Origin of the sequence: Bradyrhizobium sp. i1.15.2, from assembly GCF_040548425.1 — a bacterium.
GTDB classification, from domain to species: domain Bacteria; phylum Pseudomonadota; class Alphaproteobacteria; order Rhizobiales; family Xanthobacteraceae; genus Bradyrhizobium; species Bradyrhizobium canariense.
Genome location: NZ_JBEPRQ010000009.1, coordinates 1 through 56,192 on the forward strand (window position 1 = coordinate 1; position 56,192 = coordinate 56,192).

General features: G+C 64.8%; 52 protein-coding genes (1 of these 52 running past the window's edge). 24 read left to right on the plus strand and 28 right to left on the minus strand.

What is annotated here, in order from left to right; genetic code table 11:
• Positions 1–168: 168 nt before the first annotated feature.
• Together ABIB80_RS18155 and ABIB80_RS18160 are read right to left on the minus strand one after the other, a co-directional pair.
• Entirely contained in the window at positions 169–1,446 is a 1,278-nt protein-coding gene (locus ABIB80_RS18155; RefSeq protein ID WP_007600873.1) for a multidrug effflux MFS transporter, read from the minus strand.
• 323 nt (positions 1,447–1,769) lie between these two features.
• Positions 1,770–3,599: an aminopeptidase P family protein gene (locus ABIB80_RS18160; protein ID WP_007600874.1), complete on the minus strand. Its 1,830-nt coding sequence runs from the start codon at positions 3,597–3,599 to the stop codon at positions 1,770–1,772.
• 187 nt (positions 3,600–3,786) lie between these two features.
• Between ABIB80_RS18160 and ABIB80_RS18165 the strand changes: the two genes are divergently transcribed.
• On the plus strand, positions 3,787–3,966 hold the full coding sequence (locus tag ABIB80_RS18165; protein WP_007600875.1) for a hypothetical protein: 180 nt from the start codon (positions 3,787–3,789) through the stop codon (positions 3,964–3,966).
• 24 nt (positions 3,967–3,990) lie between these two features.
• On the opposite strand, the gene ABIB80_RS18170 is transcribed toward ABIB80_RS18165, so the two are convergent.
• Positions 3,991–4,878, minus strand: coding sequence for a 50S ribosomal protein L11 methyltransferase (locus ABIB80_RS18170; RefSeq protein WP_007600876.1), 888 nt, complete (start codon positions 4,876–4,878; stop codon positions 3,991–3,993).
• 163 nt (positions 4,879–5,041) lie between these two features.
• Between ABIB80_RS18170 and ABIB80_RS18175 the strand changes: the two genes are divergently transcribed.
• On the plus strand, positions 5,042–5,197 hold the full coding sequence (locus ABIB80_RS18175) for a Flp family type IVb pilin (protein WP_007600877.1): 156 nt from the start codon (positions 5,042–5,044) through the stop codon (positions 5,195–5,197).
• A gap of 277 nt (positions 5,198–5,474) precedes the next feature.
• On the opposite strand, the gene ABIB80_RS18180 is transcribed toward ABIB80_RS18175, so the two are convergent.
• A complete protein-coding gene (locus tag ABIB80_RS18180; RefSeq protein ID WP_007600878.1) occupies positions 5,475–7,085 on the minus strand; it encodes a phytoene desaturase family protein in 1,611 nt (536 codons plus the stop codon).
• 248 nt (positions 7,086–7,333) lie between these two features.
• On the opposite strand from ABIB80_RS18180, the gene ABIB80_RS18185 reads away from it, so the two are divergent.
• Complete coding sequence (locus tag ABIB80_RS18185) at positions 7,334–9,613, plus strand: spermidine synthase (protein WP_007600879.1); 2,280 nt, start codon at positions 7,334–7,336, stop codon at positions 9,611–9,613.
• Between the two features lie 121 nt (positions 9,614–9,734).
• On the opposite strand, the gene ABIB80_RS18190 is transcribed toward ABIB80_RS18185, so the two are convergent.
• Entirely contained in the window at positions 9,735–10,670 is a 936-nt protein-coding gene (locus tag ABIB80_RS18190; RefSeq protein WP_245285997.1) for a glycerophosphodiester phosphodiesterase, read from the minus strand.
• Between the two features lie 218 nt (positions 10,671–10,888).
• Between ABIB80_RS18190 and ABIB80_RS18195 the strand changes: the two genes are divergently transcribed.
• From ABIB80_RS18195 to ABIB80_RS18205, 3 genes are read left to right on the plus strand one after another with little or no spacing between them, the layout of a single operon-like run.
• A complete protein-coding gene (locus ABIB80_RS18195) occupies positions 10,889–11,848 on the plus strand; it encodes an acyl-CoA desaturase (protein ID WP_311985886.1) in 960 nt (319 codons plus the stop codon).
• Positions 11,790–13,274, plus strand: coding sequence for an MBOAT family O-acyltransferase (locus ABIB80_RS18200; RefSeq protein ID WP_354128118.1), 1,485 nt, complete (start codon positions 11,790–11,792; stop codon positions 13,272–13,274). The genes ABIB80_RS18195 and ABIB80_RS18200 overlap by 59 nt, the downstream gene beginning before the upstream one ends.
• A gap of 25 nt (positions 13,275–13,299) precedes the next feature.
• Positions 13,300–14,262 (plus strand): hypothetical protein, encoded by a 963-nt coding sequence (locus tag ABIB80_RS18205; RefSeq protein WP_354128119.1) that lies wholly within the window; start codon positions 13,300–13,302, stop codon positions 14,260–14,262.
• Between the two features lie 6 nt (positions 14,263–14,268).
• Here the strand turns inward: ABIB80_RS18205 and ABIB80_RS18210 are convergent, their stop codons facing one another.
• The 3 genes from ABIB80_RS18210 to ABIB80_RS18220 form a co-directional block, all read right to left on the minus strand.
• A complete protein-coding gene (locus ABIB80_RS18210) occupies positions 14,269–15,969 on the minus strand; it encodes a fatty acyl-AMP ligase (protein ID WP_007600884.1) in 1,701 nt (566 codons plus the stop codon).
• Positions 15,970–15,993: 24 nt separating this feature from the next.
• Positions 15,994–16,248 carry an acyl carrier protein gene (locus tag ABIB80_RS18215; RefSeq protein WP_018454262.1) on the minus strand — a complete coding sequence of 85 codons (255 nt, stop codon included), beginning with the start codon at positions 16,246–16,248 and terminating at the stop codon, positions 15,994–15,996.
• Positions 16,249–16,473: 225 nt separating this feature from the next.
• The gene (locus ABIB80_RS18220) at positions 16,474–17,244 is read right to left on the minus strand and encodes a L,D-transpeptidase (protein WP_007600886.1); all 771 of its coding nucleotides are present in this window, start codon (positions 17,242–17,244) and stop codon (positions 16,474–16,476) included.
• Positions 17,245–17,559: 315 nt separating this feature from the next.
• Between ABIB80_RS18220 and ABIB80_RS18225 the strand changes: the two genes are divergently transcribed.
• Positions 17,560–17,883, plus strand: coding sequence for a hypothetical protein (locus tag ABIB80_RS18225; protein ID WP_007600887.1), 324 nt, complete (start codon positions 17,560–17,562; stop codon positions 17,881–17,883).
• Between the two features lie 49 nt (positions 17,884–17,932).
• Here the strand turns inward: ABIB80_RS18225 and ABIB80_RS18230 are convergent, their stop codons facing one another.
• Together ABIB80_RS18230 and ABIB80_RS18235 are read right to left on the minus strand one after the other, a co-directional pair.
• A complete protein-coding gene (locus ABIB80_RS18230; RefSeq protein ID WP_007600888.1) occupies positions 17,933–18,694 on the minus strand; it encodes an ABC transporter permease in 762 nt (253 codons plus the stop codon).
• Positions 18,691–19,614 (minus strand): ABC transporter ATP-binding protein, encoded by a 924-nt coding sequence (locus ABIB80_RS18235; protein WP_007600889.1) that lies wholly within the window; start codon positions 19,612–19,614, stop codon positions 18,691–18,693. The genes ABIB80_RS18230 and ABIB80_RS18235 overlap by 4 nt, the downstream gene beginning before the upstream one ends.
• Positions 19,615–19,895: 281 nt before the next feature.
• Here ABIB80_RS18235 and ABIB80_RS18240 point away from each other — a divergent pair, with 281 nt between their 5' ends.
• The gene (locus tag ABIB80_RS18240) at positions 19,896–20,609 is read left to right on the plus strand and encodes a hypothetical protein (RefSeq protein WP_007600890.1); all 714 of its coding nucleotides are present in this window, start codon (positions 19,896–19,898) and stop codon (positions 20,607–20,609) included.
• A 401-nt stretch (positions 20,610–21,010) separates the two neighbouring features.
• On the plus strand, positions 21,011–22,000 hold the full coding sequence (locus tag ABIB80_RS18245) for a zinc-binding metallopeptidase family protein (RefSeq protein WP_007600891.1): 990 nt from the start codon (positions 21,011–21,013) through the stop codon (positions 21,998–22,000).
• A gap of 22 nt (positions 22,001–22,022) precedes the next feature.
• On the opposite strand, the gene ABIB80_RS18250 is transcribed toward ABIB80_RS18245, so the two are convergent.
• Positions 22,023–22,871, minus strand: coding sequence for an alpha/beta fold hydrolase (locus tag ABIB80_RS18250; RefSeq protein WP_007600892.1), 849 nt, complete (start codon positions 22,869–22,871; stop codon positions 22,023–22,025).
• A gap of 126 nt (positions 22,872–22,997) precedes the next feature.
• Here ABIB80_RS18250 and ABIB80_RS18255 point away from each other — a divergent pair, with 126 nt between their 5' ends.
• Positions 22,998–23,615, plus strand: a complete 618-nt coding sequence (locus ABIB80_RS18255; RefSeq protein WP_007600893.1) for a CGNR zinc finger domain-containing protein — start codon at positions 22,998–23,000, stop codon at positions 23,613–23,615.
• A gap of 128 nt (positions 23,616–23,743) precedes the next feature.
• Positions 23,744–24,676 (plus strand): LysM peptidoglycan-binding domain-containing protein, encoded by a 933-nt coding sequence (locus tag ABIB80_RS18260; RefSeq protein WP_007600895.1) that lies wholly within the window; start codon positions 23,744–23,746, stop codon positions 24,674–24,676.
• Positions 24,677–25,019: 343 nt separating this feature from the next.
• Here the strand turns inward: ABIB80_RS18260 and ABIB80_RS18265 are convergent, their stop codons facing one another.
• From ABIB80_RS18265 to ABIB80_RS18280, 4 genes are all read right to left on the minus strand, one after another.
• The gene (locus ABIB80_RS18265) at positions 25,020–25,259 is read right to left on the minus strand and encodes a hypothetical protein (protein WP_007600897.1); all 240 of its coding nucleotides are present in this window, start codon (positions 25,257–25,259) and stop codon (positions 25,020–25,022) included.
• 26 nt (positions 25,260–25,285) lie between these two features.
• Positions 25,286–25,603 carry a hypothetical protein gene (locus ABIB80_RS18270; protein WP_007600899.1) on the minus strand — a complete coding sequence of 106 codons (318 nt, stop codon included), beginning with the start codon at positions 25,601–25,603 and terminating at the stop codon, positions 25,286–25,288.
• Positions 25,604–25,719: 116 nt separating this feature from the next.
• Positions 25,720–26,175: a small heat shock protein HspD gene (hspD, locus tag ABIB80_RS18275; RefSeq protein WP_035994254.1), complete on the minus strand. Its 456-nt coding sequence runs from the start codon at positions 26,173–26,175 to the stop codon at positions 25,720–25,722.
• 229 nt (positions 26,176–26,404) lie between these two features.
• Positions 26,405–27,478, minus strand: coding sequence for a tartrate dehydrogenase (locus ABIB80_RS18280; protein ID WP_007600901.1), 1,074 nt, complete (start codon positions 27,476–27,478; stop codon positions 26,405–26,407).
• Between the two features lie 133 nt (positions 27,479–27,611).
• On the opposite strand from ABIB80_RS18280, the gene ABIB80_RS18285 reads away from it, so the two are divergent.
• Together ABIB80_RS18285 and ABIB80_RS18290 are read left to right on the plus strand one after the other, a co-directional pair.
• Positions 27,612–28,529 (plus strand): LysR substrate-binding domain-containing protein, encoded by a 918-nt coding sequence (locus tag ABIB80_RS18285; RefSeq protein ID WP_007600903.1) that lies wholly within the window; start codon positions 27,612–27,614, stop codon positions 28,527–28,529.
• A gap of 37 nt (positions 28,530–28,566) precedes the next feature.
• A complete protein-coding gene (locus ABIB80_RS18290) occupies positions 28,567–29,391 on the plus strand; it encodes an aspartate dehydrogenase (RefSeq protein ID WP_007600904.1) in 825 nt (274 codons plus the stop codon).
• A gap of 195 nt (positions 29,392–29,586) precedes the next feature.
• Here ABIB80_RS18290 and ABIB80_RS18295 read toward each other — a convergent pair whose 3' ends face one another.
• From ABIB80_RS18295 to ABIB80_RS18335, 9 genes are all read right to left on the minus strand, one after another.
• A complete protein-coding gene (locus tag ABIB80_RS18295; RefSeq protein WP_007600905.1) occupies positions 29,587–30,891 on the minus strand; it encodes a PQQ-dependent sugar dehydrogenase in 1,305 nt (434 codons plus the stop codon).
• Positions 30,892–31,031: 140 nt separating this feature from the next.
• Complete coding sequence (locus ABIB80_RS18300) at positions 31,032–31,241, minus strand: hypothetical protein (protein ID WP_007600906.1); 210 nt, start codon at positions 31,239–31,241, stop codon at positions 31,032–31,034.
• A 287-nt stretch (positions 31,242–31,528) separates the two neighbouring features.
• Positions 31,529–32,155, minus strand: coding sequence for a methyltransferase family protein (locus ABIB80_RS18305; RefSeq protein ID WP_007600907.1), 627 nt, complete (start codon positions 32,153–32,155; stop codon positions 31,529–31,531).
• A gap of 30 nt (positions 32,156–32,185) precedes the next feature.
• On the minus strand, positions 32,186–33,217 hold the full coding sequence (locus ABIB80_RS18310; protein ID WP_007600908.1) for an NAD-dependent epimerase/dehydratase family protein: 1,032 nt from the start codon (positions 33,215–33,217) through the stop codon (positions 32,186–32,188).
• A gap of 29 nt (positions 33,218–33,246) precedes the next feature.
• Positions 33,247–33,783 carry an Mpo1 family 2-hydroxy fatty acid dioxygenase gene (locus tag ABIB80_RS18315; RefSeq protein ID WP_007600909.1) on the minus strand — a complete coding sequence of 179 codons (537 nt, stop codon included), beginning with the start codon at positions 33,781–33,783 and terminating at the stop codon, positions 33,247–33,249.
• A 154-nt stretch (positions 33,784–33,937) separates the two neighbouring features.
• Positions 33,938–34,609: an OmpA family protein gene (locus tag ABIB80_RS18320; protein WP_007600910.1), complete on the minus strand. Its 672-nt coding sequence runs from the start codon at positions 34,607–34,609 to the stop codon at positions 33,938–33,940.
• Positions 34,609–35,025, minus strand: a complete 417-nt coding sequence (locus ABIB80_RS18325; protein ID WP_007600911.1) for a hypothetical protein — start codon at positions 35,023–35,025, stop codon at positions 34,609–34,611. Before ABIB80_RS18325 ends, ABIB80_RS18320 begins: the two co-directional genes overlap by 1 nt.
• 88 nt (positions 35,026–35,113) lie before the next feature.
• The gene (locus ABIB80_RS18330) at positions 35,114–35,404 is read right to left on the minus strand and encodes a type II toxin-antitoxin system HicB family antitoxin (protein WP_007600912.1); all 291 of its coding nucleotides are present in this window, start codon (positions 35,402–35,404) and stop codon (positions 35,114–35,116) included.
• A 7-nt stretch (positions 35,405–35,411) separates the two neighbouring features.
• Positions 35,412–38,018 (minus strand): ATP-dependent helicase, encoded by a 2,607-nt coding sequence (locus ABIB80_RS18335; protein WP_007600913.1) that lies wholly within the window; start codon positions 38,016–38,018, stop codon positions 35,412–35,414.
• Positions 38,019–38,259: 241 nt separating this feature from the next.
• Here ABIB80_RS18335 and ABIB80_RS18340 point away from each other — a divergent pair, with 241 nt between their 5' ends.
• Positions 38,260–38,433, plus strand: a complete 174-nt coding sequence (locus ABIB80_RS18340) for a DUF1328 domain-containing protein (protein WP_007600914.1) — start codon at positions 38,260–38,262, stop codon at positions 38,431–38,433.
• A 5-nt stretch (positions 38,434–38,438) separates the two neighbouring features.
• Here ABIB80_RS18340 and ABIB80_RS18345 read toward each other — a convergent pair whose 3' ends face one another.
• On the minus strand, positions 38,439–38,945 hold the full coding sequence (locus ABIB80_RS18345; RefSeq protein ID WP_007600915.1) for a thioesterase family protein: 507 nt from the start codon (positions 38,943–38,945) through the stop codon (positions 38,439–38,441).
• Between the two features lie 88 nt (positions 38,946–39,033).
• On the opposite strand from ABIB80_RS18345, the gene ABIB80_RS18350 reads away from it, so the two are divergent.
• The 3 genes from ABIB80_RS18350 (at position 39,034) to ABIB80_RS18360 (ending at position 42,360) form a co-directional block, all read left to right on the plus strand.
• A complete protein-coding gene (locus ABIB80_RS18350; protein ID WP_007600916.1) occupies positions 39,034–40,473 on the plus strand; it encodes an FAD-binding oxidoreductase in 1,440 nt (479 codons plus the stop codon).
• A gap of 86 nt (positions 40,474–40,559) precedes the next feature.
• Positions 40,560–41,879 (plus strand): Spy/CpxP family protein refolding chaperone, encoded by a 1,320-nt coding sequence (locus ABIB80_RS18355; protein WP_007600917.1) that lies wholly within the window; start codon positions 40,560–40,562, stop codon positions 41,877–41,879.
• A gap of 118 nt (positions 41,880–41,997) precedes the next feature.
• Positions 41,998–42,360: a hypothetical protein gene (locus tag ABIB80_RS18360; protein ID WP_007600918.1), complete on the plus strand. Its 363-nt coding sequence runs from the start codon at positions 41,998–42,000 to the stop codon at positions 42,358–42,360.
• Positions 42,361–42,521: 161 nt separating this feature from the next.
• Here the strand turns inward: ABIB80_RS18360 and ABIB80_RS18365 are convergent, their stop codons facing one another.
• Together ABIB80_RS18365 and ABIB80_RS18370 are read right to left on the minus strand one after the other, a co-directional pair.
• Positions 42,522–44,189 carry a SulP family inorganic anion transporter gene (locus ABIB80_RS18365; RefSeq protein WP_007600919.1) on the minus strand — a complete coding sequence of 556 codons (1,668 nt, stop codon included), beginning with the start codon at positions 44,187–44,189 and terminating at the stop codon, positions 42,522–42,524.
• Between the two features lie 186 nt (positions 44,190–44,375).
• The gene (locus ABIB80_RS18370; RefSeq protein WP_007600921.1) at positions 44,376–45,863 is read right to left on the minus strand and encodes a caspase family protein; all 1,488 of its coding nucleotides are present in this window, start codon (positions 45,861–45,863) and stop codon (positions 44,376–44,378) included.
• Between ABIB80_RS18370 and ABIB80_RS18375 the strand changes: the two genes are divergently transcribed.
• From ABIB80_RS18375 to ABIB80_RS18390, 4 genes are all read left to right on the plus strand, one after another.
• Entirely contained in the window at positions 45,862–46,146 is a 285-nt protein-coding gene (locus ABIB80_RS18375; RefSeq protein WP_157158653.1) for a hypothetical protein, read from the plus strand. The genes ABIB80_RS18370 and ABIB80_RS18375 overlap by 2 nt on opposite strands.
• A 142-nt stretch (positions 46,147–46,288) precedes the next feature.
• Positions 46,289–47,320 carry a TRAP transporter substrate-binding protein gene (locus tag ABIB80_RS18380; RefSeq protein WP_007600923.1) on the plus strand — a complete coding sequence of 344 codons (1,032 nt, stop codon included), beginning with the start codon at positions 46,289–46,291 and terminating at the stop codon, positions 47,318–47,320.
• Positions 47,321–47,327: 7 nt separating this feature from the next.
• Complete coding sequence (locus ABIB80_RS18385) at positions 47,328–49,205, plus strand: TRAP transporter large permease (RefSeq protein ID WP_007600924.1); 1,878 nt, start codon at positions 47,328–47,330, stop codon at positions 49,203–49,205.
• A 12-nt stretch (positions 49,206–49,217) separates the two neighbouring features.
• Positions 49,218–50,195, plus strand: coding sequence for a hydroxyacid dehydrogenase (locus ABIB80_RS18390; RefSeq protein ID WP_007600926.1), 978 nt, complete (start codon positions 49,218–49,220; stop codon positions 50,193–50,195).
• Between the two features lie 6 nt (positions 50,196–50,201).
• Here ABIB80_RS18390 and ABIB80_RS18395 read toward each other — a convergent pair whose 3' ends face one another.
• Positions 50,202–51,368: an ABC transporter substrate-binding protein gene (locus ABIB80_RS18395; protein ID WP_035994256.1), complete on the minus strand. Its 1,167-nt coding sequence runs from the start codon at positions 51,366–51,368 to the stop codon at positions 50,202–50,204.
• Positions 51,369–51,683: 315 nt separating this feature from the next.
• Here ABIB80_RS18395 and ABIB80_RS18400 point away from each other — a divergent pair, with 315 nt between their 5' ends.
• The 3 genes from ABIB80_RS18400 to ABIB80_RS18410 all read left to right on the plus strand — a co-directional run.
• On the plus strand, positions 51,684–54,074 hold the full coding sequence (locus ABIB80_RS18400) for a bifunctional diguanylate cyclase/phosphodiesterase (RefSeq protein ID WP_007600929.1): 2,391 nt from the start codon (positions 51,684–51,686) through the stop codon (positions 54,072–54,074).
• A gap of 265 nt (positions 54,075–54,339) precedes the next feature.
• Complete coding sequence (locus ABIB80_RS18405) at positions 54,340–55,632, plus strand: MFS transporter (protein ID WP_088941181.1); 1,293 nt, start codon at positions 54,340–54,342, stop codon at positions 55,630–55,632.
• 142 nt (positions 55,633–55,774) lie between these two features.
• Positions 55,775–56,192: the 5' end (the start) of an EAL domain-containing protein gene (locus tag ABIB80_RS18410; protein WP_007600932.1), read on the plus strand. The gene runs 2,168 nt beyond the window's last position; the window shows 418 of its 2,586 coding nt (coding positions 1–418); its start codon is at positions 55,775–55,777; its stop codon lies off the right edge, out of view.

Here is a 56,192-nt window from a genome sequence, read left to right on the forward strand (position 1 = left end):
CAGACCCGAAGACACTCGGCCATCGGCTATATCAGCCCGGTCGAGATGGAGCTAAAATCGGCTTGATCCATGTCCACTTTTTTGGGGGAAGATCAGTATCTTTCCGCGGGTCGCAGTCTGGATTGCTTCGCTTCGCTCGCAATGACGGAGGACGCGGCGTGCCATCCCTCACATCATCCCGCTCTCTTCCTCTTCCGCCTGCTCGATCAGCGTCTCGCTCACCATGACCTCGCGGCGGGGGACGACGAAGATCATCGTGCAGGCGCAGAGCAGGGAGATCGCCAGCACCGCGGCGGTGAGCGGCAGCGTGGTCGCGGAATGGCCGCCGAGATAGGCGCCGAATTGCGACATGAGCGCGCCGATGCCCTGCTGGAGAAAGCCCATCGCACCTGATGCGGTGCCGGCGGCCTCGGGACGGACGCTGATCGCGCCGGCGGCCGAGTTCGCCATCACGAAAGCATTGCCGACCATCACGATCATCTGCGTGCCGAACAGCCAGGCGGGTGCCTCGTTCCAGCCGGTGAAACTCCACAGCAGGTTCAACAGGCTGCCGCAAAGCTGGAGCGCGAGGCCGAACCAGATCAACTTCTCCAACGAGTGCCTGGGCGCGAAGCGCACGCAGAGCAGATTGCCGACGAGATAGGCAAAACCCGTCGTCGCGAACCACGCGCCGTATTCAGCGCTGGTCCTGCCCATCTGCGTCACCACGATATAGGGGCCGCCGCCGGCGAAGGTGAAGATGATCTGCGAGGCCAGCACCTGGCACATCACGTAGCCGACGAAGGCGCGGTTGCGGATCAGGATGCCGACATCGCCGCGAAAGCCGCTGCCGGCGGCGCGGTCTCGGCGGGTCTCGGGCAGCGCGAATGCGATGCCGATGGCGACAATGATCGCGGCGACGGTGATGGCGTAGAAGATCGCGCGCCAGCCGAACGCGGTTTCGATCAGGCCGCCGCTGAGCGGGGAGACCATCTGCCCGATCATGAGCGCCGCGACCACGAGGCTGATCATCGAGGCGACGCGATCGCGCTCGTAGATGTCGCGGATGATGGCGCGGCTCACCACCATGCCGGCGGCGCCGCCCAGCGCCTGGAAGAAGCGCGCGGCGATCAGCTGCGGTAGGGTTTCCGCGAAGATGCAGGCGACGCTGGCGACTACCATCAGCGCCAGTCCTCCGAGCAGCACCGGTCGTCGCCCGAAACGGTCCGACAGCGGGCCCATGATGAGTTGCGACAGCGCGATGCCGACCATGTACAGTGAGACTGTCATCTGCGCGACCGAGATGTCGCTGCCAAAGGTCGTCGCCAGTACCGGCAGCGCCGGAACCAGCATGTAAAGCGAGATCGGCGCGATGCCGGTCATGACGACGAGCAGCAGCAAAACCACGCGCGAGGTCGCGAGGTTGTGTTGCGCCGTTTCCGGCGGCTTGCTGATCATGCCGTGCATGCGTGTCCGTCTCGCAGAAATTCGAATCGGACTGTAGCGCGCTCGCACAAGACGCATATCGGCGTTTCGGAATGCGGCTATACGGATTCCGGGACGGTTATAATGGCGGCGCGATGAGGACGGATTTGGCGCGCTGCTCGCGTCAAAAACTCGGTATCATCGCCCGGCTTGACCGGGCGATCCAGTACGCCGCGGCGTCTCCGCATACGTTTGCTGTCTCTGGAATACTGGATTCCCCGCCTTCGCGGGGAATGACAGCGGGGGTGGAAATGAGCATTGCGCAAATCGCGTGGTGCTATGCGTCGAGACCGTGAACGACGCGCTTACGCCTTCAACTCCGCCGTGGCCTGGTCCAGCCAGGCCTTCGTCGTCGCGTCCAGCGCCGGCCGCACCTCGGTCCTGACGCGCGCGTGGTAGGCGTTGAGCCAGTCGAGTTCGTCCTTGCCCAGCATGCCGACATCGATCAGCCGGCGGTCGATCGGCGCCAGGGTCAGCGTCTCGAACGCGTTCATCGATTTTTCCGCGCCCTTGATGTCGGCAGCGACCACCAGTTCGAGGTTCTCGATGCGGATGCCGAAACCGTCGGTCTTGTAGTAGCCGGGCTCGTTGGACAGGATCATGCCGCGCTTCAGCGGCGTGGTGCCGAGCTTCGATATCCGCGCCGGTCCTTCGTGCACCGAGAGATAGCTGCCGACGCCGTGGCCGGTGCCATGCTCGAAATCGACGCCGGCGGCCCAGAGATATTGCCGTGCCAGTGTGTCGAGCTGCGCGCCGGTGGCGCCATCGGGAAATATCGCCCGCGCGATCGCGATGTGACCGCGCAGCACACGCGTGAAGCGGTCGCGCATCTCGTCGGTGGGCTCGCCCACGGCCATGGTCCGGGTGACGTCGGTGGTGCCGTCTTCGTATTGTGCACCTGAATCGATCAGCAGCAGATCGCCGGGTACGATCCGCCGGTTGCTCTTGCGGGTGACGCGGTAGTGCACGATCGCGCCATTCGGGCCGGTGCCCGATATGGTCGGGAACGACACATCCTTCAGTGCGCCGGTATCGCGGCGGAACGTCTCCAGCGCCTCGACCGCGTCGATCTCGGTGAGCTTGCCGCTTGCCGCCTCGCGGTCGATGAAGGCGAGGAAGCGTGCCAGCGCTACGGCGTCGCGCCGGTGCGCCGTTTGCGTGCCCTTGATCTCGGTCGTGTTCTTGACCGCCTTGAGCAGCGCGATCGGATCGCTGCCGCGCACCGGCTTGCCGCCAGCACCCGTGATCAACCGGCTGAGGGCGTCGGCCGCGGTCGCATTGTCGAGCGCGATCGATCCACCGCTCTTGGCGAGCGCCATCAGCGTTGGCGCCATTGCATCGGGCTCGCGCACCTCGGCGGACTGCTCGAGATGGTCGCGGGTCAAATTTGAGAGCTTGCGGTGATCGATGAAGATGGTGGGACGACCGTCCTTCGGCACCAGCGCATAGGACAGCGGCAGCGGCGTATGCGCGACGTCGGCGCCGCGGATGTTGAAGGTCCAGGCCACGGCATGGCTGTCGGACAGCACCAGCGCATCGACGCCGAGCTTGCCGATCTCGCTCCTGATCTGCGTCAGCTTCTCGGCTTCAGTCACGCCGGCATGTTGCATCCCGTGCACCGTGACCGGCGCAATCGGCGGCTGTGGCCGGTCCTGCCAGATCGCATCGACCGGATTGCTGTCGACGGCGACCAATTCGGCACCGGCCTTGGCGCAGGCGGCGGACAAACGCTCGGCTGCCGCAAAAGTGTGCAGCCACGGATCAAATCCTAGGCGGTCGCCGGCCTTCAGGTGTGCCGATATCCAGCTTTCCGGCGGGGGATCGATCAGAGATTCCACGGCCCACGCCCTTGAATCGACCTGCTTGGCCGCCTGGATCGTGTAGCGACCATCGACGAACAATGCGGCCTCGTGCGTCAGCACCACCGCCAGTCCCGCCGAGCCCGTAAAACCGGTCAGCCAGGCCAAACGCTCTTCCGACGGCGGCACGTACTCATTCTGCTGCTGATCGGCGCGTGGAATCACGAAACCGGTCAGCTTGCGGCGGGCGAGTTCTTCACGGAGCGCGGCCAGCCGCGCCGTCAATGCGACGCCGGCCTCGGGCTCCTCGAATGTCTGGAAGTGCGCTTCGAACATGGTGGATCACTTTAGGATCATGCGGATCAGTCCGCAATGTAGACGCATTTGAGGTCGCATCTGGCATGGACTGTGCTTGAACAGTTCCATTCGAATTGAGTGGAGTACAGGATGCGGCAGTTGCGCTTCGTCCGGATAACAGGGAAATTCGAGCAAGTTGTTCATCTCAACGACGAGGGGACACTCGATGCCAGCGTTCACGTTTGAGAAGATTACGCCGCCGGTGCGCCGCGCCCCGGCTCCGGCAGCACCGAAGAAACCGCGCGGCCTCATCAACCAGATGATCGACCGTTTCGCTGAACGCCGCGCGAGGCGCGCCTCGCAGGCCGAGCGCGCGATGCGCCGGGACGAGAAGGCCGCAAAGTAGCGGCACCTACGGCAGCCCCCCGACTCACCCCATCTTCCGCAGCAACAGGCTGCTCCACCCCTCGATCCGCAAGTGCTTCAGAGGCACGAGGCCGCGCGCGCGGTAGGCGGCGATCACGGCGGGGACCTGGGGCGTCAACAGGCCGGAGAGGATGACGCGCCCGCCAGGTGCGAGGTGCCGCGTCAACGGGCCCGCCAATTGCCGTAACGGATTGGCAAGGATGTTGGCCAGCACCAGGTCGAACGGGCCGCATCTGCCGAAATCAGCCGCCGCGAAGCCGGTGGCGCGGATTGCTCGCACATGGTGACCGACCTCGTTCAACGCGGCGTTCTCGGCTGCCACCTTGACCGAGGCCGGGTCGATGTCGGAGGCCAGCACCGCGCGATGCAGCACCTTCGCCGCCGCTATCCCCAGCACGCCGGTCCCGGTGCCGAGGTCGAGCACGCGGCCGGGCCGGGTGCTTTTCAGGACATGGTCAAGCAGGAGTAAACAGCCGCGCGTGGTACCGTGATGGCCGGTGCCGAAGGCGAGAGCCGCCTCGATCTCGACGGCGAGCTTGTTCGGCGCCACGCGGTCGCGATCATGGCTGCCGTGGACGACGAAGCGTCCGGCCGGCACCGGGACGAGATCTTCCAGGCTCGCCTTGACCCAGTCCCTGGCTTCGACGGTGTCGAAGGCCAGCGTGTCCGCGATCTCATTTCCTGCTGCGGTTGCAACGAGTTCGCGCAGCCAAGCCCGGTCCGGCGCGTTCGCGAAATGCAGCGCAACGTCCCACTGTCCGTTCGGCTGTTCGAAGGCGGCGACCGCCGCATCGTCCTCGAAGAACATTTCGGTTAGGACGTCGACAATGCGCCTGGCGGCGATCTCGCCGCCGATCGAAAAACTGGCGCGATGGGTGGGGGAAGGCTGCATTCTCTGGTTTCCGTCCGGTTCAATTTTTGGAACTTTTGTTCCCGATTTTTCGCATAACTTGCATTCACGAGGTTAACCCGACCTCAGGTTGTGCCACGTAGATTTGCGGGTGTTGGGCAACCCACACAGTTCGAAATGGAATAGGAGGCGAGACTTGAAGCGCATGATTTTGAAGTTCTGGACCGACGATTCAGGTGCAACCGCAATCGAGTACGGCCTGATTGCAGCCGGTATCGCGCTGGCGATCATCACCGTGGTGAACGGCCTGGGCACCACCCTGAACGACAAGTTCACTTCGATTAGCAGCTCCTTGAAGTAATTTCCGCCTTCCATTTCCCGGCGAGGCCAATTCTCCATACGACTGCTTTCGAGCCGCGCCCGTCGGGGGAATTGCCCCCTGGCGGGCGAAGTCGTTTTTGGGAATTGGCTTGCACAGAATGCCCACAGGCTATCCGCTGGTTTTTCCGGACTTTGTCCACGGATTATCCCGCCGTTCATCCCCGGATTTTCCACCAATTTGTACCAAGCTTGGAGGGGCGTAACCCAGCGCCCTTTCACAGCTCTGCCAACAGGCTGTCCACAGCTTATCCACGGGCTTATCCACGACTTCCGAACAGCGACCGGTGATCCCTCAGGATTGCCTGCGCGGCGTTGTGGCCGGGCGCGCCGGTGACGCCGCCGCCGGGATGGGCGCCGGAGCCGCAGTGATAGAGGCCCCTCACGGGTCCGCGATAATCGGCGTGGCCCAGCATCGGCCGGGCCGAGAACAGCTGGTTCAGCGTCAGCGCACCGTGGAAGATGTCGCCGCCGAGCAGGCCGAACTGCCGTTCGAGATCGAGCGGTGACAGGATTTGGCGGCCGAGCACGCTGGTCGCAAAACCCGGCGCGTATTTGTCCACCGTCGCGATCATGAGGTCGGCGACCTCGTCGCGATGGTCGTCCCACGACTTTCCATCGGGAAGCTCCGGCGCGACATGCTGGCAGAACAGGCTCGCGACATGTTGTCCTGCGGGCGCGAGCGTATCGTCGAGCGTCGAGGGGATCAGCATTTCCACGACGGGCTCTCGGCTCCAGCCGTGCGCGCGGGCATCGAGAAAGGCGCGGTCCATGTAGCCGAGACTGGGAGCCAGGATGATGCCGGAGGTGAGATGATCGCCGACGCCCGGCAGTGCCGTGAAGGAGGGCAGGCGGTCCAGTGCCACGTTCATGCGGAAGGTGCCGGAGCCGTTCTTCCAGTGCCGGATGCGGTCGAGAAAGTTTTGGGGAAGCGCATCGGCGGCGACCAGCCGCGTATAGAGCAGCTTCGGATTGACGTTGGATGCGACATATCTCGCGCGGATGGTCGTGCCGTTCTCCAGCGCTACGCCGACCGCGCGGTCGCGCTCGAGGATGACCTCGCGCACGCCTGCATCGGTGTCGATCACGACGCCGCGGTCGCGTGCGGCGCGCGCCATGGCCTGCGTGATCGCGCCCATGCCGCCGATGGCGTGACCCCAGACGCCCTTCTTGCCGTTCACCTCGCCAAACGCGTGATGCAGCATCACATAGGCCGAGCCCGCGGCGTAAGGGCTGGCATAATTGCCGACGATGGCATCGAAGCCGAACAGCGCCTTGATCAGATCGTGCTCGAAACGTTCGTCCAGCATCTCGCCAGCCGAGCGGGTGAAGAGATCGAGCAGGCTGCGGCTCTGCTCCAGCGACAGCCCGCGCAGGATATTGGCGCTCTGGAATGCGTTCACGGCCTCGCGGATCGATGCCGTGCCGAAACCATCGAGCAGGTTGGGCGGCGCGCGCAGCACGAACTGCCGAAGCACGTCGGCGATATCTTCCAGCTCGCGCGAAAACCCGTCGAGCGCGTTTGCGTCGCGCGCGCTCAGCCGTGCGACGGACGCCTGCGTCCGCCCCTCGCCGGTGAGAAGATAGCTGCCGTCTGCCGCGGGCAGAAAATTCTGCGCGCGCCGTTCGACGATCCTGAGGCCCTGTTCGGCCAGCTTCAAGTCGCGGATCACCTGCGGATTGAGCAGGCTCACAGTGTAGGCCGCGACCGAATTGCGGAAGCCCGGATGAAATTCCTCCGTGACCGCGGCCCCGCCGACCACCTTGCGGCGCTCGACCACGCGCACGCGCAAGCCGGCCATCGCGAGATACGCCGCGCAGGTGAGGCCGTTATGGCCAGCGCCGATGATGATGACGTCGGTTTCGGTCATGCGCCCCTGGTGCTGTCATTCCGGGATTCGCGAAGCCCGAACTGTGGTGCGGGCTCCGCACCGGAGAATCTCGAGGTTCCGGGTTCGATGCTGCGGCCGCGCTTCGCGGTCCCGTCGCATCGCCCGGCACGACCGTCTTATATCAAGCATTTCCCGCTGCAACATCACGAGACCCTTTATTGCCCGTTCAGGCGCCTTGTGCTCCATTGCGCGCGCCCGGCACCCGCCGGGATTATGCCGGAGCTTCCATGGATTCGATCGTGCAACCCGCCGCCACGGAGCAGTCATCCTCGTCACGCAACCGGCTGCTGCTGACGGTCTACACCGCAGCGATCTTCGTCAGCGCGCTGTTGCTGTTCTCGGTGCAGCCGCTGTTCACCAAGATGGTCCTGCCGCGGCTCGGCGGCTCGCCGGCGGTGTGGTCGGTGGCGATGGTGTTCTTCCAGTCGTTGCTGCTGGCGGGCTACGCCTATGCGCATGTGTTGATGCAGGTGAGGAATCGCATCGTTCCGGTGGTGGTGCATCTCCTGCTGCTGATCGCGGCCTTCGCCACGCTGCCGCTCGGCATCGCGTCCGCCTATGGCGATCCGCCCGCTTCGGGCTACGCGATCTGGCTGCTTGGCCTGTTCGTGATCTCGATCGGACTGCCGTTCTTCGCGCTCGCCGCCAACAATCCGTTGCTGCAGGCCTGGTTCGTCCGCACCGGGCATCCTGCCGGACATGATCCCTATTTCCTCTATGCGTCCTCCAACATCGGCAGCTTCCTCGCCCTGCTGTCCTATCCATTCCTGCTGGAGCCGATGTTCACGCTGCACACGCAGAACCGGCTCTGGACCGGCGGTTACGGCATTCTGATCGTCCTGATCGCCGCCTGCGGCGTGCTGCTGTTGCGCTCGCCGAAGCTCGCCATGGTCGATGTGCGAACCGAGGATTTGAATGCGCCGGCGCCCGGTTTCGTGACGCGGCTGCGCTGGATATTCCTCGCCGGAGTGCCGTCCGGCCTGCTCATCGCCGTCACCGCGCACATCTCGACCGACGTTGCGGCAGCGCCCCTGCTGTGGGTGCTGCCGCTGTCGCTGTATCTCTTGACCTGGGTGGTGGTGTTCCAGTCGCGGCCGCTGCTGCCGCACAAATGGATGCTGATGCTCCAGCCGGTCGCGATCGCGGGCGTCGTCTTCCTGCTGGCGTTCGGCGGCGAACAGAACCTGCTGCTGACGCTCGGCGGCCATCAATTGTGCTTCTTCGTCATCGCGATGGCCTGCCACGGCGAATTGGCGCGGACCCGGCCGGCCGCGAAATATCTCACCGGATTCTATGTCGCGCTGTCGTTCGGCGGCATGGTCGGCGGCCTGTTCGCAGGGCTCGTTGCGCCGTTCACATTCTCCTGGATCGCCGAATATCCGATCCTGGTCGCGCTTGCCGCGCTGTGCCGGCCGCCCGCGAACGAGCGGCTGGCGGGCTTCATCAAATGGTACTGGCTGGCGCTTGCCGCGCTCGCCGTCGTGCTCGTTGCGCCGTCCATGACGACGGGCGGGCTGTCGACCTGGTTCGAGGATCATCGCGTCTGGGTGGCCGGCGGCGTTGGCGTGCTCGCCGCCCTGCTGGCGCTGGCGGTCAACGCCGGCCGCTGGAAGATATTCGCCACCGTCGCGCTCGCGCTGGCGTTGATCCGGGTTTATCCGGCGGATGAAGGCCGCGTCACCACGGTGCGCAGCTTCTTCGGCGTGCACAAGATCGTGGTGACGCCCGGCGGCTATTTCCACGTGCTGATGCACGGCACCACGATCCACGGCGCCGAGCGCTTCCTCAACAATGACGGCACGCCGGTCACCGGACGGCCCGAGCCGATCACCTACTACCACAAGGATGGCGGCATCGGTCAGGCCGTGACCGCGATCCGGGAGCGCAAGGGCGCGCCCTTGAAGGTCGCGGCGATCGGCGTCGGATCGGGCACGCTCGCCTGCGCCGCCGAGCCTAGCGAGAGCTGGACCTTCTTCGAGATCGATCAGTCCATGGTCGACGCGGCAAGCGATCCGAAGAATTTCCGCTATATCTCGAGTTGCATGCCGGGCCTGAAGCCGGTGATCGGCGATGCTCGCCTCACCTTCGCGAAGGAGCCGGACGGCGCCTATGATCTCATCATCGTCGATGCCTATTCGTCGGATGCGATCCCGATCCATCTTGCGACCGAAGAGGCGATGAAGATCTACAAGGACAAGCTCGCTCCGCACGGCGCCGTGGTGATGCACGTGTCCAACCGCCACCTCGATCTCGAGACCGTCGTGGTCGGCATCGCCGATGCCAACGATCTCAAGAGCTGGGTCTACAACGAGGATTCGGGGCGCGATGGCGACTATATCTTCTCGACCGACGTCGTCATCTCCGCCCGCGAGAATGCCGACGTCGGCAGGCTCGCATCGTCGAAATCATGGGAGCAGACCGAAGCCGACGACCGGGTGCGGGTCTGGACCGACGATTACTCCAACATTCTGGGCGCGCTGTACCGGCGTTTGCGGGACGGGGAGTAGGGGCACTTCGTAGCCGGATGGAGCGCAGCGCAATCCGGGACGTTCTTGCCTCGCGGTGATTAACGGCCCCGGATTTCGCTGCGCTCCATCCGGGCTACAGCAGAAAGCCTGCGGCTCGGCCTCACGGCGTCACCGGTGTCCCCGCGGGCAACGCAATTGCCTTCTCGCCCGCGACTTGCCGCAACAAATCGGGCCTGTCGGAGATGATGCCGTCGACGCCGATCTCGATCATCCGCGCCATGTCCTCAGGCTTGTTGACCGTCCAGACCACGACGTGCAGCCCGAGCGCGTGTGCCTCGGCGATCAGCGCCGCGGTCACATCGCCGAAATAGGGCGACCAGATCGCGCCGCCCGCAGCCTTGATGGTTCGGGGCAGCGACCCGCCGTGATCGGCCGGGCTGAATCCCGCCGTCCAATTGGTCGCCTTGTCCAGCGCCACCGTCTGGCTCGAGCCGCGCTGGAGCGTCAGGTACACCGTCGGCATCTTCGATGCCCGCTGCTGGACGAGCAGCAGGGTCCGCCAGTCGAACGACTGGATCATGACGCGGTCGGAGAATTTTTCGGCCTCGATCAGCGCGAGCAGCCTGGTGACGAAAGCTTGCGGATCGAGCGTCTCGTCCGGATGGTTCGGATCGATCTTGGTCTCGATGTTGAAGCGCACCCGATTGTTGCCGGATTTGCGCACCAGCGCGAAAAGTTCGCTCAAGGTCGGAATGCGGGTCCCGGGCACGGCGCGCTGGTCGGGGAATTGCTTTGCGTAAGGGCTGTCCGGACGTATCTGGCCGACGTCGTAGCTCCTGACCTGCTCGAGCCGCAGCTTCACGAAGGGCGTGCCGGGAGCCGCGACATAGGCGCCGCTCGCATCCCGCGTGATATCAGGGTTGAGCCCGCGCTCATGCGAGACGACGACTTCGCCGTCGGCGGTGATGCCGACGTCGAGCTCCAGCGTGTCCACGCCCATCGACAGCGCGTTGGCGAACGCCGGAAGCGTGTTTTCCGGCAGCAGTGCCCGCCCGCCGCGATGGGCCTCGAGATCGAAAGCCGAATCAAATGCCATGGCCGGTCCCGCAATGAGAAGTGACAGTACGGTCAAGATCGTCGCAGCACGTGACGGCATGGCGGCTCATGGGGCAAGCGGAAAGGGATATTTGAACGCATTTGGGCATGTCCGGCCCATAGTATAGGCTTTCGTGGCTGTTGAAACCTTGGGCGGTGGCTTGGGTTGCGGCCGCCGCGAGGGTATGTACTCATGGTCGGCGCCCTGGAATCCTGCCCGTGCAGCAGCAACGCGATCATCGAATTATTCGTAGCCGGCATTTTCGCCGGATGCAGCGCCGGCATTTCATCATCTTCGACGTTTTGCCCTTCGTCGGCACGCTGCTGGCGCTGGTGCTTCTGCTCTACCGCCCGATCGGCGCGGCGGAGCTTGGCCTGTTCGTCGGCTTTTGGCTGGTCACCGGCCTCGGCCTCACCGTCGGCTATCACCGGCTCTTCACCCACCGCGCCTTTGCGACCTCCACGGTGATGAGTGCGATCCTGGTCGTGATGGGATCGATGGCCGGCCGCGGTCCCATGCTGTCCTGGGCGGCAATGCACCGCCGGCACCACGAATTGTCCGATCACGACGGCGATCTGCATTCGCCGCGGCTGCACGGCGAGGGCCCGTTCGGCCGCCTGCGCGGCTTCCTGCACGCGCATTTGACCTGGATGATCGAGCACGATTATCCCAACGTTGCGCACTATGTCCCGGATCTGATGGCGGATCGCAGGCTGGTTGCCGTCAACAGCTACTACTACACTTGGGTCGGTCTCGGCCTGGTGCTGCCGGCCGCGATCGGCGGCGTCGCCACCATGAGCCTGTGGGGCGCGCTGACCGGCTTGCTCTGGGGCGGCGTGGTGCGCATGTTCGTGGTCGAGCAGACCATGTCGGCCATCAACTCCGTGATGCACAGCTTTGGCGCGCAGCCCTTCGTCACCCGCGACGACAATAGCCGCAATCTCGGTGTGATGGCCTGGCTTGCCTGGGGCGAGGGCTGGCACAACAATCACCACGCCTTTCCCTATTCCGCGGCCTTCGGCCTGCGCTGGTTCGAATTCGATCCCGGCTTCATCTTCATCCGCGCCCTGGAAGCGCTCGGATTGGCCTGGGACGTCAAGGTGCCGAGCGAGGAGAAGATTGCGCGACGCATGCTGCGGCAGCCGGGCGACGCTGCGCCCGACCTCGAAACGGGCTGAGCATCATCCGCCGGCTCACGCCGGCGATGGCGCAGCTGAACCGATGCTGTTCAACGACTATCCCTTCCTCCTGGTCTTCCTGCCCGCGGCGCTGCTGATCTATCGCTTGGCCGATCCCTATCCGCATCTGCGCATCGGCGTGCAGGTCGCGCTTTCGCTCGCCTTCTATGCCTGGGGCAGCCCGTCCTTCATCCTGCTCCTGATCGGCTTGATCGTGATCAACTGGCTTGCCTCGGTCGCCTATGGGCGCGTGAAGTGGCCGGCGGTGCTGACGCTGGTGCTCATGCTCGATCTCGCGGTGCTGGCGTTGTTCAAATACGCCAACTTCCTTCTCGCCAATCTCGGTCTGGTGTTGGGTACGACGTTGCCGGTGCTCGATGTCGGACTGCCGCTCGGCATCTCCTTCTTCACCTTCCACCACATCATGTATCTGGTCGACTTGAAGCGCGGGAGGGCGCCGCTCTATGCGCTCGACCGCTACGCGCTCTACATCACCTTCTTCCCGCAGGCGATCGCCGGCCCGCTGGCGCGCTGGTCGGAGGTGATGCATCAGTTCGGCAGGCAGATCTACGTTCCGGGCTGGCAGCGCCAGTTCTGCGTCGCGACCTGCTTCATCGCGATCGGCCTGTTCGAAAAAATCGTGATCGCCGACGGCCTCGCGCATCTGCTCGATCCAATCTACACCCAGGCAGGGAACGGGCCGCTCCCGAGCGGCGACGCCTGGCTTGCCTTCTGCTTCTCCTTCCAGATCCTGTTCGACTTCTCCGGCTATTCCGACATCGCGATCGGCCTCGGCCTGCTGTTCGGCGTACAGCTGCCGTACAATTTCAACGCCCCGCTGCGCTCGACCAATATCCAGGATTTCTGGCAGCGCTGGCACATCACCCTGATGCTGTTCCTGCGCGACTACGTATTCTATCCGCTCGTCAATCTCCGCCTGCTGCCGCGGCACTGGCTTCCCGTACAGTTTTTCGCCGCCATGATGATCACGATGGCGCTGTGCGGCCTCTGGCACGGCGCGAGCTGGACCTTCGTGCTGTGGGGCGTGCTGCACGGGCTTGCGCTGGTCGCCTGCACGTTGTGGCGTCGCTATGGCCCGAATTTCCCGTCATGGCTCGGCTGGGCGCTGACCGTCCTGTTCGTGCTCGCGACCGGCGTAATTTTTCGCGCGGGATCGGTGGAGGCGGCATGGCATGTCTTCGCCGGATTGGTTTCGCCGCTGCCGCTCGAGCGCGGAAAGCATTTGTGGCCGCTGATCGCAGCGCCGCTGTTCGCCTTCCTGCTGCCGGCGAGCCAGGACATTGTGGCGGTGCTCACGCGCCGTCCCAATCCGTGGCTCGCAGGTCTGCTCGGTCTTGGGCTGTTCGCATTGCTGCTTCACATGGGTGGTCGGGATCTCCATGAGTTCGTCTACTTCAAATTCTGAGACCGACCCCGGCTGGGGCCGGAGCTTGCTCGCGTGTCTGGGCACGCTGATCGGCGCTGCGCTGCTGTTGCTCGCACTGATGGTGGCGGTCGATCCCTATGACAGCGGCAAGCTCGGTCTGTTCGGCATCGAGGGCGTCGACAATCGTCTGACCCAGATCACGGCCGCGAGCCGCGCGAGGAATCCGGATTTCAATGCCGCTATCCTGGGTAATTCGACGGCGCAGATGATCGAGCCGACGGAATTGTCGCGCGCGACCGGCCTGCGCTTCGTGCAGCTCTACATGACCGGTGCGTTTCCCCGCCAGGAGCTCGCGGTGCTGTACTTCTTCCTCCGAAATCACAAGGATGTTGGTGCACTGGTGGTCGTGACTGACCCCGGCTGGTGCGCGCATGCACGGGCCAAGGAGGAGGGCGGCGTCCCGTTTCCCGACTGGCTCTACGACAGAAGCGTCGTCACTTACGCTGCACGGCTGATCTCCTGGCAGGCGATCGAGCACGCTTTTCAGCGCATCAGTATCGGGCTTGGTCGCCGACCACGGATGAACCCCGACGGCTTTGTCAGCTATGAGGACATCTGGCCGCCGGGTCAATTCAAGGAAGTCGGCTGGCCCAGGGATCCGGCGCCGTCCTCGTCCACCGAGATGCGGGCGACATTTCCCGAGATCGCTGTGCTCGCAGATACCGTCAGGACATTGTCGGCCGATGTGCCCGTCGTCATCATCGTGCCGCCGACCTTCGCGACCACCGTGCCGAAGCCCGGTACGGAAACCGCCCTGGAGCGCAGCGCCTGCGACGCGGCGCTGAAGAAAGTGGTCGCGGGCCGACCGCGTAGCAATTTCATCAGCTATCGCGTTGACAACGATCTCACGCGCGACCGCGCCAATTTTGCCGACTTCATCCATTATCGCCCCATCCTCGCGCGCAAGATCGAGCAGGGGATCGCTGCGAGCCTGCGCGATGGGGAGAGCGCGAAGATCGATTTCTGAACCGTCTCAGCTGAGCTGCTCGAATCCCCCATCGAGCCAGAGCTTGCGTGCCAGCTTGCGCTGGATCTTGCCGCTGGTGGTCTTCGGCAGAGTGCCGGGCCGGATCAGCGCGATGTGGCGCGCGGAGAGCTCGTGGTTGTCGGCGACGGCCTCGCGAATCCGACCCTTGATGGCTTCGGTGTCGATCGAGTGGCGCGCAGTGCGCTCGATTTCCTGGACGATGACGAGTGTTTCTTCGCCGGTCTCGTCCGGCACCGAGAACGCCGCGCCGCAATTTTCGCGCAAAGCTCGATCGAGCGATTGCACGGTGCGCTCGACGTCCTGGGGATAATGGTTGATGCCACGGATGATGATGAGGTCCTTGATCCGTCCCGTGACGAACAATTCGCCCGTGGCGTCGACGAAGCCGAGGTCGCCGGTGCGCAGCCATGCCCCGTCTTCGGCGGCAATCTGCGCATTGAGCCCCTCGCGCGTCGCCTCGTCGTTGCGCCAATAGGCGCGGGCAATATTGGCGCCGTTCACCCATATTTCACCGACCCGGTCCGCGGGCAGGCGCGTCCGATTGTCCGGGTCCACGATCGCGATCCGTTCGCCGGTGAGCGCGCGCCCGCAGCCGACGGCGATCTGCGTGTCTTCGACGCTGGAAGGCGCTTCCGCCGCATGCGCCTGAAGCGCCGTGCGGCTCAGGCTGCGTGTGACATGACCTCCGCCGCGGCGTCCGCCGGAAATCAGGAGTGTCGCTTCCGCCATTCCGTAGGCGGGATACATCGCGCGCGGATCGAAGCCGTGGGGCGCGAATGTCTGGACGAACCGCTCGATGGTTTCCGCACGCACCGGCTCTGCGCCGTTCAGCGCGATCCTGAGCGAGGACAGGTCGACGCCCTCCATCTGGTCGGCGCGATAGCGGCTGACGCAGAGATCGAAGCCGAAATTCGGGCTGCACGCCACTTCCGCGCGAAAATGCGAGATCGCGCGCAGCCAGCCGAGTGGCCGCTGCATGAACGCATTCGGTGCCAGCAGCACGCAGGTCGCCCCAACATAGAGCGCCTGCAGTGCGTTCAGGATCAGCCCCATGTCGTGATAGAGCGGCACCCAATTGACGTAAGTCGATTGCCGGGTGTTGCCGAGCGCGAGCCGGATCATCTCGAGATTGGCGAGCAGATTGGCGTGGCTCACCATCACGCCTTTGGGCGCGGACGTCGAGCCGGAGGTGTATTGCAGGAAGGCGATGTCGTCCGGCGCCGGCTCGGGTAGTTCGATTGTCTCACCATCGTCCGCGGCGAGATCGACCTCGATCCAGCGAATGTTCTCATGCGCGAAGCGTGCCCGCAGATCACCACGGAGCGCGACGGCCGAATTGGTCAGCGCCACCGCCGGCGTGCAATTGGCGAGGATCGCGGCGCTGGCATCGCGCGCGCTGTTTCGCCGCGGCATCATCATCGGCACGGCGATGATGCCGGCCATCAGACAGCCGAAGAACGCCACCATGAACTCGATGCCGGGCGGAAACACCAGGATGGCGCGGTCGCCGGGACGCGCGGCCACGGTCAGTCGCAACGCGAGCGCGCCCGCGGCATCGTGCAGCTGTCGAAAGCTGAGGGCAGCTTCCTCCGTCCCGCGATCGGAGACGAAGACATAGACGCGGTCGTCGGCCTGCTCCGCCGCACGCCGGGCCAGCAGTGCCACGAGCGAGCGGAAGGTTTCCATGGGTTGCGCCGGCTTCAGCCGCCCTCAGGCGGCGGGGCGGATTGCGCGCTTGTCGGCGAGAAATCGCGACAGCGCCTCAACGGTCGGATGGTCGTAGAAGTCGTCCGTCGATAGTTCGAGGTCGAGCTTCTCCTCGAGTTCCATCATCAGGTAGACCAGCATCGCCGAATCGAGCCCGAGGCGGCTGAATTTCGTGCCGATGTCGACGCGGTCGCTCGAAATTCGCAGGATATTTGCCAGGGCGGTAACGCAGAAATCCGAAATCTGCTCGCGTGTCATGTCATGTCCCAGAAACAATGGGAACGACAATACGGGCGACCCCCTGGTTGTCAATTTGGCCGGAACGCCGCCGCGTCGAAGGTTGTGGACTGTTGCTTCCTTGCGTCGGCCGGTGCCCAATCCGTGCACAGGCCGGCGCTATTTCCTGCGGTCGACTGCGGCAAGCGCCCGTCGCGGCAGCGGCTTTCTGATTTGATTGCCCGGCAACGCCGCGTCCAGATAGCGTCAGTTCTGGTAGTAATAGCCACGCGGTTGGTAAACCTGCCGGGGCTGCGGCTGATAATAGGTGCCGTTGCCCTGATTGTAATATTGCTGCGGCTGCTGCTGGTAGACCTGCGCGTCATAGAGCGGGCGGCTGCCACGCGGCGCCGGGTAGCGCGTGCCGGTGTCGCTGCCATCGGCTGGATAGATGTAATTGTCGTCCTGGGGCATGTAGCGGCGGGCGGGCTGGGCCGTCGGTGCGAGATTCACGGGGTCGCCTGATGTGGCGTACTGCTCCTCGGTCGGCTGCGGTGCGCGGGCGACAGCCGTGGGGTTGCGGCCGCGCGGGTTGCGGGCGAGCGCCACCTGCGACGAGCCGGTCAGCGTCACCGTGGTGTTGAGCACGCCCTGCTGCTGCACCAGCGCGTAGAGCGTCGAGGCGTTCTGCCGCGACAGCCGCACGCAGCCATGAGACGCCGGTGTGCCAAGCCGGCCGACCGAGTCTGTGCCGTGGATGGCGTGCCCGATCTTGGTGAAGAAGATCGAATGCGGCATCGGCGCGTCGTCGAATTCCTTGGAGTAGTGGTCCTCTTCCATGCGGAAGGCACGGAACGCGCCGTTCGGCGTCTCGCGGGAGGGGATGCCTGTCGACACCGGCCAGTGATAGCGCGCGATGCCGTCGACGGCGACGGTCATCTGCTGATTGTCCTTGTCGACGGTGATCTCGACCTTGGCCTGCGCGGCGCCCGCGCTCAAAAGCATCAGGGAGGTGAAAGCAATAAAAAACGAACGCATCTGAGTTCTGGCCTCCGGCCTGTTCACGCTAGGCGCCGCGGCTCTCCGTCCCCCGGCGTGCAATATGCCTGCAATCCGGCTTTCGTTCCAGCGGCCTGCCCGGCCATCGTTAACGTGACGGCGGGCGTTAGCAAGGCCGCTTTGTGCCGCGCCGCCCGTGGCGATGCTGACATTTTCGCGAGCGGGCACGCGTTCACAACGCCGACAATTCGTCACAAAGGCGCAACCATTTGGCCGCGCCCGGCGTTGAAGATGCCTGCCTCGACAGGCGGCGTTCGCCGCCAATTGCCCCTTACACCGTCCCTGGGACCGAAAATGAACAAAGCCCGTATCACCGCCGCGTCATTGCCGGCCGGTTTGCCCGTCCGCCTGCTGTTTGCAGCCGCCGCCATGGCGCTGGCGCTGTTGTCGCTGCCACATGCCGGGCACGCGCAGGGCATCGTGCGCGGCGCCCAGGAAGGTTCTTATGAAGGCAACCGTATCGCCGGTCCTGTGGGCGGCGTGGTCGGTGGCGCGGTCGGCGCCGGTGTTGGCGGGGCCGTGGGAGCAGTCGAGGGTGTGTTCGGCATTCCCCATCGCGGCCACCGCCGCTGCCGCGGCTATTACGACGGATACAACCGCTTCCACTGCTATCGGTAACCCCTGGCGATTCCGGGGCGCGCGCGTGCCCCCGGAATGACGGCCGGGGTCAGTTCTTCAACCGATACCCCGTGCGGAAAATCCACCAGATCACGACCAGACAGATCACCAGGAACGCCGTCGTCATGCCGATGCTCACGGATACGCTGACGTCCGCGATCTCGTAGAAGCTCCAGCGGAAGCCGGAGATCAGATAGACGACCGGATTGAGCAGCGCCACCGTGCGCCAGGCGGGCGGCAGCATGTCGATGGAATAGAAGCTGCCACCGAGGAAGGTCAGCGGCGTCACCACCAGCATCGGGATCATCTGCAGCTTTTCGAACCCGTCGGCCCAGATGCCGATGATGAAGCCGAACAGGCTGAACGTCACCGCCGTCAGCACCAGGAAGGCCAGCATCCAGACCGGATGATGGATGTGCAGCGGCACGAACAGGCCGGCCGTGGCGAGGATGATCAGGCCGAGGATGATCGATTTGGTCGCAGCCGCGCCGACATAGCCGAGCACGATCTCGAAATAGGAGATCGGCGCCGACAGGATCTCGTAGATCGTGCCGGTGAATTTCGGGAAGTAGATGCCGAACGAGGCGTTGGCGATGCTCTGCGTCAGCACCGAGAGCATGATCAGGCCCGGCACGATGAAGGTGCCGTAGCTGACGCCCTCGACCTGGCTGATGCGCGAGCCGATCGCGGCGCCGAACACCACGAAATACAGCGAGGTCGAGACCACCGGCGAGACGATGCTTTGCAGCAGCGTGCGCCAGGTGCGCGCCATTTCGAACAGATAGATGGCGCGGACAGCCCGGTAGTTCATGACGCCCTCACGAGGTCGACGAAGATATCCTCGAGCGACGATTGCGTCGTGTCGAGATCGTTGAAACGGATGCCGGCGGTGCGGAGGTCGCCGAGCAGGCTGGTGATGCCGGTGCGCTCGCCCTTGGTGTCGTAGTCGTAGACCAGGGTCGCGCCACCGTCGCAGAGGTCGAGCTCGTAATGCCCGAGGCTCTCCGGCAGCGCATCGAGCTTGCCTTGCAGATGCAGCGTCAGCCGCTTCTTGCCGAGCTTCTGCATCAAGGTGGCCTTGTCCTCGACCAGCACGATCTCGCCCTTATTGATGACGCCGATGCGGTCGGCCATCTCCTCGGCTTCCTCGATGTAATGCGTGGTCAGGATGATGGTGACGCCGGATTGCTGGAGCGTGCGCACCACCTCCCACATGCCCTTGCGCAGCTCGACGTCGACGCCGGCGGTCGGCTCGTCCAGGAACAGGATCTGCGGCTCGTGCGACAGCGCTTTGGCGATCATCACGCGACGCTTCATGCCACCGGAAAGCGTGATGATCTTGCTGTCCTTCTTGTCCCACAGCGAGAGGTCCTTCAGCACCTTCTCGATATGATCGGGGTTCTTCGGCTTGCCGAACAGCCCGCGGGAGAAGCTCACGGTCGCCCACACGCTCTCGAAGGCATCGGTGTGCAATTCCTGCGGCACCAGCCCGATCAGCGAGCGCGCCTTGCGATAGGAGGTCTGGATGTTCTCGCCGCCGACCAGGACCTTGCCTTCGCTCGGATTGGCGATGCCGCAGATGATCGAGATCAGCGTGGTCTTGCCGGCGCCGTTGGGGCCGAGCAACGCGAAGATTTCGCCGCGCTTGATGTCGAGATTGACGTTCTTGAGTGCCTTGAAGCCGGACCCATAGGTCTTCGACAAATTGGCGACGGAAATGATGGAGGACATGATGGCCGCAAGTCTGAGGGGGGCGAAGGCTGGGGAGGGGAGGCTGGAACCTGCCGGGAGGACGGGTCAGCGGAGCCCTGAGATAGGAATGCCCTTGCCCGGCTGCAATTAGCCGGAGAAAAATGGCCTCAAAACAGGCCCTTCCGTGGCAGGTTTCGAGCAAGTGTTGCGCGATGGTCACGGCTTGCTGCTAAGATCGTCGTTCACGCGGCTCTTTGTTGCGTCTGCGAGCAGGCCATGGCTACGATTCCGGCCGAAGCATATTCCCAGGGAAAAGATCGATGAGACCGAACGGCCGTCACACCGCCGGCACCAGCCAGTTGTCCGCCCTCCGTGCATGGGCGATGGGCCTGCTTCTGCTGTCAGCTGTTGCCATCAGCCCGACCACCGTCAAGGCGGCGCCGAGCCAGGCTGCGGTCGCGACCACGCATGTCTACCTCCTCCGCGGCGTGCTCAACATCTTCTCGCTCGGGCTCGACACGATCGGCGCCCGGCTCCAGGCGCAGGGCATCCCGGTGACCGTCGCGAATTTCGTGTCGTGGTCCTCGCTCGCGGATGAGGCCGCCACCGCCTACAAGGCCGGCCGGCTCAAGACCATCGTGCTGGTCGGGCACTCCTCCGGCGCAACCGCGCTGCCGGACATGATCGCCAAGCTCAACCGTCTTGGCGTGCCCGTGAAGCTCGCGATCGGGCTCGACTCCGTGTTCAAGACCAAACTGTCGACCGGCGCCGAACGCTACATCAACATCTATATCGGCGACGGCCCCGGCGAGCCGGTGAAGCGCGCGGACGGTTTTCGCGGCAAGCTCGACAATGTCGACGTCCGCGGCTCCGGTGTCGGCCACATCTCGATCGACAAGAACGAAGCGATCCAGCGCCGCGTGATCGCCGAGATCGACGCCGCAATCATGCGCTCGCGCGCACCGGCTCCGGTTGCCGAACCCGGCGCGCCCAGGCCGGCGCGGTCGGCGGCGGCAACGGCTCCCCGGAACTAAGCCTTCGCCGCGAGCCGCTGAATTGACAATGCCGCCGTCATGCAGACGGCGGCATTGTCGTATCTGCAGAGCCAAACTCGATCACCTGCCGGTCGGAGGAAGGGAACTCGGCACCCGATCTGGTGTTGTCACACTATGACAAGGAAACGAAACGTCGGCCCCATGGCGGTTCAGCCCGAGCGGGCGTGGGCCGGTCGCCCTGTTTCCGAAAACGTCCTTGAGAAAAAGCCGCAGCCTCAATCGAGCCAGTTGAGCGCGACGCGAGCTGGCCTGTTGAGACAGCACGCGCTGCGAACGCAGCGGGCGCTGCTCGCAGGCAACAGCGACGGTCGCAAGAAATAAGAGTTCCTCGAATTGACAGGCCGGTGTTCCGGTGTGCCGTCTGTCTGGGGCCAGTCCACGTGAAGTTTTTTCAGTGCCCGTCATGCCGCCATCCTGTCTCGTTCGAGCACGTCGCGTGCGCGAATTGCAGCACCGAGCTGGCATTCGATTCCTCGCGCATCGAGATGACGAAACTTGCATCCCATCAAGCTTGCCGTAACCGCGAGATCATCGGCTGCAACTGGTGTGTCGAGGGCGCGAACTGGTATTGCGGCTCGTGTCGCGTCACGCGCACGATTCCGAACCTCGGCAGCACCAGAAACGTCATGCTCTGGCGCCGCATGGAGGAAGCCAAGCGCCGTCTTCTCTATGATCTCAGCCGCCTCAGGCTTCCGCTCGCATCGCGCAGCGGCGAACCATTGGCTTTCGACATTCTCTCGGACGAGGTCAGTCCGATCCTGACCGGGCATCTCTCGGGCCTGATCACGCTCAACCTTGCCGAGGCCGACGATGTCGAACGAGAATCTCGCCGCGTGGCATTCCGGGAGCCGTACCGCACGCTGCTCGGACATTTCCGGCACGAGATCGGTCACTTCTATTGGGACCTGCTCGTTGACGGCACGACATTCCAGGCCCCGTTCAAGCTGATCTTCGGTGACCAGGCGCAGGACTATCAGGCCGCAATCAACTCCTATTACAGCCGCGCCGACCGTTCATACGACCGGAGCGGCTTCATCAGCGAGTACGCCACGTCCCACCCCTGGGAGGATTGGGCGGAAACGTTCGCGCATTTCCTGCACATTGTGTCGACGCTCGACTCGCTGGCAGGTTTGCCGTTGTCGCTGGACGAGCGCGCCCGCCAGACCCTGACGGATCCCTATCTCGAGAGCGACTTCGAGGCACTCCTGGCCCTGTGGATGCCGCTTGCCCGCAGCATCAACGAACTCAACCGCTCGCTTGGGATGAGCGACGCATATCCCTTCGACATATCGCCGGCGGTCAAGGGCAAGCTGCATCTCGTCCACATGGCGATCAGCGCATTCCGCGATCAGCAGAGTTTGGCGGCGTAAACATCGCGCAGGACGGCCCCCGTTACGTCAGGAACGCGCGAATGCTGTCCGCGATCTCCTTCGCATGCGTCTCCAGCGCGAAATGACCGGTGTCAAAGAACTGCACCACGGCATTCGGATTGTCGCGTTTGAACGCTTCGGCGCCGGGCGGAATGAAGAACGGATCGTTCTTGCCCCAGACCGCCAGGAACGGCGGCTTGTGCTTGCGGAAATAGTCCTGGAAGGCGGGGTAGAGCGCGACGTTGCTCTTGTAGTCGCCGAACAGGTCGAGCTGCACGTCGTCCGAGCCCGGGCGCGCAAGGTAGAAATTGTCGAGGTTCTGGCCATCCGGTGACACGGTCATCGGATCGGAAACACCATGCGTGTACTGCCAGCGCGTGGCTTCCGGCGTGAGGAGCGCGCGCAGCGCGTCGCGATTGGCCGGCGAGGGATCCTGCCAATAGGCCTTGAGCGGAGTCCAGTTGTCGCTAAGGCCATCCTCATAGGCATTGCCGTTCTGCGAGATGATCGCCGTGATCCGCTCGGGGTGGCTGAGCGCAAGCCGGAAACCAGTCGGCGCGCCGTAGTCGAAGACGTAGACCGCGAACCGGTCGAAGCCGATCACCTCGGTGAAGCGTTCGATCACGCGTGCGACGCTATCGAACGTGTAACGGAAGCTTTCGCGCGAAGGCATGCCGGATTGGCCGAAGCCGGGAAGGTCGGGCGCCACGATATGAAACCTGTCCGCAAGCAGCGGAATGAGGTCGCGAAACATGTGGCCTGCGCTGGGGAAGCCGTGAAGCAGCAGGAGTTTTGGCGCTCCGACAGTGCCGGCCTCGCGATAGGCCACCTTGAATCCGTCGACATCCGCGCTGCGGTACGTGATTGACATGACCTTCTCCATTGGTAGTAACCCTATTAAAGCTAGCTAAGAGGTTACGTCCACCGTCGTAACTTGTCAATGGCGCCTTAACCGGTTATGTAGGTCCATGTTCTCCCGACCGGCCAAGGACCGCTCATGGATCGCCCGCCCGCCATGTTCATCGCCGACTCGCTCGGCCTCGACTTTCTCAACTCGGTGGCGACACCGGTCGATACGCCGGTGGACTGGATCGACGGTGGTCATGGCCTGATCGACTGGCTGGCGCAGGCAAAGCTGGTGCCGCCGGATGATCTGCACGCGCTGACGGCCCGCGCCACGCCGGACGAACTGGACAAGGTCGCGGATCAGGCGCGCGCCTTGCGCGAATGGTTCAGGGGATTCGTGCGCAAGCATGCGGGCCGGCCGCTCACGAGGGATGCATTGCGCGAGCTCGGTCCATTGAACAGCCTGCTGGAGCGCGACGAAGCCTTCAGCCGGATCGAGCCCGGGCCTCACGATGGCGGCGCTCTCGCATTGCGAATGAAACGGCGCTGGCGCTCGCCGGAAGCGCTATTGCTGCCGGTTGGCGAAGCCATGGCGAAGTTCGTATGCGACGAGGACTTTTCCAACGTCAAGGCGTGCGAGGGGCACAACTGCACCATGCTGTTCGCCGACCACACGCGCAGGCGCGCGCGGCGATGGTGCATCATGGCGGTCTGCGGCAACCGCGCGAAACAGGCTGCCCACCGCAGCAGGCTCAAGAGCGTGCAGTGATTGGGTGTCGAGATGCTGGAATGAGCGCGGATCGAGCCCCGGTTCCGTGCCCCAAATTCCACCCAATCGGCCGTCACTAAGCGCCTTTGGGGGAGGCTGCAGCCTCCCGGAGTGGGACTGCTGGACTGATGATCGATTTGAGGCGACTTCTCGCGCTGGCAGCCGTTGCGCTGCTCGCCTTAAGCACCGGGACGGCCGTTGCCTCACCTGCCAAGACGAAGCCCGCCGCGGCCGCACCCGCCGCACCACCGCCCGTACCGTTTGAGCCATTGCCGCCGCCGAAAATCTACCTGTTTCGGGGCGCCATGGGGCCGTTCTTCTCCACCGGCATGGACCGGCTCGAAGAGAAACTGACGCAGGCCGGCTTTTCCGCCAACGTCTATGAATTCACCATCTGCCGATGGATCGGCGATCGTGCCATCTCCAGCTACAAGGAAACGCCGGCGCCGATCGTGCTGATCGGGCATTCGATGGGCGGGCTTTGCTCGATCGTCATCTCGGAGATGGCGGCCAAGGAGAACATCCCGATCAGCCTCGTCATCACCATCGATCCCGCGCATGCGACCGGCGACGTGCCGCTCAATGTCGAGCGCTTCATCAACATCTACCTCTCCGACAGCGTGCTTGGCGGCGGCAACGTGGTCGCGGTGCCGGGCTATCGCGGTCACTATGCGAGCTATGACCTGAAGGAGAACGCGCGGGTCAGCCACATCAACATCGAGAAGTCCGACGACATCCACCGTCAGATCGTCGACATGGTCACGCAGTTGCCGCGCATTCCGCCCCAGACGCAGGTCGATGCCGTGCCGCTGCGCTATCTCGTGCCGGCGAATACGCTGGTCGAATTGTGGGACAGCGGCGTGCGGCAACCGGTGCGCCGCGGCGACACCATGGAGAGCATCGCGGCGGCCAATCGCGTGCCGCTGTGGTCGCTGGCGCAGAGCAATTCGCTGCCGGAGAACGCCACGCTCACCCCCGGCCAGTCCATCATCGTCCCGCGCCACCTGACGCCGCCGGAGCCGACAGCCGCCATGGCGACCCCGCCGGCCGCACGGCGGTAAGCGGTCAGCAACGGAGATCGCCGGGATGGAGCTTGGCTGATGCCAGGCACCATCCCTCGCGGCGCCTGTCATTCACGAATCTTGTGTCGCGGCAGCCATCTTGATGCGGATGTCGCCAAGGAGGAGCGAGCCGTGGTGGAAGCCCGGCCCGCCGGGCGATAGGGCGCGGCGAGAAGCATCAGAAACAATGCCCTTTCAGCCGCATATTTGGCGGCGGGTCGGCCATTTTCGAAGCCGTGCATGACGAGGCGTCCCTCCGTCGTACAGACATGCCATCGCCATGTCCTTCGACCGCATTTCTTCAGGAACACTTCGAACGTCGGGAGGTGTTCGGGCATGTCAATTAGCCGTGGCTGCTTGCCGCCCGGCGCGTGATTGCGTTCCCCATCGCGCCGTTCGGGGCCTGAAAGGTGAGCGGAAAGGCGGAGAGGGCGAGCTTCTCGATCGCCGAACGCTCCTCGGACACACGTCTCTCGATGAACCGCCGCTCGAACTCGGTCAGCTCGGTCTTGAGCAACCGCTGATAGCGGCTGATGTTGCTGCGGTGGCCGCGCAACAAGGCCAGCTCTTCATCAACCATCATCGCAATCCTCGTTGAGCTGTCGTTGCCTAGGCTGCGAGGCCGGTTCGTTCGACGGATCGCGTGCGGACCGGCTTGCCACCCGGAGGTCCTTTCGGATGGTGGTCGAGGCTCGCGAGCGCTTCCAGAATTTCGTCGATGGTGACGGCTTTGCCCGAGCCGGGCAGTTCGCGCAATGCCGGACTCGAGGCGATACTGGCTGCGTCCGAAGCCCAGGACGCGAGGATTGCACGCTTCTCGCCGATCGACAGAGTTGGATCGGCTAGGACGTCGCGGGGATGATCATAGACAGAGCCAGGGTGCAATATCGCATTCAGATCGATGATGTTGTCGACATGATCGAGCATGAGAGGTCCTCCTCCTTTCTTTAAACCTCTGACTTGCATTCGGGTGCGCGGTCGAAGGCCATGGTCGATCCCGCCCGACGATCGGGCGGGATCACCGGGTCTCCGACAGACCAAATTCAGGCGGCTTTGCCCTCGAGTTGATGCACGTTGCCGGACGGCGCGGCATTGATGGCAATTCGCCGCGGCTTCATGGCTTCAGGGATTTCCCGGACCAGTTCGATCTTGAGCAGGCCGTTCTCGAACGAGGCGCTGTGCACCTGAACATAATCGGCCAGGTTAAACTGCCGCTTGAACGGCCGCGCGGAAATGCCCCGGTAGAGATATTCGCGTTCGGTCCTGTCCGGCTTGTTTCCCTCGACGGTCACCGCGTTCTGCTCGGCCGTCACCGCGACCTCGTTGGGTGCAAAGCCCGCAATCGCAAGCGAAATCTGGTAGCGATCCTCGCCGATGCGTTCGATGTTGTAGGGGGGATAGTTGTCCTCGCCGGCACGCTGTGCCGTTTCAACGAGGTCGAAAAGGCGGTCGAAACCAACGGTCGAACGCCACAAGGGAGAGAAGTCGTAAGTGCGCATAGCCAGATCCTCCAAGGAGCAAAATGGATACGAACGACACCGGACACGACCGGTGCCCGTCTCAGCTTCCCGACCCACCAGGCGTCGGGAACGCCACCTCTCGGCGGCAGCGGAAAAATAAAAAAAGCCTGTTTTGGTTTCAAGAGGGGATCCAAAATTTTTTGGAATCCCCCGCGCCTCCCTAACCCTCTCGCCGCAAGAACGGGCGGGGAGGGAGACGCACCTCGGACTACGCGTTCGATCCGTGGATCGCCTCGATCACGGCGTCCGTCACGTCCTTCGTCGTCGCCGTGCCACCGACATCGGGCGTCAGCACGCCGGCTGCACATACTTTCTCCACCGCCGCCATCAACCGCACCGCCGCGTCCTTCTCGCCGAGATGCTCCAGCATCTGCGCGCCGGTCCAGAACGTCGCGACCGGATTGGCGATGCCCTTGCCGGTGATATCGAACGCCGAGCCGTGGATCGGCTCGAACATCGAGGGGAAGCGGCGCTGCGGGTCGATATTGCCGGTTGGCGCGACGCCGAGGCTTCCCGCCAGCGCGCCGGCGAGGTCGGAGAGGATGTCGGCGTGCAAATTGGTCGCGACAATGGTGTCGAGGCTCTTCGGATGCAGCGTCATGCGCACCGTCATGGCGTCAACCAGCATCTTGTCCCAGGTCACATCGGGGAATTCGGCCGCGACCTCGGCGGCGATCTCGTCCCACATCACCATGCCATGGCGCTGCGCGTTCGACTTGGTCACCACGGTCAGGAACTTGCGCGGACGCGACCGGGCGAGCTCGAACGCATAGCGCATGATGCGCGTCACGCCGACGCGGGTGAACACCGCGACCTCGGTGCCGACCTCTTCGGGGAGACCCCTGTGGGCGCGGCCGCCCATGCCGGCATACTCGCCCTCGGAATTCTCGCGCACGATCACCCAGTCGAGGTCGCCGACGCCGACATTGCGCAGCGGCGAGGCGACGCCCGGCAGAATCTTGGTCGGCCGCACATTGGCGTATTGGTCAAAGCCCTGGCAGATCGGCAGCCGCAGGCCCCACAGCGTGATGTGGTCGGGCACGTCGGGCGCACCGACCGCGCCGAAATAGATCGCGTCGAATTTCTTGAGCTCCGCGAGGCCGTCGGCCGGCATCATGACGCCGTGCTTCTTGTAATAGTCCGAACCCCAGTCGAACGTCTTGATGTTGAAGGCGAGATCGCCGCTACGTTTGGCCAGCGCCTCCAGCACGCGAACGCCGGCGGAGATGACCTCGGGGCCGATGCCGTCGGCGGGGATCGCTGCAATCGAATGGGTGCGCATGAAGTGCTCCGTCCAGATGTCGGTGGGATTGCGTGACGCTAGGGAACCTAGGCGGGGAGGGGCAGGGACTCAATCGACACTGGTTTATACAAAAAAATGATATAATTCCGTCACAGGATCAGAGGACCGGTGAATGGAATTGCATCAGTTGCGATGCTTCGTGGCGGCGGCCGAGCAGTTGCATTTCGGCCGCGCGGCGCAGCATCTCCAGATGTTGCCCTCCGCACTCGGCCGCCAGATCAAGCTGCTGGAGCAGGATCTGGATACGCGGCTGTTCGCGCGGACGACGCGGGCGGTGTCGCTGACGGAAGATGGCGCAATGCTGCTGCGCGATGCCCGTGCCATCCTCGCCCGCGTGGAGGCGGTCGAGAGCAATCTGCGCAATCGCTCGCGCGCAGGGGCTGCTCGAAAACTCCGGGTCGGCGCCATCGACAGTGCTGCGGCGGGGCTGTTACCGGCATTGCTCCGCGACTTCCGCGCAAAGCGTCCTGATATCGCGGTGCAGCTTCTGGAGGAGAAGACCGTCCGGCTGCTGCCAAAGATCCTGACCGGCGCGCTCGATCTTGCCTTCGTGCGTCCACCGGCTCAGCGGGACAAGCGGCTTGAATTCCGCGATCTGCTGCAGGAGACAGCCATCGTGGCCTTCCCGCAGCGCCACGCGCTGGCCAAACGCAAGTCGATCACGCTGGCGGAGATCGCCGAGGAGGCGATGCTGGTGCCTGATCGCCGCTCGCGGCCGCACAGCCACGACCTCACCATGAAACTGTTCGAGCAGGCTGGCCTCACGCCGCGCATCGTGCAGGTCGCCGACGAGAAGCAGACCATCATCAATCTCGTCGCAACCCGGCTCGGTGTCGCAATCGTGCCGCGTTGGTCCACCCGGATGGCGGTATCCGGCGTGCGCTTCGTGCCGCTGCGGCCAAAGCAGATCGGACCCGTCGGCCGGCTGCCGCTCGCTGCCGCATGGCTGCGCGGCTCGCGTGACCCGGCCCGCGACGCGATGCTGTCCGTGCTCGAGGCGCGCCTGCGCAGCTATGCGCGGGACGCCTGAGGCGCTATGACATCGGCTGGGCGAGAAGGGTGATGCGATGACGGAACGGAGAGCTTCGAACGAATTGCGGGTTGCCATCGCGGGGCTCGGCTCGATCGGCACCAAGATCGCGACCGCGCTCGATCAGGGCATCGAAGGATTGACGCTCTCTGCCGTGGCGGTGCGCGATCCCGCAAAGCATCAGACGTTCCTCGCCAGCCTGCGTCGTCCGCCATCCGTCCTGCCGCTCGACCAACTCGGCGACGCCGCCGACATCGTGGTCGAATGCGCGCCGAGCAGCCAACTGCGTGCGATCGTCGAGCCCGCGGTGAAACGCGGCAGGGCCGCGGTCGTCGTCAGTGTCGGCGGGCTGCTCGACAATTTCGATCTTGTCGATCTCGCCCGCGCCAATGGCGGCCGCATCCTCGTGCCGACCGGCGCGCTGATCGGACTCGACGCCGTCAACGCGGCTGCGATCGGCACCATTCATTCGGTGAGGATGGTGACGCGCAAGCCGATCGACGGCTTGAAGGGCGCGCCGTTCATCGTCCAGAACAACATCGATATCGACAATCTGCGCGAGCCGCTGAAGCTGTTCGAAGGCACGGCGCGCGAGGCCGCAAAAGGCTTTCCGGCCAATCTCAACGTCGCGGTCGCGCTGTCGCTCGCGGGCGTCGGGCCGGATCGCACCCAGGTGCAAATCTGGGCCGACCCGACCGTGACGCGCAATGTTCACCGCATCGAGGTCGAGGCGGATTCGGCGCGCTTCTCGATGTCAATCGAGAATATCCCGTCCGAGAATCCCAAGACCGGGTTGATTACGGCGCTGTCCGTGATCGCCCTGCTCCGCAAGCAGCGCGCCACGTTGTGTGTAGGGACATAGTGAGGTGGGATTTGGTTAGCCCAGACGGCGGTGCACTCCCTCCCCCGCTTGCGGGGGAGGGTTGGGGAGAGGGTGTCTCCGCAATGGGACAATCCCCCAGAGGCGGGAGCCCTCACCCGGCGCTCTGCGCCGACCTCTCCCGCAAGCGCGAGAGGTGTAGGGAGCCCGCAGCGCGTATCTCGACATAACTTCCGCCTACGCGCCCGTCACGCGCCAGATCACGTTGCCGACGTCGTCGGCCATCAGCAGCGACTTCTTGTCAGGACCGATCACGACGCCGACCGGGCGGCCGTAGGATTCCTTTTCGTCGGGTGCCAGGAAGCCGGACAGGATGTCGCGTGCGGGACCCGAAGGCTTTCCGTTCTCGAACGGGATGAACACCAGTTTGTAGCCGGACAGCGTGCTGCGATTCCACGAGCCGTGCTGGCCGATCGCCATGCCGTCGGGGAAGCCAGGCAGCGTGCCCGCCGGCATCCAGCACAGGCCGAGCGAAGCGGTGTGGCCGCCGAGCGCGTAGTCCGGCGTGAGCGCCTTGGCGACCATCGCCGGATCCTGCGGCACGCGCTCGTCAACCGTCTTGCCCCAGTAGCAATAGGGCCAGCCGTAGAAGCCGCCGTCGCGCACCGAGGTCAGATAGTCCGGCGGCGTTTCGTCGCCGAGGCCGTCGCGCTCGTTGACGACGGTCCAAAGCACACCGGTCGTCGGCTCCCAGGCAAGACCAACGGGATTGCGCAGGCCGGCGCCGAAGATGCGGTGCGTGCCGGCGACGAGGTCGAGTTCGTAGACCGCGGCGCGGCCTTCCTCGACCTCCATGCCCATCTCGGCGATGTTGCTGAGCGAGCCGACGCCGGCATAGAGTTTTTTGCCGTCGGGGCTTGCGAGCAGGCTGCGGGTCCAGTGGCCGCTTGGCTTGAAATTGGTGAGGCGCTTGCCCGGCGCGGTAATGCGATCGGCGTTCGCCACGTACGGGAAGGCCATCACGCCGTCGGTGTTGCCGACATAGAAGGTGTCGCCGACCAGTGCCATGCCGAACGGCTGGCTGAGATTTTCCATGAACGCGCCGCGATACTCCGCGACGCCGTCGCCATCCTTGTCGCGCAGCAGCGTGATGCGGTTGGCACTGACGCCGAGCGCGGCGGCGCGCCGCATCGTTGCCTGCATCGCGTAATGAAACACGGACCGCGGCGCCCCCGCGATCTGCGTCGCCTCCGCGATCAGCACATCGCCATTGGGTAGCACCTCGATCCAGCGCGGATGGTCGAGGCCGGTCGCGAACGCATTGACCTTGAGCCCGGGTGCGACCGTCGGCTTCTGTCCTTCGCTCCAGCCCCGCGCCGTCGGCATCTTCAGTGTCGGGATGGCGCCCTGCGGCTTGGCTTCGGGAATAGCGGGCGACTGGCCCCAGGCCGGCGCAGGCACGGTGCCCGACAGCTTCCGCCATTGCAGCGCGATGCCGCCGAGAAGCGCAACGAACTGCGCAAAGATGCTGGAAAACGTCATGAGAGGCCCCTGTTTGCGCGCGCATCCAACGGGCTGACGGGCCAGACGTCAACCTGTGTGGAGCGCCGCGGGGCTCTATTCCCGTGGAATGGCAGCCGTTCGAATTTGCATGGGACGAATCCCGGCAGGCTGCCCGGAGATCAGCGGCCGATCTGTTGCTCTAGCCGTCGCGCCGTGCGGAAATCATCCAGATGATGAACGTTCGGCGCCAGCGCGGCCTCCCTGGACAGGAGATGATAGACGCGCGCCACCGTGCGCTGCTTCTGCTTCGGCCGCCCGGGCGGCAGCGCCCGCGCCTTGCGGACGGCGGCGATCGCGTGCTCGCGAAAATAATCGTAGGCGTCGGACATGGCTCGATGCTCTGCGAGTGGTGGCAGGTATCGAGGGGCTAACGGGCGCAGGCAGCAGGGGTTCCTGGCAGCAGGGGGCCGATGTGTTGCGCACCCAGCTTCCTCAACGTCGTCCTGGCGAAAGCCAGGACCCATACCGCGGAATCCATCGATTGCGTGCGACCTCAGTTCCGGGCAATCCTCGCCAAACCGCTCCCTGGGGTAATGGGTCCTGGCTTTCGCCAGGACGACTCCGGAGGTGCAGCTGCGCTACGCTTGCGATGACAGCGTTGAAGCGATACCCGCTCTTACCGCGGCGACAGGAACGGGATGATCATCGGCACGCGGCGGCAATAAGCGCCGTAGGCGTCTTCGCCGAGCTCCTTGGACAGGAACACTTCTTCCATTCGGCCCTTCTGCCACATGCCGAGCGAGATCAGGATCGCGCCGAGCATCGCAGTGACCGTGCCGACCGCGATGCCGGTCACCAGCATGCCGAGGATCAGGCCGGTGTAGATCGGATGGCGCACGATGCCGTACGGGCCGGTGTCGATGACGCGGTGGTCTTGCTTGTGGGTGATGGTGTTGGACCAGAACTGTCCGAGATGCAGCCGTCCCCACCAGGTGAAGGAGATGCCGGCCAGCACGATCAGCGCCACGACGTAGACGGCTGTATTGCTGAACACCCAGAGCGGCTTCTCACCGAGCACCTCGGCGGTCCAGGGCGTGAACAGGATGCCGCCGACCAGGATCGGGATGCGATAGCGGCCGGACTCCAGCGTCATCACCTGCTTCTGGGTACGGCCCTGCCAGAACGAGGCGCCGACCCAGCTTGCGAGCCAGGCGAGCCAGATCAGGGCGAGCAGTTGCGTGGGCCAGGTCGTGGTCCAACCACCCCAGGCGACCGAGAGAAGCTTGCTGAAATCGAAGGACATGCGGAAAGGTTCTTTGGGTTGGGCGGCAGCTCAGCTGGCGCGCGAGGAGAGCGCGTGATGCTCGATGGCGCCGGAGGCAAGCGCGCCGCCGCGGGCGAGAAGATGGGTGATGGTTTCGCGCAGGACCGGCTCGATCGGGCGCGGCGCGTAGCCGAGCTCGGTGCGCGCCTTGCCGATCGAGAGGTCGCTAGCGGCGAGCGCGATGCGCACGCCCTCGGCAGTGCCGTTGGGCGGCCGGCGCGTGATACGATCGGAGAGATATTCGAGCATGATGCCCGACAGCTCGGCCATCTTGCCGGGAACGACGACCGGGAATTGCCGGCGGCCGCTCATCGCGGACATCATCCGCAGAATCTGGCCGAGCCTGACGCAGTCGCCGCCGAGGATGTAGCGCTGGCCGTTACGCCCGCGTTCCATGGTCAGCGCGAGGCCCATGGCGACGTCGCGGACGTCGACGAGATTGACCGGGAAGTCGAGATGCGGCTGCACTTTCTTCTGCAGGAAGTACCACAGCATCGCGGTCGGCGGCGTCAGATTATGATCGGCGGCACCGATCGGCATGGTCGGGGTGCCGATCACCAGCGGGAAGCCTGCGGCTGCGGCCTTCGCGGCGCAATGCTCGGCCAGCGATTTCGACCGCGTGTAGGCGCCCGGCATCGCATCGGCCGGCTGCAGCGCCTCTTCGGCGGGAACACCGTTGAGGTCGGAATAGGGGAACAGGATCGATTCCGTCGAGCAGTGCAGGAAGCGCGAGACCCCGCGCTTCATCGCGGCCGCGAGCATGATCTCGGTGCCGCGGCAATTGACATCGTGAAAGGCCTGCTTGTCGGCGACCCACATGCCGGGCAGGCCGGCGAGGTGATAGACCTGATCCACACCCGCCATCGCGGCATCGACCGCGGCGCCGTCCAGCACCGAGCCACGGGCATATTCAACGTCGGCATACGGCGTGGCCGGCGCACGAACATCGAGAACACGCACCCGCTGCCCACGGGCGCGGAGCGCTTCTACGAGATGATGTCCGATGAAGCCGCTGCCACCGGTAACCAGTACGAGAGCCATGCAGAAGGTTTGCTGTTTCGCGTCTAGAACTATCGGGTTGAAAGGGAATTGGTCGGAACTGGCGCCAGAATCGCGGCAAGGTCGCGACGGAAGCCCAATGCAATGAATAATTTTGCCATGACAAACATCGGTCCAAGCAGGAAATGCGTGGGGTGGTCGACCATCGACGGCTGCCGCTCCTCGAAAACCTTGTGGCCGACGACCTGCGCAGTGACGCCAAGTCCGATCAGCACCGCAAAAATCGACCACATCATGACGATCGAGACCTGATTGCCGATCGCGGTTGCGACCAAAAGCAGCACGATCATCGCGGCGAGGATGCCGAGCCCGATCCCGGCGTCCAGCATCAGCCAGTAGACCAGCACCGGCAGGGCAAGAATTACGGCCAGGCTGACCTCGATCCCGAACAGCGGGAAATGCACCTGCGTCAGCGGCAGCACAGCACCGGTGAAGAGCAAGAGGATGCCGACCACGTGCATCGCGCAGTTCCAGGGATCGCGATGATATTCGACGTAGTCGGCCAGTTGGTGTTGAAAATAACTGGCCATCTCGGTCTCGTGCAGCATGGGGTCGGGGAGGACGAAAAAAGCCTATAGCACCTGATAGGGCGGTGCACAAACCGGCGCGATTGTCGCGCGAGGCCGCGCCGTCGCGCTGTGAGACAGGTCACAAAACGATCGGGACTTCAAAGGGTTCCGTCAGGCGCCGTGGCGCGTCCGCTCAGTGCTTCCTAGCGGGCTTTTTCGCCGCAGGCGCAGGTGTCGCAGCCGGATGCGCAGGCGCTTCCTCCGGTACCTTGGCATAGGTCAGGATTTGCAACTGGCCGTTGACGACTGAGCTTGGCTTGGCGCGGTCGAGAAACTGCTCCTCGCCGAGGCCGATCGGATGCAGCCGCTTGGTCGAGATCTTGAACGTGTTCACCAGCACGTCGCGAATCGCGTCCGCCCGGCGCTGGCTCAGGATCGCGTTGGCCTCGCGCGTCTTCGCGTTGGATTCCACGTGGCCGACGATCAGGAACGTGTAGGGCAGCAGCGCGGCATGGACCAGCGCGTCGGCGAGGCGGCCGACGGTCTGGTAGGACGCCGGCTGGATGATCGGAGTGTCGGCGTCGAACTGGATCTGCGCGGTGAACGTCGGCAAACTGGCCAGATCAGGCGCGATCAACGGCCGGTTCACCGGACCCGGATCGTTCTTGATCCTGGCCTTGGCCCGCTCCATCACCTGCAGCTTCAGCGCGGGGATATCGATCTCGGCGGGCTGTTCGAAATGGTTGAGCTTGCCGACGATGTCGTCGCGGGTCGGCGGCGCCGTCTGCGCCTCGGCTGTGCCCGCGAGCAAAGCGAGGCCAAGCGCGATGCATATTCCGGCGGTGGTAAGCCTGTTCGCTGGCATCACCGATACCCCGCGTCGTCGACGGCCTTCAGGCAGTTGTTGCTGATGCCCTTGGGCGTCGAGATCAGGCAGGGGACCGCCTTGCTGGTCTCCTTGGTCGAGCCGCCGCAGACCTTGACGATCTCGCGCTGGCAGGCGTTCGCCACCGTGACGCGGGCAGCGACGCGCTTCTGGATCGCATCGAAGGCGCCGAGATAGTCGCTCTGGCACTGCTGCGAGAGCACGTCGCGGTTGCGCGACAGGCACTCCTTCAGGCGGGTCGAATCCGGGTTGACGCCGCGGCAATTGGCGACGATTTCCGCGCCGCAACTTTTCGCCAGCAGCCCGATCGCATCGCCAAAGCTCATGGTCTCCGCCGCCGCAAGCGACGGCATACCCAATGCCAGCAAGATCAGTGTGATGGAGCCCCGGACCATGGCCGCATCTGATACGGGGAAGTTCGCGGGGGTCAAGAGGCGTTCGGGCGAGAAGTGTCGAGAGTCCGACCAGTGCGGCGAACAGTCCTCACTCCGTGGCCTCAGTGAGGGGCGGCCATTCGATCAGGGCGACCGTGTGCTTCGCGAGGTCGTCGGCCACATCCGGGTCGGCCTTGAGCTCGTCCAATGTCCGCGGCGGGGGAAGCTGGCGGCCGTCCGCGATCAGTTCCTGTGCATAGAACGCGAGTGCCTCGGGCGCATTCTCCAGGGCCTCATCGACGTCGTCGCCGCCGGAAATGCAGCCGGGCAGGTCGGGAAACCACACGCCGACGGCTTCGTCCGGGCCGGCGTCCTCGATGATGGCAATGTAGTGCGGCATGCAGGCCTCACGCCCGCTGCACAAAACTGTCCACGACCTTCTTTTCCCCCGCCTTGTCGAAGGCGATGGTGAGCTTGTTGCCGTCGATCTTGGTGACGCGGCCATAGCCGAATTTCTGGTGGAAGACGCGGTCGGAGAGCGAGAATTCCGAGGTCGTGCCGGTGGATTTGGCCACCAGCTCGCCCTCGATCGTCAGGGGCCCCCGACGGCGCGAGGAGAAGCTGCCGAAATCGGGCGAGGACGACTGGGACGAAAACGACGAGGCCTGTTCCTCGAAGCTGCCGCGGCCGCCATTACCGCCCCCGCCGCCGCCGCGATTGCGATTGGCCTGGGCGCGCTGCCAGCCGGGGGTCGAATAGGTGGAGCCGAACGCTTCCATGTCGTCGAAGCGGGAGGCGCCGTAGCCGCCAGTGCCGCCCCAGGCCGAGCCGCCCTTGGATTCCGTGATCTCGACATTGGCCGCGGGCAATTCGTCGAGGAAGCGCGAGGGGATCGTGGTCGACCAGGTGCCATGGATCCGCCGATTGGTGGCAAAATAGATTTTGGCGCGGCGGCGGGCTCGGGTCAGGCCGACATGACCGAGCCGGCGCTCTTCCTCAAGGCCGGCGCGGCCCTGTTCGTCCAGCGTCCGTTGGCTCGGAAACAAGCCTTCTTCCCAACCCGGCAGGAACACGTTGTCGAATTCCAGCCCCTTGGCCGAATGCAACGTCATCAGCGACACCGCGTCCTCATCGGCGCCGCTGTCGCGGTCCATCACCAGCGAGATGTGCTCCAAGAACCCTTGCAGGTTCTCGAACTCCTCCATCGAGCGCACCAGCTCCTTGAGGTTCTCGAGCCGGCCCGCGGCGTCCGCCGAACGGTCCTTCTGCCACATCTCGGTGTAGCCGCTCTCGTCGAGCACGATCTGGGCGAGATCCGTGTGCGACGTGACCTCGCGCTGGGCGCGCCAGCGGTCGAACTGGGCGACGACGTCGCGCAACGAGCCGCGCGCCTTCGGCTTCAGCTCGTCGGTCTCGACCACCGCGCGCGCCGCTTCGAACAGCGGAATGCGGCGCTTGCGGGCGTGATCGTGCAGCATCTGCACGGTGGCATCGCCAAGGCCGCGCTTGGGCGTGTTGACGATGCGCTCGAAGGCGAGATCGTCGGCCGGTGAATTGATGACGCGCAGATAGGCCAACGCATCGCGGATTTCGGCGCGCTCGTAGAAGCGCGGGCCACCGATGACGCGATAGGGCAGGCCGAGCGTGACGAAGCGGTCCTCGAACTCGCGCATCTGGTAGGAGGCGCGAACGAGAATCGCGATCTCGTTGAGTTTGTCGCCCTGGCGCTGGATCTGCTCGATCTCCTCGCCGATGCCGCGGGCTTCCTCTTCCGAATCCCACGAGCCCGTCACCGTGACCTTCTCGCCGTCATGGTCCTCGGTGCGCAGCGTCTTGCCGAGCCGGCCCTCGTTGTGGGCGATCAGGTGCGAGGCGGCGGCGAGGATGTGGCCGGTCGAGCGGTAGTTGCGCTCGAGGCGGATGACCTTGGCGCCGGGAAAATCATGGTCGAAGCGCAGGATGTTGTCGACCTCCGCGCCGCGCCAGCCATAGATCGACTGGTCGTCATCGCCGACGCAGCAGATGTTCTTGACGTGGGGGGCAGCGAGTTCCGTCATTCCGGGGCGATGCGTAGCATCGAACTCCGGTGCGCGATCGCGCACCTGAGAATCTCGAACGGCAGACTCATCTCCGGATTCCGGGTTCGGCTCTTCGAGCCGCCCCGGAATGACAGTGGGCGAGGTTGGCTTCGTCGGTGCCTGCGACAATAGCCGCAGCCACAGATACTGCGCGACGTTGGTGTCTTGATACTCATCGACCAGGATGAATTTGAAGCGCTGCTGGTACTGCCGCAGGATATCCGGGTGCTCGCGGAAGATGCGGATGTCCTCGAGCAGCAGATCGCCGAAATCGGCGGCGTTCAAAATCTTCAACCGCTCCTGGTAGCTCGCATAGAGCTTGCCGCCCTTGCCGTTGGCGAAGATGGCGGCTTCGCCCGACGGCACCTGCGACGGCGTGAGGCCGCGGTTCTTCCAGCCGTCGATCAGGCCGGCCAGCATGCGCGCGGGCCAGCGCTTGTCGTCGATGTTGTCGGCTTGCAGCAGCTGCTTCAACAGCCGCACCTGATCGTCGACGTCGAGCACGGTGAAGTTCGACTTGAGCTGCGCCAGTTCGGCGTGGGTGCGCAGGATGCGTCCGCCGATGGAGTGGAAGGTGCCGAGCCACGGCATGCCTTCGACGGCATGGCCGAGCATCTGGCCCAGCCGGTGCTTCATCTCGCGCGCGGCCTTGTTGGTGAAGGTCACCGACAGGATTTCGGAGGGGCGGGCGCGGCCCTGGCTCAGGATATGGGCGATGCGCGTGGTCAGCACGCGGGTCTTGCCGGTGCCGGCGCCGGCCAGCACCAGAACCGGCCCGTCCAGCGTCTCCACAGCCTCGCGCTGCTCCGGATTGAGCCCGGACAGGTATTGCGGGCCCACCGAGGCGCGCGCGCGCGCGGCAATGCCGCCGGCTGCGGGCTGGTGGTCGGGGACGCTCTGGGACGTGATCTTGCTCGGCTCGGTCATGCGAATCATTTGCCCCACGTTGGCACCGCGGGGTGGTGAAAGGGGAGCCTTCTTAACAGGGATTGGTCCCTATATGGGGCCGCGGACGGGGGTTTTCCACGTGCGCGGAAAGCCAATTTGTTCCTGCGGGTCAGGCGAATTTCCGGCCCCAGCGGCCCGGAACCATTGTTCCGAGTTGGCGATTGGTTCTGCAAGTGAGGCGCGTCAGCCGCGCCGATCGCAGACAGACATCGAAACAGAGGTTCGGACCATGCTTAGCTGGGTTGTGACGTTTCTGGTTATCGCCTTGATCGCCGGTATCCTGGGCTTTGGCGGCCTCGCCGGCGCGTCGATCGAAATCGCCAAGATCATCTTCTTCATCGCGGTCGTGCTGTTCCTGGTCTCGGCCGTTGTCGGTCTGGCCCGCGGCCGTAACAGGGTCTAGCGCGCTTACCGCTTCGAGGGCATCGCCACGTTCCGGCCGATGCCCTCGGGCCGCGGTACGGCACTGTGGGCCTTGACCACCGCTGCGATGCGCTCGCGGATGTCTGGCGGAAACGCCGCCACCTTTCGTGAGCCCATGTCGATGTGAAGCGACATGTTTTCGGAGGTCGCCGACAACCAGCCCTCGGTGGCGTGCCGCAGCTCCTGGAATGTGTGCAGCCGCTTGTCGTCGGCCTCCAGCAGCCAGACCGAGACCTGCACGGGATCGCCCAAGTGGATTTCGCGCAAATACCGCACGTGGCACTCGGCAGTGAAGGTCGAGCCGCCTCGCTCCTTCATATAGCCCGGCCCGATCCCAAGCGTCAGCCACATCTGGTCGATCGCGCGGTCGAACATCACGTTGTAATAGGCCATGTTGAGGTGGCCGTTGTAGTCGATCCATTGCGGCTCGATCTGCATGATCGAGGCGCGGAACGGCTCGGCATCGGGCGCAGCGGTGACAGTGTCCGGCATGTGTCCTTCCCCAGCTATGCGTCCGGTCGCTTGACTTGACCGGTTAGATGTCCTTTGCCACGGTCTCTTCTCGTCGGGAGGAATTTCCGTGGGTACGACCATCACCAATAATCCGCCGCGGCCGGCGCCGAAAGCCCTCGCGACCGCGCTGGAGCAGCTTGCCGCACGATTCGGCAACCGCCTCATCACGTCGCAGGCCGTCCGCGAGCAGCACGGCCACACCACGACGTGGATTCCCAACCAGCCGCCGGACGGCGTGGTGATGGCGCAGGAGACCGCCGACATCCAGGACGTGGTGCGGATCTGCGCGAAGAACGGCGTCCCCGTCATCGCCTTCGGCACCGGCACTTCGCTCGAAGGCCAGGTCAATGCGCCCGCGGGCGGCATCTCCATCGACCTGCGCGACATGAACAAGGTGCTGGCGGTGCACGCCGAGGACCTCGACTGCGTGATCCAGCCCGGCGTCACCCGCAAGGCGCTGAACGAGCATCTGCGCGACCAGGGCCTGTTCTTCCCGATCGACCCCGGCGCTGACGCTTCGCTCGGCGGCATGGCCTCGACGCGGGCTTCCGGCACCAATGCGGTGCGCTACGGCACCATGCGCGACAGCGTGCTGGCGCTGAAGGTCGTCCGCGGTGACGGCGAGATCATCACCACGGGCACGCGCGCAAAGAAATCGTCGGCCGGTTACGACCTGACGCATCTGTTCGTCGGCGCCGAAGGCACGCTCGGCATCATCTCCGAATTGACCATCCGCCTGCGTGGCATTCCCGAGACGATCGCAGCCGGCGCGGTGTCGTTCGAGACCGTGCATGGCGCGTGTCAGGCCGTGATCCTGGCGATCCAGACCGGCATTCCCGTGGCGCGCATTGAGCTGCTCAATGCCGCGCAGGTGAAGGCTTGCAACGCCTATTCGAAGCTGACGCTGGCGGAGACGCCGCTGTTGCTGATGGAATTCCACGGCAGCGAGATCGAGGTGGCCGAGCAGTCCAAGGCGTTCGGCGAGATCGCCAGGGATTGCGGCGGCGGTGATTTCTCCTGGACCACCAAGCCGGAGGATCGCACAAAACTTTGGCAGGCACGGCACGACGCCTATTGGTCGGTGAAGGCGCTACGGCCCGGCGACAGCATCGGCGTGGTCGCGACCGACGTCTGCGTGCCGATCTCGCGGCTTGCGGAATGCGTCGGCGAGACCGAGGAAGACCTCAAGCGCCTCAATCTGTTGTCGCCGATCGTCGGTCATGTCGGCGACGGCAATTTTCACTGCTCGCTGGTCTGCGACACCAACGATGCCGACGAGATGGCGCGCGGCGAGGAATTCATGCACCGCCTGGTCGAGCGGGCGCAGGCGATGGACGGCACCTGCACCGGCGAGCACGGCATCGGCCAGGGCAAGCAGAAATATCTCAGGGCCGAGCTCGGGCCGGAAGCGCTGGATGCGATGCGGGCGCTGAAGCATGCGCTCGATCCGCAGAACATCTTCAACCCCGGCAAGATCGTGCCGGAGGCGGAGAGCCTGCGCAGCTAACGACCGGGAACTTTCGGCAGTCCTGTCGGTTCCAACTCCCGCCAGTTCCGATGCCTCAATGGCAGGGGTCTGCGCGGGAGGGTACAATGGTGCGACCGGTCATTCGAATTGCCGCGGTGGCATTTGCGTGCATGCTGGCGGGAGCGGTACTGGCGAAAGGCGGCCATGGCGGCGGCCATGGCGGTGGGCACGGGGGCGGGCATGGCGGTGGGCACGGGGGTGGCCATCATGGCGGCGGTCATTTCGGCGGTCACGGTTTCGGGCACGCGCATGGCGGCGGCGGGCATCATGGCGGGACGCGGTTCGCAGCCGGAGCCCGACATGGTTCCTCGAAATTCGGTCAGATCCGCAATACGGGTATCCGTCCCGCGCATTTTCGCAATGCCCTGAACGCGCACTCCAGCGCGTTTCGCAATGGCCGGCTGATCAGCAATCCGGCGGCGCGGGCCCAGATCGCAGCTGCGGCCGCCCTTGCCGGCTGGCACGGCGCAAGCGGCGGTTGGTGGCAACATGCCGGGGGCGGCTATGGCTGGGTCGGGCCGCTGTTCTGGCCGTTCGCCTACAACGACCTCTACGACTACGCGATCTGGGGCGACGGTCTCGGCTTCTGGGGCTACGGCTATCCCGACATCTATGCCGGCATGTTCGGCCCCTATGGCTATGATCGCCTCTCGGCCTATCTGCCGCAACGATCGCAGGGACGACGGCAAGCGCGAGGCGTTGCGCTCGATCAGCTTTGCGGCAGCGACCGTCGCGAAATCGTCGGTCTGCCGATCGACCAGATCGTCGCGGCGGTGCAGCCGACCGAGGCGCAAGGCGCAAGCCTCGACGAACTCGGCAATGTCTCGATCCAGGCAGCAGAGCTCATCCGCGCGGCCTGTCCAACGCAAGTCGCGGCGACGGCGCCCGGTCGGTTGGCGGCGATGCAGCAGCGCATCGAGGCGATGGAGAAGGCCGTCGAGCTGGTGCAACCGGCGCTCGACAAATTCTATGGGGCCCTCACCGACGAGCAGAAGGCCCGTTTCAATGCGTTGGCCGAGGATCAGCGCCGGACAGCGGCTTCCCGCGACGCCAGCGCATCGCTGGTTCAGAATTGCGGTGCGCCTGTTGGGCTCGATTGGCCAGCCGGCGAGATCGGCGCGCGGCTCCATCCCAGTGAGACTCAGCGTGCTGCTCTGCAAGTGCTTCAGGATACCAGCGCCAGGGTCAAAGATTCGCTCAAGGACGCGTGCCAGCCCAGCGACGTGATGACACCACCGGCGCGCATGGCCGCGGTTCACAAGCGGCTCGAAATGATGCTGGACGGCGTGAAATCAGTGCGGGCCGCGCTCGAGGATTTCTATGGCACGTTGAGCGACGAGCAGAAGGCGCAGTTCGAGGCGATCGGGCCGCGTCGGACGTCCTGAGCGCGTCGCAAAAAGCCGTGGCGGAAAACCGCCTCGCCGATCGCACTGCGGTTCTCTATGCTGGGTGGCGCTGAAGCAGAAACAATGCGGTGGCCGGAAGACCACGGGTGGCGGGGTGATGGAGTGGTTCGCAAGGAAGAAGGCGGGCGACGTCTGGGATGAGACGGTCGAAGGACCGCTCGGCGACATCGACGCCGCCGAGCGCATCCGTGCGATCTGTGACGCGGCTGCGGCCAGCGCGGCAGGCAGCGCGCGCAACGACAAGCGCGACAGCGCGCGCTACGAGCGCGCGGCGAAAGTCGCGATGGAAATCGCGATGAAGATCTCAGATGGACTGATGCGCGACGACGCAGTGCACCGCATCGTCGATCTCTGCATGAAGGCAAACGACCTCAAGACGGCGCAGATCCTGTTTCGCGCGATCCATGCCAGCTGGATCCGCGAAACGGTCCAGCGGGATCATCCGACATTGGCGCAGTGAGCGGTGCTCGCGCGATCGTCGTTGCACCAAGACCCTCATGGTGAGGAGCGCGTCTTCGCGCGTCTCGAACCATGAAGGCCCGGATCTCGCCCGTGGCCATCCTTCGAGACGCCCGCTTTTCGCGGGCTCCTCAGGATGAGGATCGGAGTGCGTAGCAGGACTTATTTCGCCAACTTCCGCACGGCCTCGTCCACACTGTGGAAGACGTTCTCCCGGGGCAGCGCCTCGAACAGCCTGAACCGCTCGAACGCGGCCTGCGCGCGTACCGATTCCAGCCGGGCCAGCGCGACCGTGACACCCTGTTCGCTGCAGGCCCTGAAAACGTCGAGCAGGATCTGCGCGGCGGTGAAGTCGATCTCGACCATGCCGCTCGCCTCCAGCACCAGCAGTTGCGGCGGCGTCGCGCCGAGCACCCTGGACACGTCGCTGCGAAAGCCGGGCGCATTGAGGAACGACAGCGGCGCCTGCAACCCGATCACGGCGACGCCGTCGATGCGCTCGCCGGTGATGTGCGGGTGCGCCGGCCACCAGATCGTGGTGCCCGGCACGCGCTCGAACTCGACCAGCCGCGCGCGCGTCGTGCTCCAGATGCCGTGCAGCAGCGACAGCACGATGCCGAGGAACGCACCCTGCTGGATCGGCAGCACGATGATCAGCGCGGCGGTGGCGGCGATCAGAAGGAATTCGCTCGGGGATTGGTGATAGATCGTGACGATCTGCTTCACGCGGATGATGCGCAGCGCGACGAACAGCAGGATGCCGCCGAGGGCTGCGTCCGGAACGTGCTGCAGCAATCCCGTTCCAAACGCGAGCAGCGCCAGCACGATCGCAGCGGCGGCGAGACCCGCGAGCTGCGATTGTCCGCCGGTCTCGGCGACAATGCCCGTCCGCGGCGGGCTGGCATTGACCGGAAACGCGCCGAACAGGCCCGACAGCACGCTGCCGGCGCCCGCGCCGAGAAAATCGCGATCGACATCGGCCGGCTTGTCGGGATCGGACGGGAACGAGCGCGTCGTCGCCGCAGTCTGCACCATCACCACGACCGTGATGACAAAGGCGAGCGGCACGAGGCGGACCCATTGCTCCGCTGCAAGCTCGGGGAAGGTCGGCCGCGGCAGCGTCCCCGGCACGAGGCCTACGACATTGACGCCCTTGCTCTCGAGGCCGAGTGCGATCGTGGCCAGCGTCGCGGCGACGAGCCCGATCAGCGCGCCCGGAATTTTTGCGCTGACCTTCTCGGAGACGAAGACCACGGCCAGCACACCGAAGCCGATGCACAGCGTGAAGGGATTGGTGCGGCCGAGCTCGCTTGCGAGCACACCGATGCGATCGAGCGTCGGCCCGCCCGGCGAGTCCAGACCCAGCACGCCCGGCAATTGCGAGACGATGATGTGGACGGAGATGCCGGCGAGGAAGCCGACCATGACGGGCACGGACAAGAGATTGGCGATGCCGCCGAGGCGGAAAGCGCCGCCGGCCAGCATCATCGCGCCGACCATCAGTGCCAGCGCGATCGCGAGCCCCTGATACTCAGGCGAGCCGGTGGCGGCCAGCGCCGCCAGTCCGCCGGCGAAGATCGGCGTGATCGTGGAATCGGCGCCGCAGGACAGGAAGCGGTTGCCGCCGAGCATCGCAAAGCCGAGCGAGCCCGCCATAAAGGCGAAGAAGCCGATCTGCGGCGCGAAGCCGCCGAGCCGCGCCGTGGCCATCTGCTCGGGAATCGCGATCGCCGCGAGCGTCAGCCCCGCCATCAGGTCGCCCGGGAGGGAATAGGACGCGAGTGAGCGAAACAGCGGCCAAGCTGGCTTGGCGTGAGCGTCGTGCGGCATCGATGTGGAGTCCCCGGAAAGCCCTGGCGTTAGTCGGTTAGACTACAGCATTTCCGTATCGGGAAGCAGAAGACGCAGTTTATCTCCATCCGTCGTCATTGCGAGCCACCGGGTCCGCGCGAAGCGCGGCCCCGGTGGCTCGCAATGACGGAGGACAGATCTGTCCTCCGTATCTCGCGAGTGGGCTCAGTACCGGCCGCGGTCGTTGTGATAATCGCCGCCGCGTCCGCCGCCCATACCCATGCCGATCCCGACACCGATGCCAATGCCTTGCATGATGGCGCCGGGCGGCGGGCCGCGATCCGGCGGCGGCGCGCGCTCGTAGATCACTTCATCAGGCGGCGGCCGGCGCTGCCTGGGCGGCGTGTCGACCACCTTGCGCTTCGGCGGCGTGTCGTCGACGCGCTTCTTGATCACAGGCGCGATCGTCGGGTTGACCGGCGTTGCCGGTGTCGAAGGCGTCGAGCACGGGCAGGTTGGCGCCATCGCGACGGCGACCGGGGCAGGAGCGGCCGCGACCACGGCAGGCAAGACGTAGTTGCGGTTCTGCACGCGAAGCAGCAGCCTGCGTGCGGTCGCAGCGAGGTCGCTGTTGTCCCAGTTCGCCAGATAAGCCTCGAACGAGGCGCGGGTGTTGATCGCGGTGGCGCGCTCCCACGCCAGCATCTGGCGCCGGCGCTCCACAATCGTGCGCAGCCGCGGCGTACGGGTGTCCTGAGCATACAACTCGATATAGGCCTGATACGCCGGCACGGTGTCGTCGGTGATCACCATCTCATAGGCGACCATGGCCGGCTTGCCCTGCAAATCCTTGCGCCAATCCTCTAGGCTGCGCGTGCCGCTGGCAAGTGCCATGGAGGATGCGCCAGGAAGCGCAGTTTGACTGCCGCTGCTGTCGCCGCCGAAGAACTTGAAGTCGGTCGTCAGCGACGAGCTTTCCCAGGGGATCTGGCGTCCGTCGGTCGATTGCGCCACGGCGACGCGAATGCGCTTGAACACTTCCTCGATCGGCAGATTGGGCTGCTTGGCGACGGTCAGCGCCGCGGTGGTGTAGGGGCTGTCGATGCCGCTGCCGTCCTCGGCTTCGGAGCCGGGCGAAGTCGAATAGGAAATGAAGGAGCCCGGCGCGCCGGCCTTGGTGTCGACGATTGCGAGCCCGTGTCCGGCGCCGCTGAGCGCCGGGAACGGATTGTTGCGGCAGGCATCGAGCATGAAGATGCGGGCTCGTGTCGGCAGCGCGCCGAGCGTGTTGAGCAAATCGTTGAGCCGCACACCCTGCAGCGGGATGTCGGCTTCGCGCTTGGGATCGAGATCGACGGGAACGAGATAGTTCTCGCCGTCGATCTGGAGGCCGTGGCCGGCATAGAACACCAGCGCGACGGTGTCGGCGCCGCTGGCGCTGACCTTGCCGGCGAAATCCGAGATCGCCTCACGCATGTCGTTCTGCGCCAGATTGGATGCCGTCGTGACGGTGAAGCCGGCGTTGCCGAGCAGCTCCGTCATGCCCTTGGCATCGTTGGCTGCGTTGGGCAGTTCCGGGACGGTGCGATAGGCCGATTGACCGATCACGAGCGCGAGCCGCGCTTCGGCCGCCGCCTCCGTGGGCGTCGTCAATTGCGTGAGCGCGAGAAGACCGGATGCAAGAAACAAATTGCGAAGAACTGGACGGCGCATGGTGTCACCTCCATCGGCAATGCGCACGATGATGTCACCTTTTCTAGGTGGCCGCCATGCGTCTGTCTGTGCACTGGATCACGTTGAGCTGCGGCAAAATGGGGCAGAAGGTCTGCCAGAGCTGGTGCAGCATCGTTCTGGCACCATCCATGTGAATTGCGCATTGATCCATGCGCCAATTGGATTGATCCCAACGCTGCGCGAAAGCATCTTCTCGCGCATCGGCCCCCATGCCGATCTGATCGAAAATCCTGCAAAATATGACTGTTTCGGCGCGCGATGATGCCGTCGATCTTCGCGATCCGCCGCTTTGCAGCGGTCGGCCGCAAGTCTTGCCTGCACCGCCGCTTTGGCCATACAGTCCGCGCAACGGGCTGCGGCAACGACCGTGGCGCGAAAAATAATAATTGGGGAGAGACCGCACCATGTCCATCGTGCCCGTGAACCGTCGCGCGTTCATCAAGTCGTCGACGGGACTTGCCGCCGGCCTCGTGTTCTCCCCCGCACTCATCGGCCGCGCCGAAGCCGCGACGCTGAAGCTGAAATGCTCCTCCTCGCTGCCGAACGATCCCAAATTCGCCAACGGCCGTGTCTATTACGACAATCTCGTGAAGAACCTGAAGGCGAACGGCCTCGGTGAGCAGATCGACGTCGCGTTCTTTCCCGACAACCAATTGGGTCAGGAAATCGACGTTATCAACTCGGTGAAGCTCGGCGTCATCGACCTCATGGTGTCGGGCTCTTCGATCTCGGCCAATCTGGTGCCGCTGGTCGGCACCTACGACCTCGGTTTTCTGTTCTCGAGCTTTCCGCAGCAGACCAAGGCGTTCGACGCCGGCGCGGCCAAGCCGATCGAGGACGCGCTGCTCAAGGGCAGCAACATCCGCATCATCGCCTGGGCCTATAATTTCGGCTCGCGCAGCGTACTTGCGAGGAAGCCGGTGAAGACGCCGGAAGATCTCGCCGGTCTCAAGATCCGCACCCTGCCAAATCCCGTCATCACGGAATGCCTGCGCCTGATGGGGGCCGCCGCGACGCCGCTGGCGTTCGGCGAAATCTACACGGCATTGCAGGCCGGCGTGCTGGACGGGCTGGAGCACGATCCGCCGACCATCCTGGCCAGCAAGTTCTTCGAAACGGCGAAATTCTATTCACTGACGCAGCACAATTTCTCGCCGCTCGCGATCTATTTCAGCGACACGACCTACAATCGCATGGATCCGAAGCTGCGCGACGGTTTCCTCGATGCCGCGAAGAAGGCCGCGGCGGACACGCGGACCCATGGGCTCGCGGTCGAGAAGGAGGCGCTGTCGGCCTTGACCGAAAAGGGCGTGACGGTGGCCGAATGCGACCGCGAGGCGTTCAAGAAGCGCGTCGCGCCGCAAATCGAGAACTTCATCAAGGCGCGGCCGGAATCCAAGGCCGTCATCGACATCATTCGCGCCACGCAGGCCTGACGTGGCAATGACAGCTGCCGTACCTCTCTCGGGCGGCCGCCACGGGAGCATCGCCCTGCTGCTTCGCCTCAGCGACGCGATCGCGGCCATTTTGCTGGCTGCGGATCTCGTCGTCGTCTGCGGTTCCGTGCTGCTGCGCTTCTGCTTCAACGCGCCGGTGGAGTGGTCCGACGACGTCGCGCGCGGCCTGATGGTCGGCTCGGCCTTCTTCGGCGCGGCGAGTGCGCTCGCGCGCGGCGAGAATGTCGGCGTCTCCTTCTTCCGCGACCTGGCTCCGGTACGGCTGCGCGCGCTGGTCGACGCCGCGAGTGCGCTGCTCGTGGTGCTGATTTCGGGCTACGTCGCCTACAATTCCATCAAGCTCGGCTCGCTGACGGCGGGCCAGACCACCGGGTCGGGCCTGCCGCTGGAGCTGACCTTCTACCCGATGGGCGCCGGCGCGCTGTTCATGACGGTGTTTGCGATCGACCAGCTCTGCGCCAGGCCGCTCCCCGACATCGTCAGAGGCCTCGTCGCGGTTGCCATCGTGACCGGCCTCTATCTCGCCTGGGATTATCTGTCGCCCGCCACGGTGCCCTCGGCGGGCACGCTGATGCTGATCGGTTTCTTCGCGACGTTGGTCGGCGGGTTGCCGATCGGCTTTGCGCTAGCGCTGGCCGCGCTGATCTTCATCTGGGTCGAGGGCGCACTGCCCGGCGTCATCTTCGCGCAGCAGATGGCGCGCGGCATCGATAATTTCGTGCTGCTCGCGATTCCGTTCTTCATTCTCGTCGGCTACCTCATGGAAGCCAACGGCATGTCGGTGCGGCTGATCGAGCTGTTGCAGCGTGGGGTCGGGCGCATGCGCGGCGGCCTCAACGTCGTGATGGTGGCCTCGATGGTGCTGTTCTCCGGCATCTCCGGCTCGAAGATGGCCGATGTCGCCGCGGTTGGCTCCGTGCTGATTCCGGCCGCGCGCCGCTCCAAGCAGAATCCGGGCGGTGCCGTGGCGCTGCTCGCGGCCTCCGCGGTGATGGCGGAGACCATTCCGCCCTGCATCAATTTGATCATCCTGGGTTTCGTCGCGAATTTGTCGATCGGCGGCCTGTTCGTCGCAGGGCTGTTGCCGGCCGCGCTGATGGCGCTGGCCTTGATCGCCGTCTCCATCATCTTCGGCAAGACGCCGACTGAGACTCCGGCTGAGACTGCGGCTGATGCCGAGGACATCGCGCCGCAGATGCCGGTGTCGGGCCTGTGGAGCGGCGCGATCGCCTCGTTCGGCCTGATCTTCATGATCTTCTTCGGCTTCAAGAGCGGCTTTGCCACCGCGACCGAGATATCCGCCTTCGCGGTGGCCTATGCGCTCGTCGTCGGCAGCGTGGTGTTCCGCGAGCTCAGCTTCACATCGGCTGCGCACAGCTTCGTCCAGGGCGCAACGCGCGCGGGGCTCGTGCTGTTCATCGTCGCGGCGGCGCAATCGCTGGCGTTCACGCTGACCTTGCAGCAGGTGCCGCATGCGGTCGGCGATTTCATGCTGGGACTGTCCAAGACCTCGGGCACCTGGCTGTTCATCCTGCTCGCGATCGCCGTGCTGATCGTGATGGGCTCGGTGCTGGAGGGCGCGGCCGCGCTGATCATCTTCGGGCCGCTGCTGCTGCCGGTGGCCGTGCAGCTCGGTATCGATCCCCTGCATTTCGGCGTCGTGCTCGTGATCGCGATGGGCATCGGCCTGTTCGCGCCGCCGCTCGGGCTCGGGCTCTACGGCGCTTGCCTGATCGGCAACGTGCCGATCGAGCAGACGGTGAAGCCGATCATGGGCTATCTTGGCCTGTTGTTCCTTTGCCTGCTCGTGATCGCGTTCGTGCCATGGCTCAGCACGGCATTGCCGCGCGCGTTCGGCTACTGAAGGAGTCTTGCCGTGAAAGTCCTGCTGGCCCACACGCCGGAGATGCGCCGCAATTACTACGGCAATCGCAGCCTGAACGGTTTGCGCGCGGCCGCCGAGGTGGTGCTGCACGAGAGCGATGAGACGCTGGTCTCAGCCAGCCTCGTGCGCGCTGCCAAAGATGTCGACATCATCGTGGCCGACCGCATGACCGAGGGCCGCGGCGAGATCTTTGCGCAACTGCCGCGCCTGCGCGCCTTCGTCCGCTGCGCCGTCGACATTCGCAATGTCGATATCGAGGCCGCCTCGAACGCCGGCGTGCTCGTGACCCGCGCCGGGCCCGGCTTCGTGCAAGCCGTTGCCGAGCTCGCGGTTGGCTTCATGGTCGATCTCTCCCGCGGCGTGTCCCGAGCGACGGCCGATTATCACGCCGGTCGCAGGCCGGAAGCCCGGATGGGCCGTCAGCTGGCCGGCAGCAAGATCGGCATCATCGGCTATGGCAGCATCGGGCGTTACCTCGCCGACATCGCCAAGGTGATGCGCATGGAGGTGCTGGTCGCAGATCCGTTTGCCACCGTGAGCGACAGCGCCATCCGGCAGGTCGGCCTCGACGAGCTCCTCGCCGCGTCCGACTATGTCGTCTGCCTTGCCATCGCCAACGAACAGACCGAAAACCTGATCGGCGAGGCGGCGCTGGCGCGCATGCAGAAGCATGCGGTCTTCGTCAATCTCTCCCGCGGCAATCTCGTCGACGAAGCGGCGCTGGCGAAGGCGCTGCTTGAATATCGTATCGCGGGTGCCGCGATGGATGTCGGCCGCGCGCCTGACCAGATGCCAAATCCGGAGCTTGCGAAGTATCCCAACGTCATCGCCACGCCGCATGTCGGCGGCCTGACGCCGCAGGCGATCGAATATCAGTCGCTGGAAACCGTGCGCCAGGTCGAGGCGATCGTCAAAGGCGAGGCCCCACAAGGCGCCGTCAACGCCGAGCGCTGGACGCGGCGGCCGTGATCCGCTCTACAGCCGGTCCACGGCTTTGAACGTCCCGTCCTTCTGGATCACCGTTAAAAACACCTTTGGTGGCGCGTCGATCATGCGCATGCCGACGGTGACGGTGCTGCCGCTGATGTCGAAGCGGCCGACATCGTTGATCGCGCGCAGCAGGCTCGCGCGGGTCGGTTGCGGTCCGGCCTGTTCCAGCGCCGCGGCCGCGAGACGGCCGGCGATGTAGCCTTCGAGCGACACGAAATTCGGCGTCAGCGTCGGGTCGAACGCGGTTTGCGCGGCCTGATAGTCGGCGACGAGCTTGAGCGAGCGGTCCCAGGGAAACGGCACGACCTGCGTGACGACGACGCCTTCGCCCTCGGGGCCGAGCTCCCGGGCGAGCGCAACGGCGCCGACGAAAGAGATGTTGACGAAGGTCGGATTGGCGCCGCTGCGGTGCGCGAGCTTGATGAACTCGGCGCAGGGACCGTAGGTCCCGACCATGACGATCGCCTCGGGTTCGACGCGCTTGATCGTGCGCCAGGCCGAAGCGACGGCGCGGGTGTTGCGCTCGAAGGTGCCTTCGGCGGCGAGCTCGAGGCCGCGCCTGGCAAGCGCGGCCTTCACGCCGGAAAGACCGTCGCGCCCGAAGGAATCGTCCTGGTAGAAAATGGCGATGCGGGTGAAATGGCGATCCTCCGTGAGGTGCTTGACCCATGCCTCGGCCTCGGCGCCATAGCTCGCACGGATGTTGACCACGTTGGCGAGCTCGAGGTCGCGTAAGAACTCGGCACCGCTGAACGGACCGATGAAGGGCACGTTCCTGGCGCTGGTGATCGGTATCGTCGCCACCGCGGTCGGTGTGCCCACCGCACCGATCAGCGCAAACACCTTGTCGTCCTCGATCAGCTGCAGCGTCTGCGCTACCGAGCGGTCGGGGTCGTAGCCGTCGTCGCGGCTGATGAGCTGGAGCTTGCGGCCGTGGACGCCGCCCTTGGCGTTGATTTCGGTGAAGGCTGCGACGATGCCCTGCCGCATCCGCTGTCCGAGTGCGGAGGAGGGACCCTCGAGTGCTGCGGCCTGGCCGAACAGGATCGCATCCTCGCTGACGCCGATCTCGTCGGCTTTCGCCGGCAGCATGATTGCTGCCAGGAGGACGACGGTCATGACGATGGACGTCGCAGATCGAGATCGATACATCAGGAAAAGTCTTGCCGGTGCGGTGAGTAGCTTCGGGAAAGCTATCGCCGCAGGATGAATCGGCGATGTATCGATGGCTCCGTACTACTCCGGGGAAAACCGGCAACTTGCTTCGTCAAAGTCCGCATCGTCCTGCATTTCATTAACTAAGGCGGGTCATGCGGAACAGCCGGCGCCTGAAATTGTGCAGTTCTTAACCGCGGTCCTGTTCCGATAGTGGCTCCGGCGGCTCAACCAGAGGTTCGGTTGACCGGGAGAGGGGACGGCGGTTTCTGAATGGACGGTCGGGATCAGAACGATCAGGATCGGAGGCGAATGACCGGATGGTGGCGTGCCGCGCCGCTGCTCGGGCTCTATCGCCCTGCGCTCGTTGCGGTCGGTGTAGGTCTTCTGTTTTCGGTCGTGGCCGCGGCCGCGGTGGCGCGATGGGAAGGCCGCGTCAACAAGATCGAGTTCGAGAACGCGGCCGAGACTGAAGTGATCGTCATGCAGAACGGCATGGGCGAGTACATCTCCAGGCTCGTCGCGCTACGCACCCTGTTCGAATCGACCAACCAGGAGATCACCCGCAGCGAATTCGAGACCTTCAGCACCCGCCTGTTCGAGCGCCATCCCGGCATGCTGCGCATCTCCTGGGTGCCGCGCGTGAACCGCAAGGAGCGCGCCGAATACGAGGCCGCGGCGATCATGGACGGTGTCTCCGGCTATCGCATCAAGTCGCTCCAGGGCGATGGGTTCGCGACCGCGCCGCAGAGCGACGAATATTTTCCGGTGCTCTACTCGACCCAGCCGAAGACGTCTCCGGTCTACGGCATGGACTACGCGACCGTTCCGGAGCGCCGCGCGCTCCTCGAGCGCGCGCGCGACACCGACCGGGTCTCGGCCATTCGCACCCGCCTCTTCGAGCCGAGGGCGGGCGGCCGGTTGCCCGACGTTCTCGTCGCCATTCCCGTCTACGCCAAGGGAACGTCGCGCGACACGGTCGTGGACCGACGCCGCAATCTCGCCGGCTTCGTCGTCGGCGTCTTCGACCTGCCGCTGCTGATCCAGTCCATTCGCGTGACCACCGGCGCAAGCCCCGCGGTCAGCGTCAACGTCTATCCGCCGTTTGCGTGGCAGATCGTCGGCCTGGAGGAGATGCTGCCGGATTATTCGTCGGCCGCCACGGCGCCGCAGTCGATGCGGGACGTCGCGCGGGCCCTGCACTGGTCGGGCAATCTCAAGATCGGCGACACCGACTGGCAGGTGCGGGCGGTGCCGACTGCCGGCGGTCCGTTGGAGACGACTTACGATCGCGCGGGCGCGGTGCTGATCGTCGGCATGCTGCTGACGCTGTCGCTTTCGACCTATCTCATGCTCGCAAGCCGCAATTCGCAGCGGTTGTCGCTGGCGAACCGGCGGGTGCTCGAACTCGCCCAGACCGACATCCTGACCGGATTGCCGAACCGCGCTTTCTTCCTGGCCCGGCTCGACGAGCTCAATGGTCGTTTGAAGGACGGCGGTCGGACCTTCTCGATCCTGATGCTCGACCTCGACCGCTTCAAGAACGTCAACGACTCGCTCGGTCACGGTGCCGGCGATGCGCTGCTGCGTCAGGTCGCACAACGGCTGAAATCCGCGCTGCGCGCCAGCGACGTGCTGGCCCGGCTTGGTGGCGACGAATTCGCCATCATCCAGGAAGCTTGCGAGGATCAGCGCGTCTGCTCGACCGAACTGGCGGGGCGGATCGCCAAGCTTGTGGCCGAGCCGTTCCTTCTTCCCGGACACCGCGTCGAGATCGGCACCAGCATCGGCATTGCGATCGCGCCCGATCACGGCAGCGATCAGGAGCAGCTGCTGAAGAAGGCCGACCTGGCGCTCTACCGCTCGAAATCGTCGGGCCGCAACTGCTTCACCATCTACGACAAGGCGATGTCGGCCGAGCTCGAGGCGCGCAGCACGCTGGAAGGCGATCTGCGCGACGCCATTGCGCGGTGTCAGCTCGAGGTGCACTACCAGCCGTTCGTCGACGCCCTCAGCGGCGCGCGGCGCGGCTTCGAGGCGTTGGTGCGCTGGAGGCATCCGACGCGCGGCTTGATTGCGCCGGACCAGTTCATCCCGCTTGCGGAGGAGACCGGGCTGATCGTGCCGCTCGGCGAGTTCGTGCTGCGACGCGCCTGCGCTGACGCGGCCGGCTGGCCGTCCGACCTTGCGGTTGCAGTCAACCTGTCGCCGATCCAGTTCAAGGAGGCCGAGCTGTTCGAGATGATCAGCGCGGCGCTCGCCGATTCCGGGTTGCCGCCCCGGCGGCTGGAGATTGAGATCACGGAATCCGTTCTGCTGGAACGCGGCGTCGAGAACCACGCCTTCATGGAGCGGCTGAAGAGCATCGGCATCGCGCTCGCACTCGACGATTTCGGCACCGGCTATTCGTCGCTGAGCTACCTGACCGCGTTCCCGTTCGACAAGATCAAGATCGACAAGTCGTTCATCCGCAACCTCACGCATCAGCCGCGCAGCTCCGCCATCATCTCCTCGATCGTGACGCTGGCGCGCGGGCTGGACATGTCGGTCACCGCCGAAGGCGTCGAGACCCGCGAGGAGTACGAGCGGCTGAAGGCGCTCGGCGTCAATTTCGCGCAAGGCTATCTGTTCGGCCGCCCGCACCCGATCGAACGGATCATGTTCGACGTGCCCGTCAAACCATCCCAACTCGACGCCGCCTGAGCGCCCGCCTCGTCCTTCGAGACGACCGCTTCGCGGTCTCCTCAGGATGAGGCTAGGTGGCATCGGGGCCTGTTGAATTGTCGCCAAACACTCTGTCCTCATCCTGAGGAGCCCGCGAAGCGGGCGTCTCGAAGGATGGCCGCAGGCGAGGTGCTTGCCAGTACTTCTTCCAGCGCGATCACCTTACTCAACGGGCATGCGCGAAAAGCGCTTGACCCGGGCAGTCCCGGATGGTCGGAAGGACCGTCCAGGGATGAAACACACAATGCGGCTTCCGTTCTTCTACGGCTGGGTCGTGGTCGCGGTGACTTTCGTCACCATGGCCATCGGCGTCAACGCGCGCACCGCCTTCTCGCTGTTCTTTCCTCCCATCATCTCCGAGTTCGGCTGGGAGCGCGGCGTCACCGCGGGCGCCTTTTCCTTCGGCTTCGTGGTGTCGGGCATGGTCAGCCCGCTGATCGGCCGGCTGATGGACCGCGCCGGCCCGCGCGCGGTGATGGAGCTCGGCGTGGTTCTGATGGGTGGCGGGCTGCTGCTCGCGCCGCTCACCAGCCAGCCATGGCATCTCTACGTCACCATCGGCGTCATGGTTGGCGCCGGCTCGGTGTGTCTCGGCTATTCCGGCCAGTCGCTGTTCCTGCCGAACTGGTTCATCCGCACACGCGGCCTCGCCATCGGCATTGCCTTCGCCGGGGTCGGCATCGGCTCGGTGACGCTGCTGCCCTGGGTGCAGCACTTGATCGAACAGACCGGCTGGCGCACGGCCTGCACGGCGATGGGCCTGATGATTCTGATCGTGCTGGCGCCGATCAATCTGTTCCTGCACAGGCGCCCCGAGGATATCGGCCTGCGGCCTGACGGCGATGCCGCGCCGGCCGCAGGCGCCGCAAAACCCGTCTCCAACATCGTCGATCCCGTCTGGGCCCGGACCGAATGGACACTCCGGAAAGCGGTCGCCACGGCGCGGTTCTGGTGGATCGCGCTCGGCTATTTCTGCGGCCTGTACATCTGGTACGCGGTGCAGGTGCACCAGACCAAATTCCTGCTCGACATCGGCTTCAGCCCGGGTGTCGCGGTGTGGGCGCTCGGCATCGTCAGCCTGCTCGGCATTCCCGGCCAGATCCTGCTCGGCCATGTCTCCGACCGGATCGGGCGGGAATGGGTATGGGCAATCAGCTGCGCGGGTTTTGCGATCTCTTTCGCAGCGCTGATGGCTCTGAAATTCCAACCGTCATTGTGGCTGGTCTATCTCATGGTGTTCACGCAAGGCGCGCTCGGCTACGGCCTGACCTCGATCATGGGCGCAGTGGTGTTCGAGATTTTTCAGGGCAAGCACCAAGGCAGCATCTTCGGCACCATCATGCTGGCAGCATTGGCCGGCGGCGCCGCCGGTCCCTGGGTCACCGGCTTGCTTTACGATCGGGTCGGCGACTACACGCTCGCCTTTGGCGTTGCCATCATTGTGAGCGGATTGTCGGCGCTCTCGATCTGGCAAGCCGCGCCGCGCAAGGTGCGCGCCGTCGCCGGCAAGCTTCAGGCTGGGACCGGCGCCGAATAGGTTCCGTACGCACCGGATTACCTTCGCGTCTTTTGCGGAATGTTAAGCATGTCGCGTTGCGACGGGACTGCAAAAACGTCTTGGACACCATCGCGGCGCTAGCCTCGGTTGCCATATCTTCCCGATGCCTCCGGGTCCAACGATGTCTGCCTCCGATTGTCCCATGACAGAAACTCCGGAAGTGCTGTTGGCCGCGCTCGAACGCGCCGAAGAGGGCATCGTCATCGTCGACAGCGCGTATCGCATCACGCATTTCAATGCCGGTGCAGAGCGGATCTGGAAACTCGCACGGGCTGAGGTGCTCGGCCGCGACGCCGGACTTCTCAGCCTCAAATGCCTCCAGGCCGAACCGTGTGCGGAATTCCGTGACGAGATCAGCCTGGTGCGACACGACGGCAGCCGCATCCGGGCGGCCATCTCGCTTTCATCCATTGCAAGTGGCGGCGTGACCCATCGCATCGTGTTCGCGCGTGACGTTACCGCGGATGCCGAGCGCCGCGTCAGGATCGGGCTTCTCCACGCCGTCTCCGACCAGACCAACCGCGCGGTGCTCATCACCG

Bases quoted from the DNA above. Each gene is read 5' to 3' on its own strand.
- ABIB80_RS18315 (WP_007600909.1), bottom strand. From the start codon at position 33,783: ATGCTGCACGAGACCGAGATGGCCAGTTATTTTCAACACCAACTGGCC.
- ABIB80_RS18265 (WP_007600897.1), bottom strand. From the start codon at position 25,259: ATGATGGTTGATGAAGAGCTGGCCTTGTTGCGCGGCCACCGCAGCAAC.
- ABIB80_RS18230 (WP_007600888.1), bottom strand. From the start codon at position 18,694: ATGAACTACCGGGCTGTCCGCGCCATCTATCTGTTCGAAATGGCGCGC.
- ABIB80_RS18305 (WP_007600907.1), bottom strand. From the start codon at position 32,155: ATGTCCTTCGATTTCAGCAAGCTTCTCTCGGTCGCCTGGGGTGGTTGG.
- ABIB80_RS18370 (WP_007600921.1), bottom strand. From the start codon at position 45,863: ATGCGCCGTCCAGTTCTTCGCAATTTGTTTCTTGCATCCGGTCTTCTC.
- ABIB80_RS18385 (WP_007600924.1), top strand. From the start codon at position 47,328: ATGACAGCTGCCGTACCTCTCTCGGGCGGCCGCCACGGGAGCATCGCC.
- ABIB80_RS18375 (WP_157158653.1), top strand. From the start codon at position 45,862: ATGGTGTCACCTCCATCGGCAATGCGCACGATGATGTCACCTTTTCTA.
- ABIB80_RS18285 (WP_007600903.1), top strand. From the start codon at position 27,612: ATGGAATTGCATCAGTTGCGATGCTTCGTGGCGGCGGCCGAGCAGTTG.
- ABIB80_RS18400 (WP_007600929.1), top strand. From the start codon at position 51,684: ATGACCGGATGGTGGCGTGCCGCGCCGCTGCTCGGGCTCTATCGCCCT.
- ABIB80_RS18180 (WP_007600878.1), bottom strand. From the start codon at position 7,085: ATGACCGAAACCGACGTCATCATCATCGGCGCTGGCCATAACGGCCTC.
- ABIB80_RS18310 (WP_007600908.1), bottom strand. From the start codon at position 33,217: ATGGCTCTCGTACTGGTTACCGGTGGCAGCGGCTTCATCGGACATCAT.
- ABIB80_RS18380 (WP_007600923.1), top strand. From the start codon at position 46,289: ATGTCCATCGTGCCCGTGAACCGTCGCGCGTTCATCAAGTCGTCGACG.
- ABIB80_RS18160 (WP_007600874.1), bottom strand. From the start codon at position 3,599: ATGTTCGAAGCGCACTTCCAGACATTCGAGGAGCCCGAGGCCGGCGTC.
- ABIB80_RS18250 (WP_007600892.1), bottom strand. From the start codon at position 22,871: ATGTCAATCACGTACCGCAGCGCGGATGTCGACGGATTCAAGGTGGCC.
- ABIB80_RS18405 (WP_088941181.1), top strand. From the start codon at position 54,340: ATGCGGCTTCCGTTCTTCTACGGCTGGGTCGTGGTCGCGGTGACTTTC.
- ABIB80_RS18260 (WP_007600895.1), top strand. From the start codon at position 23,744: ATGATCGATTTGAGGCGACTTCTCGCGCTGGCAGCCGTTGCGCTGCTC.
- ABIB80_RS18240 (WP_007600890.1), top strand. From the start codon at position 19,896: ATGAGACCGAACGGCCGTCACACCGCCGGCACCAGCCAGTTGTCCGCC.
- ABIB80_RS18185 (WP_007600879.1), top strand. From the start codon at position 7,334: ATGGATTCGATCGTGCAACCCGCCGCCACGGAGCAGTCATCCTCGTCA.
- ABIB80_RS18255 (WP_007600893.1), top strand. From the start codon at position 22,998: ATGGATCGCCCGCCCGCCATGTTCATCGCCGACTCGCTCGGCCTCGAC.
- ABIB80_RS18215 (WP_018454262.1), bottom strand. From the start codon at position 16,248: ATGACACGCGAGCAGATTTCGGATTTCTGCGTTACCGCCCTGGCAAAT.
- ABIB80_RS18290 (WP_007600904.1), top strand. From the start codon at position 28,567: ATGACGGAACGGAGAGCTTCGAACGAATTGCGGGTTGCCATCGCGGGG.
- ABIB80_RS18175 (WP_007600877.1), top strand. From the start codon at position 5,042: ATGATTTTGAAGTTCTGGACCGACGATTCAGGTGCAACCGCAATCGAG.
- ABIB80_RS18170 (WP_007600876.1), bottom strand. From the start codon at position 4,878: ATGCAGCCTTCCCCCACCCATCGCGCCAGTTTTTCGATCGGCGGCGAG.
- ABIB80_RS18340 (WP_007600914.1), top strand. From the start codon at position 38,260: ATGCTTAGCTGGGTTGTGACGTTTCTGGTTATCGCCTTGATCGCCGGT.
- ABIB80_RS18270 (WP_007600899.1), bottom strand. From the start codon at position 25,603: ATGCTCGATCATGTCGACAACATCATCGATCTGAATGCGATATTGCAC.
- ABIB80_RS18365 (WP_007600919.1), bottom strand. From the start codon at position 44,189: ATGCCGCACGACGCTCACGCCAAGCCAGCTTGGCCGCTGTTTCGCTCA.
- ABIB80_RS18300 (WP_007600906.1), bottom strand. From the start codon at position 31,241: ATGTCCGACGCCTACGATTATTTTCGCGAGCACGCGATCGCCGCCGTC.
- ABIB80_RS18190 (WP_245285997.1), bottom strand. From the start codon at position 10,670: ATGGCATTTGATTCGGCTTTCGATCTCGAGGCCCATCGCGGCGGGCGG.
- ABIB80_RS18225 (WP_007600887.1), top strand. From the start codon at position 17,560: ATGAACAAAGCCCGTATCACCGCCGCGTCATTGCCGGCCGGTTTGCCC.
- ABIB80_RS18325 (WP_007600911.1), bottom strand. From the start codon at position 35,025: ATGGTCCGGGGCTCCATCACACTGATCTTGCTGGCATTGGGTATGCCG.
- ABIB80_RS18165 (WP_007600875.1), top strand. From the start codon at position 3,787: ATGCCAGCGTTCACGTTTGAGAAGATTACGCCGCCGGTGCGCCGCGCC.
- ABIB80_RS18235 (WP_007600889.1), bottom strand. From the start codon at position 19,614: ATGTCCTCCATCATTTCCGTCGCCAATTTGTCGAAGACCTATGGGTCC.
- hspD (WP_035994254.1), bottom strand. From the start codon at position 26,175: ATGCGCACTTACGACTTCTCTCCCTTGTGGCGTTCGACCGTTGGTTTC.
- ABIB80_RS18320 (WP_007600910.1), bottom strand. From the start codon at position 34,609: ATGCCAGCGAACAGGCTTACCACCGCCGGAATATGCATCGCGCTTGGC.
- ABIB80_RS18155 (WP_007600873.1), bottom strand. From the start codon at position 1,446: ATGCACGGCATGATCAGCAAGCCGCCGGAAACGGCGCAACACAACCTC.
- ABIB80_RS18335 (WP_007600913.1), bottom strand. From the start codon at position 38,018: ATGATTCGCATGACCGAGCCGAGCAAGATCACGTCCCAGAGCGTCCCC.
- ABIB80_RS18210 (WP_007600884.1), bottom strand. From the start codon at position 15,969: ATGGAAACCTTCCGCTCGCTCGTGGCACTGCTGGCCCGGCGTGCGGCG.
- ABIB80_RS18360 (WP_007600918.1), top strand. From the start codon at position 41,998: ATGGAGTGGTTCGCAAGGAAGAAGGCGGGCGACGTCTGGGATGAGACG.
- ABIB80_RS18220 (WP_007600886.1), bottom strand. From the start codon at position 17,244: ATGCGTTCGTTTTTTATTGCTTTCACCTCCCTGATGCTTTTGAGCGCG.
- ABIB80_RS18355 (WP_007600917.1), top strand. From the start codon at position 40,560: ATGGTGCGACCGGTCATTCGAATTGCCGCGGTGGCATTTGCGTGCATG.
- ABIB80_RS18395 (WP_035994256.1), bottom strand. From the start codon at position 51,368: ATGTATCGATCTCGATCTGCGACGTCCATCGTCATGACCGTCGTCCTC.
- ABIB80_RS18280 (WP_007600901.1), bottom strand. From the start codon at position 27,478: ATGCGCACCCATTCGATTGCAGCGATCCCCGCCGACGGCATCGGCCCC.
- ABIB80_RS18295 (WP_007600905.1), bottom strand. From the start codon at position 30,891: ATGACGTTTTCCAGCATCTTTGCGCAGTTCGTTGCGCTTCTCGGCGGC.
- ABIB80_RS18345 (WP_007600915.1), bottom strand. From the start codon at position 38,945: ATGCCGGACACTGTCACCGCTGCGCCCGATGCCGAGCCGTTCCGCGCC.
- ABIB80_RS18330 (WP_007600912.1), bottom strand. From the start codon at position 35,404: ATGCCGCACTACATTGCCATCATCGAGGACGCCGGCCCGGACGAAGCC.